The sequence below is a fragment of the Streptomyces sp. NPDC001568 genome (assembly GCF_042893755.1).
Lineage (GTDB): Bacteria > Actinomycetota > Actinomycetes > Streptomycetales > Streptomycetaceae > Streptomyces.
On record NZ_JBIAVF010000004.1, the window covers coordinates 1 to 57,671 of the forward strand.

41 protein-coding genes (1 of these 41 running past the window's edge) are annotated in these 57,671 nt (G+C 72.6%); 22 read left to right on the top strand and 19 right to left on the bottom strand.

Translation table 11 applies throughout. The annotated features are described in order from the left end of the window. Nucleotides 1–15: 15 nt before the first annotated feature. The gene (locus ACFY0I_RS08200) at nucleotides 16–8,274 is read left to right on the top strand and encodes an SDR family NAD(P)-dependent oxidoreductase (protein ID WP_388891857.1); all 8,259 of its coding nucleotides are present in this window, start codon (nucleotides 16–18) and stop codon (nucleotides 8,272–8,274) included. An 80-nt stretch (nucleotides 8,275–8,354) separates the two neighbouring features. On the opposite strand, the gene ACFY0I_RS08205 is transcribed toward ACFY0I_RS08200, so the two are convergent. Both ACFY0I_RS08205 and ACFY0I_RS08210 read right to left on the bottom strand, forming a co-directional pair. Further along, the gene (locus tag ACFY0I_RS08205) at nucleotides 8,355–9,728 is read right to left on the bottom strand and encodes an FAD-dependent oxidoreductase (RefSeq protein ID WP_388891860.1); all 1,374 of its coding nucleotides are present in this window, start codon (nucleotides 9,726–9,728) and stop codon (nucleotides 8,355–8,357) included. Between the two features lie 247 nt (nucleotides 9,729–9,975). After that, nucleotides 9,976–10,956, bottom strand: a complete 981-nt coding sequence (locus ACFY0I_RS08210) for a TerC family protein (protein WP_388892784.1) — start codon at nucleotides 10,954–10,956, stop codon at nucleotides 9,976–9,978. Between the two features lie 271 nt (nucleotides 10,957–11,227). Between ACFY0I_RS08210 and ACFY0I_RS08215 the strand changes: the two genes are divergently transcribed. From ACFY0I_RS08215 to ACFY0I_RS08230, 4 genes are all read left to right on the top strand, one after another. Then, nucleotides 11,228–12,196 (top strand): hypothetical protein, encoded by a 969-nt coding sequence (locus tag ACFY0I_RS08215; RefSeq protein ID WP_388891863.1) that lies wholly within the window; start codon nucleotides 11,228–11,230, stop codon nucleotides 12,194–12,196. Further along, entirely contained in the window at nucleotides 12,193–13,305 is a 1,113-nt protein-coding gene (locus tag ACFY0I_RS08220) for an NAD(P)/FAD-dependent oxidoreductase (protein WP_388891866.1), read from the top strand. Before ACFY0I_RS08215 ends, ACFY0I_RS08220 begins: the two co-directional genes overlap by 4 nt. 175 nt (nucleotides 13,306–13,480) lie before the next feature. Then, on the top strand, nucleotides 13,481–14,539 hold the full coding sequence (locus tag ACFY0I_RS08225; RefSeq protein ID WP_388891869.1) for an AMP-binding protein: 1,059 nt from the start codon (nucleotides 13,481–13,483) through the stop codon (nucleotides 14,537–14,539). Further along, nucleotides 14,539–15,900, top strand: coding sequence for an aldehyde dehydrogenase family protein (locus tag ACFY0I_RS08230; protein WP_388891871.1), 1,362 nt, complete (start codon nucleotides 14,539–14,541; stop codon nucleotides 15,898–15,900). The genes ACFY0I_RS08225 and ACFY0I_RS08230 overlap by 1 nt, the downstream gene beginning before the upstream one ends. 42 nt (nucleotides 15,901–15,942) lie before the next feature. Here ACFY0I_RS08230 and ACFY0I_RS08235 read toward each other — a convergent pair whose 3' ends face one another. Both ACFY0I_RS08235 and ACFY0I_RS08240 read right to left on the bottom strand, forming a co-directional pair. Further along, nucleotides 15,943–16,635, bottom strand: a complete 693-nt coding sequence (locus tag ACFY0I_RS08235; protein ID WP_388891874.1) for a histidine phosphatase family protein — start codon at nucleotides 16,633–16,635, stop codon at nucleotides 15,943–15,945. A 61-nt stretch (nucleotides 16,636–16,696) separates the two neighbouring features. Further along, complete coding sequence (locus ACFY0I_RS08240) at nucleotides 16,697–17,578, bottom strand: LLM class F420-dependent oxidoreductase (protein WP_388891877.1); 882 nt, start codon at nucleotides 17,576–17,578, stop codon at nucleotides 16,697–16,699. Between the two features lie 352 nt (nucleotides 17,579–17,930). On the opposite strand from ACFY0I_RS08240, the gene ACFY0I_RS08245 reads away from it, so the two are divergent. Further along, nucleotides 17,931–19,079: a DUF475 domain-containing protein gene (locus ACFY0I_RS08245; protein WP_388891879.1), complete on the top strand. Its 1,149-nt coding sequence runs from the start codon at nucleotides 17,931–17,933 to the stop codon at nucleotides 19,077–19,079. Nucleotides 19,080–19,237: 158 nt separating this feature from the next. Here ACFY0I_RS08245 and ACFY0I_RS08250 read toward each other — a convergent pair whose 3' ends face one another. Next, nucleotides 19,238–20,110, bottom strand: coding sequence for an aldo/keto reductase (locus tag ACFY0I_RS08250; protein WP_388891882.1), 873 nt, complete (start codon nucleotides 20,108–20,110; stop codon nucleotides 19,238–19,240). Between the two features lie 278 nt (nucleotides 20,111–20,388). Between ACFY0I_RS08250 and ACFY0I_RS08255 the strand changes: the two genes are divergently transcribed. The 5 genes from ACFY0I_RS08255 (at nucleotide 20,389) to ACFY0I_RS08275 (ending at nucleotide 26,554) form a co-directional block, all read left to right on the top strand. After that, entirely contained in the window at nucleotides 20,389–21,144 is a 756-nt protein-coding gene (locus tag ACFY0I_RS08255; protein ID WP_388891885.1) for a hypothetical protein, read from the top strand. Between the two features lie 68 nt (nucleotides 21,145–21,212). Beyond that, nucleotides 21,213–22,805 (top strand): AMP-binding protein, encoded by a 1,593-nt coding sequence (locus ACFY0I_RS08260; RefSeq protein ID WP_388891888.1) that lies wholly within the window; start codon nucleotides 21,213–21,215, stop codon nucleotides 22,803–22,805. Next, on the top strand, nucleotides 22,802–24,016 hold the full coding sequence (locus ACFY0I_RS08265; RefSeq protein WP_388891891.1) for an acetyl-CoA carboxylase biotin carboxylase subunit family protein: 1,215 nt from the start codon (nucleotides 22,802–22,804) through the stop codon (nucleotides 24,014–24,016). Before ACFY0I_RS08260 ends, ACFY0I_RS08265 begins: the two co-directional genes overlap by 4 nt. Beyond that, the gene (locus tag ACFY0I_RS08270; RefSeq protein WP_388891894.1) at nucleotides 24,016–25,257 is read left to right on the top strand and encodes a hypothetical protein; all 1,242 of its coding nucleotides are present in this window, start codon (nucleotides 24,016–24,018) and stop codon (nucleotides 25,255–25,257) included. The genes ACFY0I_RS08265 and ACFY0I_RS08270 overlap by 1 nt, the downstream gene beginning before the upstream one ends. After that, nucleotides 25,247–26,554, top strand: coding sequence for an NtaA/DmoA family FMN-dependent monooxygenase (locus ACFY0I_RS08275; RefSeq protein WP_388891896.1), 1,308 nt, complete (start codon nucleotides 25,247–25,249; stop codon nucleotides 26,552–26,554). The genes ACFY0I_RS08270 and ACFY0I_RS08275 overlap by 11 nt, the downstream gene beginning before the upstream one ends. Here ACFY0I_RS08275 and ACFY0I_RS08280 read toward each other — a convergent pair. From ACFY0I_RS08280 to ACFY0I_RS08300, 5 genes are all read right to left on the bottom strand, one after another. Next, on the bottom strand, nucleotides 26,547–27,335 hold the full coding sequence (locus ACFY0I_RS08280) for an FkbM family methyltransferase (protein ID WP_388891897.1): 789 nt from the start codon (nucleotides 27,333–27,335) through the stop codon (nucleotides 26,547–26,549). The two genes, ACFY0I_RS08275 and ACFY0I_RS08280, sit on opposite strands and share 8 nt — an antisense overlap. Nucleotides 27,336–27,442: 107 nt before the next feature. After that, nucleotides 27,443–28,966: an aldehyde dehydrogenase family protein gene (locus tag ACFY0I_RS08285; protein WP_388891900.1), complete on the bottom strand. Its 1,524-nt coding sequence runs from the start codon at nucleotides 28,964–28,966 to the stop codon at nucleotides 27,443–27,445. A 56-nt stretch (nucleotides 28,967–29,022) separates the two neighbouring features. Continuing rightward, nucleotides 29,023–30,345 (bottom strand): GAF domain-containing protein, encoded by a 1,323-nt coding sequence (locus ACFY0I_RS08290; RefSeq protein WP_388891903.1) that lies wholly within the window; start codon nucleotides 30,343–30,345, stop codon nucleotides 29,023–29,025. A gap of 186 nt (nucleotides 30,346–30,531) precedes the next feature. Further along, complete coding sequence (locus ACFY0I_RS08295; protein ID WP_388891906.1) at nucleotides 30,532–31,815, bottom strand: SWF or SNF family helicase; 1,284 nt, start codon at nucleotides 31,813–31,815, stop codon at nucleotides 30,532–30,534. Further along, nucleotides 31,812–34,832 (bottom strand): DEAD/DEAH box helicase, encoded by a 3,021-nt coding sequence (locus ACFY0I_RS08300; protein WP_388891909.1) that lies wholly within the window; start codon nucleotides 34,830–34,832, stop codon nucleotides 31,812–31,814. Before ACFY0I_RS08300 ends, ACFY0I_RS08295 begins: the two co-directional genes overlap by 4 nt. 184 nt (nucleotides 34,833–35,016) lie before the next feature. Here ACFY0I_RS08300 and ACFY0I_RS08305 point away from each other — a divergent pair, with 184 nt between their 5' ends. Together ACFY0I_RS08305 and ACFY0I_RS08310 are read left to right on the top strand one after the other, a co-directional pair. Then, nucleotides 35,017–35,196 carry a hypothetical protein gene (locus ACFY0I_RS08305; RefSeq protein WP_388891911.1) on the top strand — a complete coding sequence of 60 codons (180 nt, stop codon included), beginning with the start codon at nucleotides 35,017–35,019 and terminating at the stop codon, nucleotides 35,194–35,196. Nucleotides 35,197–35,219: 23 nt separating this feature from the next. Then, entirely contained in the window at nucleotides 35,220–35,765 is a 546-nt protein-coding gene (locus ACFY0I_RS08310) for an MOSC domain-containing protein (protein ID WP_388891914.1), read from the top strand. Between the two features lie 176 nt (nucleotides 35,766–35,941). Here the strand turns inward: ACFY0I_RS08310 and ACFY0I_RS08315 are convergent, their stop codons facing one another. Continuing rightward, nucleotides 35,942–36,721: a hypothetical protein gene (locus tag ACFY0I_RS08315; RefSeq protein ID WP_388891917.1), complete on the bottom strand. Its 780-nt coding sequence runs from the start codon at nucleotides 36,719–36,721 to the stop codon at nucleotides 35,942–35,944. Between the two features lie 227 nt (nucleotides 36,722–36,948). Further along, nucleotides 36,949–37,548: a class I SAM-dependent methyltransferase gene (locus ACFY0I_RS08320; protein WP_388891919.1), complete on the bottom strand. Its 600-nt coding sequence runs from the start codon at nucleotides 37,546–37,548 to the stop codon at nucleotides 36,949–36,951. A 219-nt stretch (nucleotides 37,549–37,767) separates the two neighbouring features. On the opposite strand from ACFY0I_RS08320, the gene ACFY0I_RS08325 reads away from it, so the two are divergent. The 5 genes from ACFY0I_RS08325 (at nucleotide 37,768) to ACFY0I_RS08345 (ending at nucleotide 42,876) form a co-directional block, all read left to right on the top strand. Beyond that, entirely contained in the window at nucleotides 37,768–38,547 is a 780-nt protein-coding gene (locus tag ACFY0I_RS08325) for an MHYT domain-containing protein (protein WP_388891921.1), read from the top strand. Nucleotides 38,548–38,661: 114 nt separating this feature from the next. Then, entirely contained in the window at nucleotides 38,662–41,406 is a 2,745-nt protein-coding gene (locus tag ACFY0I_RS08330; protein ID WP_388891923.1) for a nitrate- and nitrite sensing domain-containing protein, read from the top strand. Beyond that, complete coding sequence (locus ACFY0I_RS08335; RefSeq protein WP_388891926.1) at nucleotides 41,406–41,849, top strand: roadblock/LC7 domain-containing protein; 444 nt, start codon at nucleotides 41,406–41,408, stop codon at nucleotides 41,847–41,849. The genes ACFY0I_RS08330 and ACFY0I_RS08335 overlap by 1 nt, the downstream gene beginning before the upstream one ends. Further along, complete coding sequence (locus ACFY0I_RS08340; protein ID WP_388891928.1) at nucleotides 41,846–42,247, top strand: DUF742 domain-containing protein; 402 nt, start codon at nucleotides 41,846–41,848, stop codon at nucleotides 42,245–42,247. The genes ACFY0I_RS08335 and ACFY0I_RS08340 overlap by 4 nt, the downstream gene beginning before the upstream one ends. Further along, nucleotides 42,247–42,876 (top strand): ATP/GTP-binding protein, encoded by a 630-nt coding sequence (locus tag ACFY0I_RS08345; RefSeq protein ID WP_388891930.1) that lies wholly within the window; start codon nucleotides 42,247–42,249, stop codon nucleotides 42,874–42,876. The genes ACFY0I_RS08340 and ACFY0I_RS08345 overlap by 1 nt, the downstream gene beginning before the upstream one ends. A gap of 30 nt (nucleotides 42,877–42,906) precedes the next feature. Here the strand turns inward: ACFY0I_RS08345 and ACFY0I_RS08350 are convergent, their stop codons facing one another. Further along, the gene (locus ACFY0I_RS08350; protein ID WP_388891932.1) at nucleotides 42,907–43,344 is read right to left on the bottom strand and encodes a PPOX class F420-dependent oxidoreductase; all 438 of its coding nucleotides are present in this window, start codon (nucleotides 43,342–43,344) and stop codon (nucleotides 42,907–42,909) included. A 106-nt stretch (nucleotides 43,345–43,450) separates the two neighbouring features. Between ACFY0I_RS08350 and ACFY0I_RS08355 the strand changes: the two genes are divergently transcribed. Next, nucleotides 43,451–43,849, top strand: a complete 399-nt coding sequence (locus ACFY0I_RS08355) for a roadblock/LC7 domain-containing protein (RefSeq protein ID WP_281209658.1) — start codon at nucleotides 43,451–43,453, stop codon at nucleotides 43,847–43,849. A 292-nt stretch (nucleotides 43,850–44,141) separates the two neighbouring features. Further along, nucleotides 44,142–44,897: a DUF6397 family protein gene (locus tag ACFY0I_RS08360; RefSeq protein WP_388891936.1), complete on the top strand. Its 756-nt coding sequence runs from the start codon at nucleotides 44,142–44,144 to the stop codon at nucleotides 44,895–44,897. On the opposite strand, the gene ACFY0I_RS08365 is transcribed toward ACFY0I_RS08360, so the two are convergent. From ACFY0I_RS08365 to ACFY0I_RS08375, 3 genes are all read right to left on the bottom strand, one after another. Then, entirely contained in the window at nucleotides 44,861–45,259 is a 399-nt protein-coding gene (locus tag ACFY0I_RS08365; RefSeq protein ID WP_388891939.1) for a YchJ family protein, read from the bottom strand. The two genes, ACFY0I_RS08360 and ACFY0I_RS08365, sit on opposite strands and share 37 nt — an antisense overlap. A gap of 105 nt (nucleotides 45,260–45,364) precedes the next feature. Then, the gene (locus ACFY0I_RS08370; RefSeq protein WP_388891942.1) at nucleotides 45,365–46,267 is read right to left on the bottom strand and encodes an acyl-CoA thioesterase; all 903 of its coding nucleotides are present in this window, start codon (nucleotides 46,265–46,267) and stop codon (nucleotides 45,365–45,367) included. A 127-nt stretch (nucleotides 46,268–46,394) separates the two neighbouring features. Further along, nucleotides 46,395–48,917, bottom strand: a complete 2,523-nt coding sequence (locus tag ACFY0I_RS08375; RefSeq protein ID WP_388891944.1) for a DEAD/DEAH box helicase — start codon at nucleotides 48,915–48,917, stop codon at nucleotides 46,395–46,397. 145 nt (nucleotides 48,918–49,062) lie between these two features. Here ACFY0I_RS08375 and ACFY0I_RS08380 point away from each other — a divergent pair, with 145 nt between their 5' ends. Continuing rightward, nucleotides 49,063–49,854 carry a metal-dependent hydrolase gene (locus ACFY0I_RS08380; protein ID WP_388891946.1) on the top strand — a complete coding sequence of 264 codons (792 nt, stop codon included), beginning with the start codon at nucleotides 49,063–49,065 and terminating at the stop codon, nucleotides 49,852–49,854. A gap of 160 nt (nucleotides 49,855–50,014) precedes the next feature. Further along, entirely contained in the window at nucleotides 50,015–51,190 is a 1,176-nt protein-coding gene (locus tag ACFY0I_RS08385; protein WP_388891948.1) for a hypothetical protein, read from the top strand. 209 nt (nucleotides 51,191–51,399) lie between these two features. Here ACFY0I_RS08385 and ACFY0I_RS08390 read toward each other — a convergent pair whose 3' ends face one another. From ACFY0I_RS08390 to ACFY0I_RS08400, 3 genes are all read right to left on the bottom strand, one after another. Next, nucleotides 51,400–53,181: an ABC transporter ATP-binding protein gene (locus ACFY0I_RS08390; RefSeq protein WP_388891952.1), complete on the bottom strand. Its 1,782-nt coding sequence runs from the start codon at nucleotides 53,179–53,181 to the stop codon at nucleotides 51,400–51,402. Beyond that, nucleotides 53,178–55,235, bottom strand: a complete 2,058-nt coding sequence (locus tag ACFY0I_RS08395; protein WP_388891955.1) for an ABC transporter transmembrane domain-containing protein — start codon at nucleotides 55,233–55,235, stop codon at nucleotides 53,178–53,180. Before ACFY0I_RS08395 ends, ACFY0I_RS08390 begins: the two co-directional genes overlap by 4 nt. A gap of 165 nt (nucleotides 55,236–55,400) precedes the next feature. Then, nucleotides 55,401–57,671, bottom strand: the 3' portion of a protein-coding gene (locus ACFY0I_RS08400; RefSeq protein WP_388891958.1) for an FAD-binding and (Fe-S)-binding domain-containing protein. Its footprint extends 666 nt past the window's final position; 2,271 of the gene's 2,937 nt are visible here — the last part of the coding sequence; its start codon lies beyond the right edge, outside the window; it ends in the stop codon at nucleotides 55,401–55,403.

A 57,671-nucleotide genomic window follows, 5' to 3' on the forward strand; every position in this document is an offset into this window, starting at 1 on the left:
AACCTGCGGGAGCCGGTGCTGTTCGCGGACGTGGTGCGTCGGTTGCAGGACGCGGGTCCGCAGGTGTTCGTGGAGATCGGTCCGCATCCGGTGCTCTCGTTGGCGATGGAGCGGACGGTCACGGCCGGACGGGTGCTGCACACCCTGCGCCGTGAACAGCCCCAGATCAGCCGGCTGTTGCGGAGTCTGGGCGCCGCCTGGGCGGCCGGTCTGCCGGTGGCGTGGCGGGAGTTGCTGCCCGCCGTGGAACCGGTCGAGCTGCCCACGTACGCCTTCCAACGCCGGCGGTACTGGCTCACTCCTGCGGCGAGCACTCGGCCGACCGGCGTCGGCAGGTACCGGATCGGCTGGCAGCCGCTGCCGGAACCGGAACACGCCGGGCAGCCGCCCCGGAAGGCTGATTGGCTGCTGGTCCACGCGGAGGGTGAGGACCGCACCGCCCTGACGGCCGTGCTCGCCGCGGCTCTGGCGGGCGAGGGCGGCTCGGCGCGTGCGGTCGCGGTACCTCCGGACGCGACCGAACCGGAGCTGCTGACCGACCTGTTGGGTGAACATCAGGCCACGGAGCAGCCGACCGAGGTGGTCTCGCTGCTGCGAGGGCAAGCCGCGGTGAGCCTCCTGCGGCTCGTGGCGTCCGCGCCCCGGCAAGCACGTCTGTGGCAACTGACCTCGGGCGCGGTCGGCGTGGGCGGCGGCGATGTCGTCGTGGACTGCGCGCAGGCGGAACTGTGGGGATGGGGACGCTGCTTCGCGCTGGAACACCCGGACCGCTGGGGCGGCCTGATCGACCTGCCGGCCCATGCCGACGCCATCGCCGACGTGGCGACCCGGGTGGCGGCCCGGCTCACGAACGGCGGCGATGAGGACCAGGTGGCCATCCGCGCCGAGGGAGCCTTCGGCCGTCGGCTGTTACCCGGAACCGAGGAGCCGGTCGACCCGCGACGGACGTGGCCGTCGGCCGGAACGGTGGTGATCACCGGTGGCGCCGAAAGCCCCGGCCGTCACGTGGCCCGCTGGGTGGCCTCCCGAGGAGCCGACCGCCTGGTGCTGGTCGGCGGCGACACCTCGCGACTGTGCGCCGAGCTGATCGAGGCGGGTACACCGACCGTGGCCGTGACGGGCGACATCACCGACCCGCAGGCACTGCGCGCCCTGCTCCAAGAGGCTGCCGGAGATGCGCCGTTGGCCGCGGTGGTGCACGCCGCCGGCGTCACCGAACTGGCCCCGGTCCGGTCGTGCGACCCCGGACACGCCACCCGCGTGATCAGGGAGCGCTGCGCGGGCGCCGAATCGCTGGCCGAGGTGCTGCGCACCGACCATCCGGACGCCCAACTGGTCATGCTCTCCTCGGTCGCGGGCGTCTGGGGCGGAGGTGGGCACGGCGCGTTCGCAGCCGCCGGCGCACACCTCGACGCCCTGGCCGAACGGGAACGCGAGGCCGGTCGGCCCGTCACCTCCGTCGCCATCAGCCCCTGGGAGGCCGAGCCCGAACTGGCCGACCTGCTGCGCCGGCAAGGAGTGCCGGTCACCGACTCCGGCGCGGCCCTGGCCGCGCTGCCCGGCCTGCCCGCGCTGGCCGAACCGACCGTCGTGCTGGCCCGCGTGAACTGGGATCGTTTCGTCCCGACGTTCACCTCCGCCGGGCCCCGACCGCTCATCGGCGACCTCCCCGAGGCACGCCGTGTGCTGGACGCGCAGGCTGCGGCCGACACCGACCGGAACCCGGACGCCGGGCACACCTCCAAGCTGGCGCGGGCCCTGGCCGCCGCCGCACCGGCCGACCACGACGGGATCGTGCTGACGGAGGTCCGCGCCACCACCGCCGCCGTGCTGGGCCACGCCGGGCCGGACGACATCGGCGCGAACAGGGCCTTCCGGGAGCTGGGCATGGACTCGGTGACGGCCGTCGAGCTGCGCAACCGACTGTCGGCGGCGACGGGTGTACGACTCCCCGCCACGCTGATCTTCGACCATCCCAGCCCGGCGGCGGTGGCCCGCCTGCTACGCCTGGAGCTGACACCCGGTACGACGGAGACCGGCGACGGGAGGGCCGACACGCCCCCGGCCCGGGCAGTCGCCGACGACCCCATCGCCATCGTCGGGATGAGCTGCCGATTCCCCGGCCGCGTCGAGTCCCCCGAAGATCTGTGGCAGGTGGTCGCCGGGGGAGTCGACACCGTCGGACCGTTCCCCCACGACCGGGGCTGGGACGTGTCCGGCCTCTACGACGAGGACCCGGACCGGGCCGGTACGGTGTACGCGCGCAGTGGCGGGTTCCTGCACGACGTCGCCGGGTTCGACGCCGGATTCTTCGAGATCAGCCCCCGTGAGGCGACAGCCATGGACCCCCAGCAGCGGTTGCTCCTGGAGACCTCCTGGGAAGCCTTCGAACAGGCCGGCATAGCCCCCGAGGGAATGCGCGGCAGCGATACCGGTGTCTTCGTCGGCACCAACGGACAGGACTACGCATCGCTGCTGGTCTCCGGCGACGACGGCCTGGAGGGCTACCTCGGCACCGGCAACGCGGCAAGCGTGGTTTCCGGCCGGGTCGCCTACGCCCTCGGTCTCGAAGGCCCGGCCGTCTCGGTCGACACCGCCTGCTCGTCCTCGCTGGTGGCGATGCACTGGGCCGCGCAGGCGCTGCGGCAGGGCGAGTGCACGATGGCCCTGACCGGAGGCGTCACCGTGATGACGACACCCGGCTCGCTACTCACCTTCGCCCGGCAGCGCGGCCTCGCCGCGGACGGGCGGAGCAAGGCGTTCTCCGCCCACGCCGACGGCATGGGCATGGCAGAGGGCGTCGGCATGATGCTGCTGGAACGGCTCTCCGACGCCCGACGCAACGGGCACCGGGTACTGGCGGTGATCCGCGGATCCGCCATCAACCAGGACGGCGCGAGCAACGGCCTCACCGCCCCGAACGGCCCCGCACAGCAGCGGGTGATACGGCAGGCGCTGCGCAACGCCGGGCTCGGGGCGGCGGACGTCGACGCCGTCGAGGCGCACGGCACCGGCACCACGCTCGGCGACCCGATCGAGGCACAGGCACTCCAAGCCGCCTACGGGCAGGACCGCCCCGCCGACCTCCCGCTGTGGCTCGGATCGCTGAAGTCCAACATCGGCCACACCCAGGCCGCCGCCGGCGCGGCGGGCGTGATCAAGATGGTGATGGCGCTGGACCGGGAAACACTGCCCCGCACCCTGCACGCCGACGAGCCGTCCGCGCACGTGGACTGGTCCGAGGGAGCGTTGCGGCTGCTCACCGCACCGCAGCCCTGGAAGCGGTCCGCCCGCCCACGCCGGGTCGGCGTCTCGTCGTTCGGGATGAGCGGCACGAACGCCCACGTCATCCTGGAGGAGGCCCCCGCGATCGGCACCCCGGTCGCCGCTGAGCCGGCGACCGACGCACACGAGGCGTCCGTCGTACCGCCGTGGCTGCTGTCCGCGAAGTCCGAAGCAGGACTGCGTGATCAGGCGGATCGGCTGCGGCGCGGCCTGCGCGCCGCACCCGGCACCGACCCGGTGGACGTCGGGCACGCGCTGGTGACCACACGGTCGCACTTCGCGCACCGCGCGGCCGTCCGGGGCGAGGGCCGCGACGAACTGCTCGCGGGCCTGGACGCGGTGGCCGCGGGGCAGCAGTCCCCCCACGTGGTGCGCGGCCGGGCCGACGCGGGCGAACGGCCGGTGTTCGTCTTCCCGGGACAGGGCTCGCAGTGGGACGGCATGGCCGTGCGGCTGCTGGACAGCTCGCCCGTGTTCCGCGACAGCATCGAGGCGTGCGCCGAGGCCCTGGCACCGCACCTGGACTGGTCGCTGCCGGAGGCGCTCCGGGGAGTCGCCGGTGCGCCGCCGCTGGACCGCGTGGACGTGATGCAGCCCGCGCTCTTCGCGATGATGGTGGCACTGGCAGAACTGTGGCGCGCGCACGGCGTCCACCCGGCCGCCGTGGTCGGTCACAGTCAGGGCGAGATCGCCGCCGCTCACGTGGCGGGGGCCCTGACCCTGGACGACGCCGCCCGCGTGGTCGCACTGCGCAGCCGGATGCTGGCCGACCTCCAGGACAGCGGAGGCATGACCTCGGTCGCCGCTCCCGTCTCCTGGGTCACGGACCGACTGGACCGGTGGGGCGGTGGGTTGGAGGTCGCCGCGATCAACGGGCCACGCTCGGTCGTGGTGTCCGGGCCGCTCCCGGGCCTGGTCCTGATGGAGAAGGAGTGCGCCGTCGAGGGCATCCGGGTTCGGCGCGTCCCGGTCCGGTACGCGTCGCACTCGCGGTACGTGGAGGCACTGCGGGCGCCGCTGCTCGACCGGCTGGACGGCCTGTCGCCGCGCGCGGCCACCGTGCCGTTCCTGTCGACGGTGACCGGCGGGTTCGTCGACACCTCCACCTTGGACGCCGACTACTGGTACCGGAACCTGCGCCACACCGTCCGGCTGGACGAGGCGGTCGGCAACCTGCTCGGCCAGGGGCACCGCGCCTTCGCCGAGATGAGCCCGCACCCGGTTCTCATCGCCGGGGTGCTCGACACCGCCGAGCAAGCCGGCACCGACGCGTTCGCGGTGGGCACGCTCCGCCGCGACGAGGGCGGCCTCGACCAGTTCCTCAGCTCCCTCGGCGAGGCCCATGTCCGTGGCGTACGGGTGGATTGGAAGCCCGCCTTCACCGGCCACCGACCCCGACCGGTGGAACTGCCGACGTACGCGTTCCAGCGGCGGCGGTACTGGATCGACGCCGCGCCGCCCGTGACGGGGGACATCGCGGCGACCGGCGTGGAACCGTCGGACCATCCGCTGCTCGGTGCGGAGGTCGCGCTCGCCGACACCGACGAACTGGTGCTCACGGGCCGGCTCCGCGCACGGACGCTGCCCTGGCTGATGGACCACCAGGTTTCCGGCGTGGCACTGCTGCCCGGGACCGCCTTCGTCGACCTCGCCCTTCGGGCCGGCGAACGCTGCGGCCACCCCGCCGTGGAGGAACTCACGCTCCAGGCACCGCTGGTGCTCCACGAGGGTGAGGAACCTCGGATCCAGGTCAGGGTCGGCCCGCCGGACCCCACGGGACGGCGCGAGTTCCGCGTCCACTCCCGGACGGACGACGGCGCGCGCGTCGGCACGGACGACTCCGGCTGGACCCGTCACGCGACCGGCACCCTCACCACCACCGCGCCCACCGCCGCCCTCGCGATCACCGGGACGGACACGACCGCCTGGCCGCCGGTCGGCGCGACAGCCGTGGACATCACCGCCGGGCACGACCGGATGGCCGACCTCGGATACGGTTACGGGCCCGCGTTCCGGGGAGTCCGGGCGGTCTGGCGCCGCGGCGACGAGGTCTTCGCCGAAGTGCGGCTGCCCGACCCACTCGTCCCGGAGGCGTCACGGTTCGCGCTGCACCCGGCACTGCTCGACGCCGGCCTCCAGGCGGTCGGCCTGGCCGCGACCGGTCCTGGCGGCCCGGACGGCCCCGGTGGCCCGACCGGCTCCGCCGGCGGGGCACCGGCCCGCGATGCCGAAGGCATCCGGCTGCCCTTCGCCTGGACGGGGCTGCGCCTGCACCTCGCGGGCGCGAGCGCCCTGCGGGTGAGGCTGGCGCCGACCACGAACGGCGGCGTCTCGGTCACGGCCACGGACGAGACCGACACCCCGGTCCTGTCCGCCCGCTCGCTGGAGTTCAGGCCGGTCTCGACCCGAGGCATGCGGCTCCTGGGAGGCGGACTGTTCCGGTTGGACTGGCGGGAGACGACCGGCCGACGGACACCGACCCCGCCCGAGGCCGGCACATGGGCCGTCGTGGGCACCGACGCCGAGGAACTGCGTACGCTGCTGGCCGCCGGAGGAGCCGACGCCGCGGCCCACGCCGACCTGCCCGCACTGCTGGGCGCCGTCGCCCCCGGCACCCCGAAGCCCGACGTCGTGCTGTTGGCCCCGGAGCCCGCGCGACCCGCCGGCACGGACCTCCTGGACGACGTGCACGCGCTGACCGGGCGTCATCTGAGCCTGCTGCGCACCTGGTTGCGCACGCCGGGTTGGGAGGACACCCGCCTGGTGGTGACCTTCCGCGGCGCCAACACCCTCGATCCGGTCGCCGCCGCGGCAGCGGGACTCCTCCGCTCGGCGCAGGCCGAGCACCCCGGCCGGTTCACCCTGCTCGACCTGGACGGGGACGTACTGCCGCGGGCGGTCGTCGAGGCCGTCGCGAGCGGCGCGCCCCAAGTCGTGGTACGCGCCGCGGCCGTCCTCGAACCCTCGCTCGTCCGCCTGCCCGCACCGGCCGGGTCACCCGCCCCACTCACCGGAACCGTTCTGGTCACCGGCGGCACCGGAACCCTCGGCGCACACGTGGCGCGGCATCTGGCCGCCGAACACGGCCTGAAGAACCTGCTGTTGCTCAGCCGTAGTGGCGAGGCGGCGGCAGGGGCCCGCGAACTGCGCGCCGACCTGGCCGCCCTGGGGTGCGAAGCCACCTTCGCGGCGTGCGACACCGCCGACCGGGACGCGCTGCGCGAGGTACTGGACGGCATTCCGGGGCATCGGCCACTGAGCGCGGTGATCCACGCGTCCGGGGTACTGGACGATGCGGTTCTCACCTCGATGACACCGGAACAGCTGGGCCGAGTACTGCGGTCGAAGGCCGACGGGGCGATCCACCTGCACGAGCTGACCCATGATCGCCCGCTCGCCGCCTTCGTCCTGTTCTCCTCGGCCGCCGCGGTCCTGGGCAGCCCGGGCCAGGGCAACTACGCCGCGGCGAACGCCCTGTTGGACGGCCTCGCCCGGCACCGCCACGCCGCCGGACTGCCCGCGCTCTCCATCGCGTGGGGCCTGTGGGGACAGCGCACCGGGATGACCGCCCACCTGTCCGAGACGGACCTGCGCCGGATGACCCGCGCGGGGCTGGCACCGCTGGACACCGAGGGCGGACTGGCGCTGCTGGACGCCGCGCTCGCCACGGGTGAGGCGACCGTACTCGGAGCGCGGGTGGAACTGGCCACACTGCGCGCCCGGGGCGCGGACGCGGCGGTCCCGCCGCTGCTCCGCAGCCTGGTCGGGGCACCCGCCCGGACGGCCCCGAGCGGTCCGGCGGATCAGGAGCCGGAGGCGACGGTGCGGCGGGAACTCGCGGGTCTGACGCCGCAGGAGCGCCGGCAGGCGCTGTTGCGACTGGTCCGCTCCGCCACGGCGGCCGTGCTCGGCCACGCGCACGCCGATCAGGTTCCGTCCGACGCGGCGTTCACCGAACTCGGCTTCGACTCGCTCACCGCCGTCGAACTGCGCAACCGGGTGCAGTCCTCCACCGAGTTGCGGCTGCCCGCGACCCTGGTCTTCGACCACGCGACCCCCTTCGAGCTCGCGGCGCACCTGGACGCGGAGCTGGCGACCGTCACGATGCCCCTCTCGACGGAGGCGGCCCCGACGGCCGCGGTGGAGAGCGCCGCGCCGGACAGCATCGAAGCGCTGTACCGGGCGGCCTGTCGGCAGCGGAAGGCGCACGAGGCGATGGACCTGCTGGCCGCGGCGTCCCGGCTCCGTGAACAATTCACCGACCCGGCCACCCTGGCCGTCCCGCCCCGTCCGGTCCGTCTGGCTCACGGTTCCGACGAACCCGTGCTGATCTGCCTGTCCACGATCACCGCGCTGTCCAGCGTCTACCAGTACGCCCGCTTCGGTACGGCCCTGCAGCGGCGACGCGATGCGTGGTTCGTGCCGGTGCCCGGGTTCGCGGCGGACGAACCGGTGCCGGCCGATGTGAACGCAGTCGTCTCCCTGCACGCCGACCTCGCGCTGCGCTGCGCCGAGGGCCGCGCGTTCGCCCTCGTCGGGCACTCGGCCGGTGGCTGGCTGGCGCACGCGGTGACCAGTCGACTGGAGGCCCGGGGAGTGCCGCCGGTGGGCACCGTACTGATCGACACCTACCTGCCGGGCAGCTCCGCCTTCACCCAGGTGCAGGACGCGTTGACCGACATGATGTTCGACCACGAGTCCACCGTCGGGCGGCTCGACAGCGCCCGGCTCACGGCGATGGGCGCCTACCTGCGGCTGTTCGACGACTGGAGGCCCGAACCGGTGCGCACCCGGACCCTGTTCGTCCGCGCGGGCGAGCCGGTGACCGACACCGTCGCGGGCGACGGATGGCGCCTGAGCTGGCCACTGCCCCATACCGCTCGGGAGGTCCCGGGCAACCACTTCTCCATGATGCAGTCCGGGGCCGCCACGACCGCCGAGGCCGTCGACGCCTGGCTGCGCGCCCTCCCGCGACCGAAGGCCGGCTGAGTCGGGCCGGCCGGACGACCCCACCGACGGAACGCCGCAGGGCCCCGGCACAAGCCGGGGCCCTGCGGCATGAAGGCCGTTCAGCCTCCGTGCGCGGCCAGCGCGTCCGTCAGCTCCGCGTAGGACGGGCCGGGGGAGAGCACCGGAGGCTCCCATCCGGTGGCCAGCACGGCGTCCAGCCGCTCACGCACCTCCGGGGTGTCCAGGCTGTCCGGGGCGGCCATCAGATTGGCGCGCAACTGCGCCTGCTCCCACAGGCGGTGGTCCTGCTGGCCGGCCAGGGCGGCGAGAACGGCCGGCGGGAGTCCGGCGGGCGGCTCGGGCAGACCGTCCACCGTGGCGCGCCAGCTCCGGGTGCGCTCGACGTCGTCGTGGACCCCGTCCTCGTACCAGGGGCGGATATCGCTCTCGACGAAGGCCCGCAGCCCGGCGGCCACCGCCTCCAGATCGGTAGGGTGACGCGCCATCAGGTCGCTCAGTTGGGCAGCGCCGGCCAGGGCGAAGGACGCGCCACGGCCCAGGATGGGATCGGTCGTGCACAGCACGTCCCCGAGCGGCAGGTACCCGGCCGGGGTCTCGGGCGACAGCTCGCGCCAGGAGTTGGTGAGTCCGGCCATCGGGACGACGTCGCCGATCGGCTCGCAAGCGCCCGGCCGCAGCCACGGCCCGAACTGGGCCACGGCGTTCGCGGCGGCCTCGAACGCATCGGTCCGGCGCAGCCGTCCCAGTGTCTCGTCCTCGGGCAGCCGGGCGAACACCACCGCGAACGTGCGGTCGTCGTGCGCGTAGAGGCCGCCGCCGAAGCCTGCCCCACCGGCGAAGACCACGGGCACCAGGAACGTCGGAGGCTTCGGTACGCCGTCCGACAGTCGGTAGAAACGGCTGTGGTAGACGGTGCCGCAAGGGCTTTCCTCCACCTCCTTGGTGAAGGCGCCGACCAGCGGCGAGCGACGCCCCGTGGCGTCCACCACCACGTCCGATTCGATCACCGCGCCGTCCACCCGCACGCCCCGGACGCGTCCCTGGTCGGCCACGACCTCACGGACGGACAGGCCATGGTGCAACCGGACGCCGGTCTGCTTCCGCAGGGCGCCGTGCAGCACCCACTCCACGGTGGCGCGGCGTGAGCCGAAGCTCGCCAGGACTCTCGCGCCGGCCGGCGCCTCGATCCCGGGCGGGGCGGTCATGTCCACCTCGTCGACCCCGTGCGCGATCAGGTCCACGTGCACGTCCGGCAACCGGGTGTGCAGCAGGTGCCGGAACAGTCCGAGGAACATGTGCGGGTGGCGCACCTGCGGAGCACCGGGCCGCTGCCACTCCTGAATGGAGCCGAGGTCCTCCGGTGGGGGACCGTCCCGCTCCACCAAGTCCACGGCGTACCCCTGGCGGGCGAGCAGTAACGCGGTGCTCAGACCGGCGATGCCTCCGCCCGCCACCACGATTCGTGAAACCATGCGTGCTCCCGGATGTTGTGCTGTCCCTGCGATTCACCGAGCAGCGGCGACCGCACCCCACACCCGTGCCCTTCGGCGCACCGTGCCCGTGTCGGCCGCCCGACTGCGTCACGCCGCGATGCTAGGCGCCGGCGTACGGCCTTGTGGAGGTCGGACGGCGAAGACAGGGGGTCCCCTATCGCTTTGGGCAAGGGAATCGGTCGCCCCCACCGGGAGGGACGGGAGCGACCGGACTCGTGCGGGAGTCTCAGCCCTGGACGTCCTCCTTTTCGCTTCCGGCCTTCTTCGCCTCCGCCGCCGACGCCTTCTTCGACGCCACGAGGCTGGTGATCGTCGTGATGATCAGTACGCCGAAGATGAAGCCCAGCGAGACCGGGAGGGAGACCTCCGGGACGTTCAGGCTCGTCGTCTCGTGAATGCCGTGCAGGACCAGCTTCACGCCGATGAAGGCGAGGATGACCGACAGGCCGTACGAGAGGTGGACCAGCTTCTGCAACAGGCCGACGATGAGGAAGTACAACTGCCGCAGACCCATCAGGGCGAAGGCGTTGGCGGTGAAGACGATGTACGGGTCCTGGGTCAGGCCGAAGATCGCGGGGATCGAGTCCACCGCGAAGAGCACGTCCGTGATGCCGATCGCCAGCATGACGAGCAGCATCGGGGTGGCCAGCCGCTTGCCGTTCTCGTGGACGAAGAGCTTCGTCCCGTGCCACACGTCGGTGGAGGGCAGGCGCCGCTCGATGGCCTTCATCAGGCGGCCCTCCTCCCAGTCCTCGTCCTGCTCGTCGGCCCGCGCCTCCTGGATGAGTTTCCAGGCGGTCCAGATGAGGAACGCGCCGAAGATGAAGAAGACCCAGGCGAACGAGTTGATCGCGGCGGCGCCCGCGGCGATGAACACGGCGCGCAGTACCAGGGCGATCAGCACACCGACCATCAGCACGCGCTGTTGGTAGATCGAGGGGACCGCGAACTTCGCCATGATCAGTACGAAGACGAAGAGATTGTCGACGCTGAGTGACTTTTCGGTGACGTAGCCCGCGAAGAACTCACCGGCGGCCTGCCCGCCGCCCCATGCCAGCAGACCCACGCCGAAGAGTGTGGCGAGAACGATCCAGACGGCTGTCCAGATGCCCGCCTCCTTGATCGAGACTTCATGCGGCTTGCGGCCGCCGATGAAGAAGTCGGCCGCGATGAGCGCGCAGAGTCCCGCAACTGTGAGCACCCACATGCTCGTTGAGACGTTCAACCTGGATCCCTTCCTCCGGCAAGAGCTGCCAAGGGTACAAGGATGACCAAGAGGTAGTAAAGAAATGGTATCGGGGCGAGGTCGTGGGCTCGTGGTTGAGGCCTGGTCAGAGCCCTGCGCGGCGCGGCGGTCTGGGGTGGCGCGCCCGCCCGATAGGGGGGTGGCCAGGGGTGGGGCCGCACTTGATCGCCGGTACGTTGAAGCGCGATGGCAGGGCGTTTCCATAACAGGTCAATCGAGCGAAGGAAAAACCTTGACCGACACGTTTTCCGTCCGGCAAATCGAGATAGCCTGGCCCGACCTGGGCATAACCGTGACCGCGGAACTCGACGGCCGTAACCCTGAACTCGCGGACGCACTGTGGGAGGCATTGCCTTACCAGAGTCTGCAGGGGCACGCGCTGGTCGCGGGAGAGCACCTCTACCACGCGGCACCCATTCCGTCGCTGCTGCACCTGTCCGCTTCCACTCGGATAGCCGATCGACGCGACGCACCCGACGGGACCGTATTCTGCTCCGCGCTCCAGCATCTGGGCATCAAGTACGGCACGTTGACCGAACCGATGCCGGCATCGCCGGTGGGTCGGATCCGGCAGGAAGATGTCTCGGCACTTCAGGAAGCCGGACGGTTGACCTGGGATTCGGTCTACTCGACGAAGAAGCCGATCCTGGTCGAGGTCCGAAAGGCGGGAACGGAAGGCGGCCACAGCATTCCCCTCCTGACCGCCGCGCATCCCGACGCGAGCCGTCTCATCCACGACGTGTACAAGGCGACCGAGCTGGCTTGGCTTTCCGAACCGAAGGAACTCGCCGACCTCCACGCCGGGTTGATTCCCTCCGGCGCGGGAAGCTTCGAGACGGTGTTGCCCACCCTGTTGTTCGTCAACGGTGAGACCCGTCCGCTGGGATACGCCACCTACGGCGGTCTGGTCCGGGCCGCGGTCCAGGGCATGCCGATGGATTCACTGCGCCACATGACGCGCCTGCTGGTCGGCATTCCGGCCGAGTTCCTGGGCTACTGCGGTCTGGAGCAGCTTTGGAGTTTCACCCAGCGCTTCCTGAACTGCCTCGACCAGCTCGATCGTGATGACTTCCTGAGCGTGGTGAGCCAGCTGGCCCTCTACATCAACTGCCTGGGTGGGTGGAACCTGCACCTGTACCCGTGGGAAGCCGGTGATCACCTGCGCCGGCTGCGCCCGGACGAGTTGGTCAGCCGGCCGTGAGTCGACTTCCCGAACGCGCGGACGCCGTCGTCATCGGCGGCGGCGTCATCGGCACCTCGATCGCGTTCCGGCTCGCCGAGTCGGGCGTCGATACCGTCCTGCTGGAGCGTGGCGGGCTCGGTTCGGGAACGTCCGCGACCACCGCGGGCGTGGTGCGTACCTACTTTCCCGGCAACGCACTCATCAGCAGCCTTGCCGTCCGGAGCCTGGAGGCGTACCACGCCTTGGCCGAACGGACCGGCACCGACCTGGGCTTGCGGCGCATCGGCCTGCTCGTGCTGTTCACCGACGAACAGCAGGTGCGGGACTACCGGGACACCGAGGCCGCCCAGCGGGCGGCCGGAGTGGACGTCGAACTCGTCACCGCAGCCGAAGCGGCGCGGCTCAACCCGCTGGTCGACGAGCGAACCATCGTGGCGGCGGCATGGTCGCCCGGGGCCTATGCCTGCGACCCCGCCGCGATCGTGCGCGGCTACGCCGCGGCCGCAGAACAGGCCGGCGCCGTCCTGCGCACGGGAACACCGGTCACGGGCATCGACCCGGACGGGCGGGTGCACACGCCCGCGGGAAGCGTCCACGCCGACAACATCGTCTGCGCGGCGGGCCCCTGGTCGGGAACGGTCGCCGAAATGGTCGACGTACGCGTTCCCGTGAGCACGTACCCCGTCGAAATGCTCCTGACCGACGTCCGCGGCACTGCCCCGCAGGACGCTCTACCGATGACCATGCACCCGTCCAGCCTGCGGATACGAAGCTGGGGAGACCGCGTTCTCGTCGGGATGGGCCGGCCCGCTCCGGACGAAACCCGCGAGGCTTGGCTGCAACGGGTGTCGCGCCACCTCGGCACGACCTTCCCGGCCCTGGCGGGCAGCCCCATCGAGAGCGGGTGGAGCGGAAACCTCGATGTCAGCCCGGACGGGATGGCCTTCATCGGTCGCGATCGATCCCGCCGGTTCTTCTACGCGGCCGGATTCTCGGGTCAGGGACTGTGCCAGGCACCCGCCGCCGGAGAGATCATCCGAGACCTCGTGCTCGACAAGGAATCCTGGATCGACACGGCGGGTCTCTCCACCGCCCGCTGCCTCAGCGGTTCGGCCGGGCCCGGGTAGGAAGAAGCAGCACCACCGGCGAGCACCACGGGGCCGTGGAGGAAGCGCAGGACGTCGTCGCGGCGCCGGATTGGCCGGCGCCGCGACCCCTGCGCGCGGCCCCGCTCGGTGCCTCCCGCGACCGGACCGACGCGCAGTCGTCCGGCATCCGTCCAACCATCTCGAAAGGAAGTCCATGGTCGAGCACACCGGCGGAGAGTTCGTTCGGGAGATGATGCGGTGGCACTTCAGTCCGGAGACCGGGTCGTCGTTCTGGCTGAAACGGGCCGAGAGCCTCGACTTCGATCCGCTGACCGATGTCCGGGACTTCGACGATCTCAGCCTGTTCCCCAACGTGGTGGACGAGCTGCGCGATGTCGGCGTCCGTGACCTGATTCCCCGTGGCTACGGAGACGACCACGGGGCCGCCGTCTACGAGAGCGGCGGCACCACGGGGCAACCCAAGCGGGTGCCGTACAGCGCGGAATGGCATCGCAGCAGCGTCGAATGGTTCAGTGATCGACTGGACTCCCACGGCGTACCCCGACACGTCGACTGGCTCAGTGCCGTCCCCACCGGGCCGCACAACGTCGGAGCGATGGCGGCGGACACCGCGCTGATCCGGGGCGGGCTGAACTTCAGCATCGACCTGGACCCGCGGTGGGTGAAGAAGCTGATCGCGGACGGCCGTTCGGACGTGGCCGAGGCCTACACCGATCACCTCATCGAACAGGTCGGCCACATTCTGGAGTCCCAGGACGTGGGCGTCCTCTTCGCCACCCCGCCGCTGCTGGAGCGCCTGTCACAGCACGACGATCTGGTCGAGTTGGTGAACCGGAAGGTCCGCGCGATCGTCTGGGGTGGTACGCATCTGGACGCCGACACCCGTGACCTGCTGCGCGACGAGGTGTTCGCGAACGCCACACTGGTCGGCGGGTACGGAGGCACGATGATGCTGGGAACGTCGGTGGAGCGACCCGGACTCGGACACGACGAGCCGTGCGTGTTCGACTCCTTCGCGCCGTACACCACGTTCCGGGTGATCGACCCCGACACGGGCCGGCCCGTTCCGTTCGGCGAGCGCGGGCAGATAGTCGTGCACCACCTGAGCCGAAGTGCCCTGCTGGTCAACAACATCGAGCGGGACTTCGCGACGCGGATCGCCCCGCTGGACGGCGGCTTCGCGGACGCGGTCGCAGACGTCACACCGGTGGCGTCCTTCGGCAGCAAGACGGTGGTCGAGGGCGTGTACTGATGTTGTCCCTGGACGTTCTCGGCCCCGGCGGCCCCTACCGGTCCCGGCGTCAGGAGAGCATTCGAGACCTTGCCGGGAACCAGGTCGCGACACTGAGTCTGGCGCCTTCGCTCTACGTCACCCGTGCGATCAAGGCCCTGCGCCGAGCACCGGTGCTACCCGTCGACACCCGCATCGAGGCGTTCGCACGGGCGGGCCGGGCCTTCGCCACGCAGACGATCGGGGGACTGACGCCGCAGGAGTATCAGCACACCGTCAGCACGGTCACCGGGATACCGATCACGGTGGTGCGCCATGCCACCGACGAGATCGCGCGGGCCGCGGAGCGGATCCACCTCGGCGTCGAGAACGCGCGGCCGGCCGGGGCGCTCACCTCGTGGCGCGATCCGCGGGCCCGGGACGGAGCGGCCCTGTGGACGCGCCGCGGCTCGGTGTTCGCCGTCCATGCGGCGGGCAATCACCCCGCGGTGCACCAGGGTTGGTTCGATGCCCTCGCACTCGGCTATCGCGTCGCCGTGCGTCCCTCCCGGCGCGAGCCGTTCACCCCGCACCGGTTGATCACTGCCCTGCGCGAGGCCGGTTTCGGCGACGAGGGAATCGTGCTGCTGCCCACCGACCACACCGTGGCCGACGACATCCTGCGACACGCCGACTACGGGATGGTGTACGGCGGAGCGGATGTGGTGGGCAAGTACGCGGGCGATCCACGCGTTCTGCCCCAGGGCCCGGGGCGTTCCAAGGTTCTCATCACCGCCGAAGCCGACTGGGAGCCGATCGTCGACACCATCGTGGAGTCGATCAGCGCCGGCGGGGGCGTCGGTTGCGTCAATGCCACCGGCGTGCTGGTCGAGGGAGACCCCTCGCCCGTGGCCGCGGCGATCGCCGAACGCCTCGCCGCCCTGCCCAGCCTGCCCGCGACGGACCCACGCGCAGTCCTGCCCGTACAGCCCCTCGGTCCCGCCCGCCGGTGGGACGCGTATCTGCGGCAGCGGGCGGCGGGCACCAAGGCGTGGCTGGGCGGTGACGGCATCGTCGACGACCTCGGCGACGGTTCCGCCGTGCTCCGGCCGGCGGTGCACCAGCTCGACAGCCCGTTCGCCGAACAGCTCGGGCTGGAGCTGGGCTTCCCCTGCGCGTGGATCGCGCCCTGGGACCGCGATGCCGGGATCCGGCCGCTGCGCGACACCCTCGTCCTCACCGCCGTCACCACCGACGAGAACTTGATCGACGATCTGATGGCCGAGCCGAGCATCGCCAACGTCTACGTCGGCGACCACCCGACGCCGTGGATGGAGCACGGACTGCCGCACGACGGCTACCTCGCCGAATTCCTCATGCGCACCAAGACGATTCGACGCTGACCGACGAGGGGCCGGGCCGAGCACGGCCCCTCGTCGCCGAGGTCAGTGGTGGTCCTCCAAGTGCGAGGTGTCGTTGAGGAACCGCACCGAGCCGCTCCCGTCCCCGTCGTGGGCCACGGCCGACAGCGAGGCCGCCGACAGCTCCATCCGGAACAGTGACGCGGCCGGCGCGCCCAGCGCCAGCCGAAGCAGCGTCCGCAACACCCCGACGTGCGAGACGACCAGCACCGTCTGCCCCGGGTACCGTGCCAGGAGCCGGTCCCGCGCGAGCGCGGAGCGGCGCGCGACCGCGCTGAACGTCTCCCCGGTTCCGCCCGGCGCCACATCCGGGGAGGCGCGCCACGCCGCCAGGTCGTCGGGGTGGCGCTCGCGCACCTCGGCGAACGTAAGTCCTTCCCATGCGCCGAAGTCCGCTTCGACGAGTCCTTCGTCGACCTGGACCTCCAGGCCCAGGTGGCGTCCCGCCGCCTCGGCCGTCTGCTGGGCCCGGCGCAGCGGTGAGGACACCACCGCCCGCACCCCACCGCGTTCCGCGAGCCTCCGGGCGGCGGCCTCCGCCTGCCGCAGCCCGGTCTCGGACAACGCCGGATCCGAGCCGCCGCTGCCGGATATTCGCCCCTGCGGTGTCAACGCCGTTTCACCATGACGTAGCAGCACGAGGGTGGTTGAGCCGGGCCGGGCGGCGGGCGCGTCCGCGCCGGCCGCTCCACGACCAGGTACCGAGTCGATGCGCATCGGACGACCCCTTTCGATCACGGCGCCCGTCGTGGGCGGCAACGGTGGCGGAGCGTGCAGGTCAGCGCAGCGCGGCGATGACGGGCGCGAAGTTCTCCATGTTGTATTCCATGATCGTGAAGTAGGTGAACCCGTAGCGTTCACGGCGTTCCTTGATCTGCTGAGCCATGTCCGCGGGAGTTCCGACCAACACGCTGGGCACCTCCTCGGGACTGTGCGCGGCGTCGGTCGGCAGCGGCTCGAACCTGTCGGGCACCGAGGCGCGTTCGGAGGGCGGAATCACCTGCTGCACCAGGAGGTTCAGCTCCACGGCGTCGGCGCGGTCACCGAGCAGGCCGCGCACGTAGCCGATCCGTTCCTCCATCTGCGCGATTCCCGCCAGCTGGAGCGCGTCACCGGTGGTGTTGGCCCACCCTCCGGGGAAGGCGATGATGTCGGCGTGAGCGGCGGCCACGCGCAGCAGCCGGTTGCCCCAGCCCGCGACGAGCAGGGGCGGCCCGGACGGTTGGGCCGGGCGTGGTTCGTATTCGGCGTCGTTGAACAGACGACGCAACGTGGTGATGGTCCGCTCCAGTTGTTCGACGCGACTCCCGCCGCTGGGGAACGGAATCTCCGCGGTGTCGAACTCGGCCTTCACATAGCCTGCGCCGAGACCGAGTTCCATACGGCCGTCGATGAATTGGTCGGTGCTCGCGACATCCCGCGCGAGAAGAGCGGCGTTGTAGAAGGGCGTGTTCAACACGAACGTCGTCAGCCGTACTCTTTCGGTCGCTTCGGCCGCGAGCACCATTGCTGGAAACGGGGCGGGGAATCCCAGATGGTCGGCCACTCCGACCACGTCGAAACCGAGTTGCTCGGCCCGGCGGCACTTCGCGCGCCACTCGTGTCGTGAACCGGGGACGAACATGTTGACGCCGAAGCGTAAGGGGAGTTGGGGAGACATTATGCCTGTGTATCACACGTTGTTTCTCCCGTCACCCTTTCGGGGGGCGGAATGATCTCAATCAGTTGTCCATTGAACTCTTCTCGCCAACCTCTCGCGTACGGTGCGTCACCGCGTGCGGGAGTTGGGGTGCGGGCGCCGTCGTCGAGCAAGTGGTGGGTGGCCAGGTGGCCGATGCCGATAACCGCGCTTCGGCATTGGCCGGTCGCGCCGGAATCCCGTCGCCGGAAGGTTGGCGTCGTTGGCCGGTATGCGTCATGGCTGAGAGGCGCAGCTCTAGACTTCAAGGTCAACGGTTCGTAAAGCCGGGTACTGCGCGGGGGATCCCCCGCATCCGACGATGGGGTGGCACGTGCTTCTGAAAACATTCGGCTGGTCGTTCGCGGTGACCGCGCTCGGTCTGGCCGTGGCGGTGTTGTACGGGGGTTGGGCCGGCTTCGGGGTCGTGGCGATCCTGTCCATCCTCGAGATCTCGGTTTCCTTCGACAACGCCGTGGTCAACGCCGGGATCCTGAAGAAGATGAATGCCTTCTGGCAGAAGATCTTCCTCACCGTCGGCATCCTGGTCGCGGTCTTCGGCATGCGCTTGGTCTTCCCGGTCGTGATCGTCGCCGTCAGCGCCCGGATCGGTCCGATCGAGGCGGTGCGGCTCGCGCTCGACGACAAGGACACCTACCAGCAACTCGTGACCGACGCCCACCCGGCGATCGCCGCCTTCGGTGGCATCTTCCTGTTGATGATCTTCCTCGACTTCATCTTCGAGGACCGGGACATCAAGTGGCTCGGTTGGCTGGAGCGCCCCCTCGCCAAGCTCGGCAAGATCGACATGCTCTCCGTCTGCATCGCGCTCATCGCGCTGCTCGTCTCCGCGACGACCTTCGCCACCATGGCCCACCAACACGGCGGCCTTCATGCGGACAAGGCGGAGACCGTCCTGATCGCCGGCACCGCGGGCCTGATCACCTACCTGATCGTCGGCGGCCTCTCCGGCTACTTCGAGAACAAGCTCGAGGAAGAGGAGGAGCGGGAGCACGAGGCCGAGGAAGAGGCCAGGAGGAGCGGCAGGAATGTTCCGGCGGTCGTGATGGCCGGCAAGGCCGCGTTCTTCATGTTCCTCTACCTGGAGGTCCTGGACGCGTCCTTCTCCTTCGACGGCGTCATCGCCGCCTTCGCGATCACCAACGACATCGTCCTGATGTCGCTCGGCCTCGGTATCGGCGCGATGTACGTCCGCTCGCTCACGGTCTACCTGGTCCGCCAGGGCACCCTCGACGACTACGTCTACCTGGAGCACGGCGCCCACTACGCGATCGGCGCCCTCGCCGTGATCCTGCTCGTCACCATCAGGTACGAGATCCCCGAGGTCATCACGGGCCTCGTCGGCGTCGTGCTGATCGCCTGGTCCTTCTTCTCCTCGGTCCGGCGCAACCGCGCACTGGCGGCGGACCCGGGAACCAACGCCGGGCCCCGGGAGAAGGCCGACGTCTCCTCCGGCGTCTAGTCCGTCCCTCCGGGCCCGCGCCGGTCGCAGCCCCCGGTGCGGTGGAACGTCCGCCGCGATGCGGGATCGTCCGGTACCCGGCCCACCGGCCTGCGGAATCCCGCAGGCCGGTGGAGCCGCGGCATACCGGGCGTGGTGACCCTTGTGCCCTCGCGGGTTCAGGCCGCGGCGGTGAGCTTCTCGAACTCCTCGTCGTCGAGGCGCACCAGCGCGGCGTTGGTGTTCTCCTCCAGATGGGCGGTACTGGACGTGCCGGGAATCGGGAGGATCACCGGGGAGCGGCGCAACAGCCAGGCGAGGGCGAGCTGCGCGGGGCTCGCGCGGTGCAGCCGGGACATCGCGTCCAGCGGGCCGCCGGGGCGGGCGAGTTCGCCCGTGGCGATCGGGAACCAGGGGATGAAGGCGATGTTCTCGGCCTCGGCGTACTTGAGCACGTCGTCGGCCGATCGGTTCGACAGGTTGTAGAGGTTCTGCACGGAGACGATGTCGGCGTACGTGCGGGCCTCCGTCAGTTCATCGACCGTCACCTCGGACAGCCCGAGGTGACGGAGCTTGCCCTCCTGCTGCAACTGGGTCAACGCGCCGAGCTGCTCGGCCAGCGGGACGTCGGGGTCGATCCGGTGCAGCTGGTACAGATCGATGCGTTCGAGTCCGAGGCGTCGCAGGCTCAACTCGACCGTTTGGCGCAGATGTTCGGGTCGACCGTTGGGGCGCCAGTCGTCCGGACCCGGACGCGTCACGCCGCCCTTGGTGGCGATGACCAGGTCATCGGTGTAGGGGTGCAGAGCCTTGCGGATCAGCTGCTCGTTGACGAACGGGCCGTAGGCGTCGGCCGTGTCGATTAAGGTCACGCCCAGCTCGACGGCCCGGCGCAGGACCCGGACGGCCCCGTCCGGATCGCTGGGTTCGCCCCAGACGCCCGGACCGGTCAGTTGCATGGCGCCGTATCCGAGACGGTTCACCGGCAGATCGCCACCCAGGGCGAAGGTGCCGGAGGCGTCGGCCGGACGTGTGGGGGACTGCGTGCTCACAATCAATCCTTGATGGTCGCGTTGCGAAAGGGACGCTGGTCGCAGGAGTCCCACGCGGGTGCGGTCCCCCGGCAACCTCACCGAGCATGCCCCATCACTCAGGCATCGGAAAGAGCACCGGGAGCCGCTTGGAGCTCGAACGGCGAGCAGTGGGTACGTACTTGACGTGTGGTCGGCGGCTGTTCGACGGTGTGCGAGGGCACGGACACCACGACGCGGGAACCGCGCTCGGGGGTACTCCGGCTCAGCTCGGCACCTGGACGACGTTGGGGAGACGTATGCACCAGCCTGACCTGCCGAACGGCTCCGTGATGAAGAAGAACCCTGACGACGAGAACGAGGTCCGTCCGACCGGCGACCACCAGGACGCGCAGTCCAATCGCATCACACCCGTGGCCCGGTTCGAGCCGCAGGTGGCCCTCGCGGTGGTCAGCACGCTGGCGTCCCTGGTCCGGCGGGGGCACGCCCTGGAGGCCGCGCGCCCCCCGCGCCCCGGTGAACTCCAGCGAGCGCAGCTCTTCGAGGAAGGGCACGTCTATCTGCTCGAGCCGCCGTTCGAGGGCTACTTCGCGGACCGGTACTTGATGGACTTCTACGATGTCCGCAGCCGCGACCTCTGCTCGCGGATGCACATCCACACGGGTCTGCGGTTCGTGAGGATGATGACCGGCCCCCGGACGGTCATCCGAGTGTCGAGCTTCTCGCCCATGGCCGTCGGACCGTCGGTCGGATGGACCGGCGAGGACCTGCACACCTTCGCGGACGACTTCTCCGGAACCGATGACGAGCCGCCGCGGACCCGGTACAACACCGTGGTCCCGGAGAACTCCTGGGTCGACATGCAGATACCCAGAGGCGTCTCCCACCAGTTCAACGCCGATGGCCCGCACGCCGTCATCGACTCGGTGCACCCCGAGGAGTCCATAGAGACCCTCCGCGAATCCATGTCGGGCTACCGCATGATGGCCCAGACGATCTTCCTCGCCGAGCAGCGGAGCGCCGGGGAGACGTGTCTGCGGGACGGGCGGGAGTGACCGCCCCCGGGATCTCCCCGACCCTGCGGACCGCCATCGCATCACTGACACCGGGGGACCGCTGCCTCGTGTCCATCCCGTCGAGTGAGGCACTCGCCGAGGTCATCAGACTCGGCTGGGCGTCCGGCGCGGCTCTCGCCCTGATCAAACCCGAGGTCGGCGAGGCCGATCTGCTGGACATCATCGACCGGTACGATCCTTCGCTGCTGGTCCGGGAGGACGGCGCGGCCGGGGCCACGGCCGTGTTCAGGAGCGCCGCCGCCCCGCACCCGAGGCCGGTGACGGACGGATCCGTCACCGTGTTCACCTCGGGCACCACCGCGCGGCCCAAGGGGGTCGTGCTCCCGCGGGCCGCCGTGATGGGCAACGCCCTCAAAACGGCCCGCGTCCACGGCTTCGGCTCGGGGCGCCCCCACGGCACCTGCCTGGAGCTCTTTCACGTCAACGCGCTCATGATGTCCCTGCTGGGTACACATCTCACCGGCGAAGCGCTCACCCTCGACTTCAGCGGAAGCCCGTCCGCCTACTTCTCCCGCCTCGAAGCCGCGGGCGCCCGTACCGCTTCGACCAATCCCCGGGTCCTGCGGAGGTTGGTCGACGAAGCGCCACCTTGGCCGAAGGGGCTGGAGTACGTGATCACCGCGGCCGGCCCGTGCGGAAGAAATCTGGCCACCGACTTCTACGAGCTCTACGGGCCACGGCTGCGCCAGGGGTACGGGATGTCGGAGGCCGTGAACTTCAGCTTCATGATGCCGTTCGTCCAGGACCGGCCGCGCTTCGCGTCGCTGTACCTGGCGCGGCGCCCACCGATCGGACACCCCGTGGAGGACACCCACTACATGATCGACGGCGGAGAACTGCTGATCCGCACCCCCGACCTGATGGACGGATACCTTCAGGACGAGCACGCGGGGTCCGTGACCGGAGGCTGGTTGCACACCGGTGACTTCGCCGAGGTACGGGACGGCATGGTGGTCCTCCTGGGCAGGGTGAGCGAGGCGATCGACGTGCCGGGCCTGCCCCGCCCACCAGGAGCGATCGAGGACCGGCTCGATCTGGCGGTCGACGCGGGCGACCACGCGGTCGTCCGGATCCCGGGCCGTCCCGGCGTCGCGGTCTTCACCTCACGTCCGCTGCGCACCGGCCTGCTCCCCGACATCACCGGGAGACCGGGACTGCCGGTGTTCCTCGTCTGTGCCGACGAGCTCATGCTGAGCGGCTCGGGCAAGGTGCGGCGATCGAGGATGTCGGACAGGGCGGAGGCGATCCTGGACTCGGTCGAGCGGGCGATCGGCGTACCGGACGCGGTCACGCGCCGGGAACTCGTGCCGGAGGCCCTCCTCGGCCGGGGCGTCGACTCCCCGGACGCGGCGGCCGGACGTCCCCTCGTCGCCGGCCTCGGATGCGGGTGCCACGTCCAGCGGAAACCGTCCGTGACCACCATCGAGTACGGGGCGGGCTGCCCGGACCCCGAGCGGCACCTCCCCGAGACGGCTGTGGACACGGAGTGGCTGGTCCTGCTCGCCGCGGGCGGGCGGGGTGGACCGGCGGACCGTCGCCGCTTCCACCCGGGGAGCGCGGGCGACGGTGGTCATCAGCTCCACCGGTACGCGCGGACCGCCTCGGGATGGTCCGCGGTCGCTTTGAGGCGCGGGAGGTGAGTCCGCGCGCGCACGCGCTGATCGTCGACAGGTCCCGTGCCAAGTCGTGGCGCCAGGACGACGGTTCGTCGTTCCTCACCCGGCACGGCATCGCGACGGTCGTGGTGTCGGACCGACCGGGCGCCCACTACGCGGGGCTCCCGTCCGACACCCGCCTGCACCTCGTCGAGTCGCTCGACCACGGCTCGATCCGGCGCGTGGCCGAGGAGTACGCGCCCGATCTCATCGGCCTGAGCACCTGCTCCGAGCTGTTCGTGGAGGACGTCGCCTCCGTGCGCGCGGCCCTGGGCGTCCCAGGACCACAACCCGGGTACACGGCCCGGTTGCGCGACAAGTGGCTGATGAAGGAGACGGCGGCGCGGGCGGGCATCGCGACCGCGTGGGGAGTGCTCGCGGCCGACGCCGCCCGCGCACTGGCGTCCCGCCCGGACGTCGCACGGCTGTTCCTGAAGCCCCGTGGCCTCTCCGGGTCCCGGGGAGCGAGGGAGCTCCGGGGCGCCGAGGCCGTCACGGCCGCGCTGGACGGCATCTCCCGGCATCCGACGGACTTCCTCGTGGAGGAGTTCGTCGACGGAGACCTCCACCACATCGACGGGTACGTGTCGGGCGGCGAGCTCACCTTCACGCTGTCGCGCTACGAACGGCCCACGCACCGCGCGGGCGGGACCGTTCCGCTGTCGTCCCACACGATCGACGACCCGGTCCTGTCGGGCCGGGCCGCGACATTCGTCCGGCGCGTCCTGGCGGCGTGGGACGTGTCGCACGACGTCTTCCACTGCGAGGCGTTCCTCGTGGACGGGGCCTTCGTCTTCTGCGAGATGGCCGGCCGACCGGGCGGCGCGGGCGTGCCGGGGGTGTTCGACCTGCTGCGGGGCAGGGACCTGCGCTTCACGAAGACCGCGCTGGATCTCGGGCTACCCGCGCAGGCGGCGCCCAGCCGGCTCCGGCGCCGGTCGCCGGCGGGTGGCTGGACCGTCTTCTACGTACCCCGGACCAGGCGGCGGGGCGCCGTGAGCGCCGACGGCGGCGGGCTTTCCGAGCACGTCTGGTCGGACGTGCGCGGCGCGGCCGAACCCTCCGTCGCCGGCCACGCGGGGGTCGGCATCGCCACCTACGTCTTCGAAGGGCGCACGACCACCGAGGTGCGCCGGCGGATCGCGCGCTACGAGTCGCGCTGGTCCCTTGCGCCGGCCGCGGGACCGGAAGCCTGATGGGGGCGGAGGGGAACACCGGGGACGGCTACGGCTGGCTGCTCGACGAGGTCGCCGTCATCGCCGCGGCGCACCGTGAGGAGAGCGAGCTGGGGGCCGCGGCGTTCGTCACCCACGCCCTGCTCTCCCCCCTTCCGCGCGGCGCGCCCGCGGCGGCGCGCCTGCGGCGCTGGATCCAGGGGTGCGCACCGGAGCCGGGGAGCGTCTTCCGTGAGTCCCTCGGCGACATCTCGGGGGCCGCCTCGTTCGAACGCCGTCTGGTCCTCCACGAAGGGTTCCGCGTGGATCCCGCCCGGGAGGCCGCCGCGGACATCGAACGTCTGCGAGGCGTGCTGGGGCCGCGGCTGCGCGCCAACTCGGCCGAGCTGTGGCTGCGTTGGGGAGCGAAGGCCGCCTTTCGGCAGCGCTGCGGGGAGTTGCTGGGGGCGGCGGCCCTGCCACCGGGCGCGACCTACGCGGTCGACTCCGCCGTCGGCCTGGCCTCCCTCGCCGAGCGCATCGGCACCTGCGCCCAGCCGCGCGTCGTGAAGTTCCCGGGCACCGGGGGCACCGGCAACGTCGTGCTCCGGGGCGGCGAGGAATTCCGGCCGGCCCTGTTCGACCGCCCGGCCGACGAGTCGGACGCGACCTCGACGGACGGTCCGGTGGACGTGGTGGTCGAGACCTGGCTGCCGTGGCGGGTGAGCGTCTCGGTCTCGTACCTCATCGTTCCCGAGGTGGGCTGCGTGTTCCTCGCCGCGTGCGAGCAGGTCGTCGACCGGTCGCGGGCCACGTTCGTCGGCTCCAGCAGCGGCGTTCGGCTGTCCGCCGCCGATCTTGACGCCGTCAGGTCCTACGCGGAACCACTGTTCGCGGTCATGGCCGAGGACGGATACGTCGGCGTGGCGGCCGTGGACCTGATCATCGGCACCGGCTGGACCGGGAGCGGCCTGGAACTGCCGTCGGGCTCGCGGGTCTGCTTCGTCGAGTGCAATCCGCGGATGAACCGGCACAACCGAGTGGGGCTGCTGGTCGAGCGCTTGGCCCGCACCTGGGGCGTCTCCGCGGCCCGACTGTCCTGGCGTTTGGCGGACCGCCCCGGATGGGCGCCGTCGCAAGACGGGCCCCCGGAGTCCGCCCGCCCCTGCGACCGTCCGCCGCGGCCGGGCGGGACCACGACGATCGATCTGCTCGACACGGCCCGGACGATGCGCCTGACCATCGGGCTGGGCGATACGCGGGGGAGCCGCGGTGCAGAGTAGGCGCCGGCTCGCCCTGTTCCTCTTCGTCGTCCCGACCGGGCACCACGAGGCGTCCTGGCGTCTGCCGCACAGCCCCGCGGAGCGCATGTACGACCTCGACTACTACATCGACCTGGCGCGGGCCGCGGATCTGGCCGGCATCGACGCCGTCTTCTTCGCCGACGCGCCGGCCCTTCGCACCCGCGTCGAGCACAACACCGGCGGCAGCGTCCTCGAACCGTTCACGCTGCTCGCGGCTCTGGCGTCCGCCACGAGCACGCTGGGACTGATCGGCACCGCGTCCACCACCTACGCCGAGCCGTACAACGTGGCCCGTCTGGTCTCCTCGCTCGACCACCTGTCGCGGGGACGCGCGGGCTGGAACGTCGTGACCACGGCGTTCGCGGGCGCGGCGGCCAACTTCGGCACGACGGCGCACCCCGACCGCCCGACGCGCTACGCGCGCGCCGAGGAGTTCCTCCAGGTGGTGAAGGGACTGTGGGACTCATGGGCACCGGACGCCATACGCTGCGACCGCGCCACCGGCGTCTACGCGGACCGGTCGCTGGTTCGGCCCATCGACCACGACGGCGAGGACTTCCACGTCGCCGGGCCGTTCCAGTCCGCCAGGTCTCCGCAGGGCCACCCCCTCATCGTGCAGGCCGGGGCCTCGGAGCCGGGTCGCGCCTTCGCGGCACGACACGCGGACGTGGTCTTCTCCGTGCAGCGGGACAGGGACCGCGCGGCGCGCTTTCGCACCGGACTGCGCGCCGCGGCCGCCGCCGCGGGCCGAGGCCCCGAGGCCCTGCTCTCGCTGCCCGGCATCAGCGTCCATGTCGCGTCGACGTCGGCCGAGGCCCGCAGCAAGCAGCGGGAACTCGACGAGCTGGTGATCCCCGAGCACGGGATCGATCAGATCAGGGCCGTCACCGGTGTCGACCTGTCCGGCCTGGGACTGGACGAGGTCATCGACCACGCCGCGCTCAGGGAGAGACACGGCCCCACGGGGATGACGCGGGCGGACGAGATCCTGGCGATGGTCGAGGACGGACCCTGCACGGTGCGCGGTCTGGTCAGGCGCGTCGCCGGGGCCCGGACCCACCGGGTCGTGGTGGGTCCGCCCGAGGTCGTCGCGGACACCATGGAGACCTGGTTCCGCTCGGGCGCGTGCGACGGCTTCAACCTGCTGCCGCCCACGCTGCCCGGAGGCTTCCACGACTTCGTCGAGTTCGTCCTGCCCGAGCTGGCCCGCCGCGGGATCTGGCACCGGTCCCAGGGGATGCTCCGGGAGCGTCTGGGGCTGCCGTTGGTCAGGTGAGGACGGCCGGCGCGACGACGACGTCCCTGGGATGGACGCCGGGACTGCCGAGCAGCCGTCGCAGGGCGGCGCCCGAGGTTTCGTCGTGGACGCGGACCAGGGCCTCCCGGGCGACGTCGAAGTACCAGACGTGAAAGTGGTCGAGCAGCCAATCGTGTTCGTCGGCGGTCAGGCGGACGGCTTCGACCATGACCTTGGCGTGCCGCAGGGTGCGCAGTCGTGCGAGCCCGTCGCGCAGCACCCGCGCCTCCAGCCCCTCGATGTCGAGCTTCACGGCCACCCGCATTCCCGGCGTCACCTCCAGTAGGTCCAACACCTCGTCCAGGCGCACCGTTTCGACGGTCGTCGTGGTCCACACGTGCGGCCGGTCCGCCACCCACTCCTGGCACAGCGTCGAGTTGCCCCACCAGGTCAGGTCCTCGTGGAAGACGGCCTCGCCGCCCAGGTCACTGACGGCCACCTGCTGGAGGTGGACGCCGGGCAGGGATTCGGCCAGCGTGCGGCGAAGGTAGGGCACCACCCGCTCGTTGGGCTCCACGGCCATGACCCTCGCGTCGGGCGGTGGTTCGGCCGCGAGGAGCATCTCGCCGTAGTTGGCTCCCACGTCGACGACCGCGTCCCACCTGTCGTCGGTCATGACGGCCCGCCACAACGCGCCCGCGACGGGATGCAGTACGCCTCCCGCCCGGGCGATGGCCGCTCCTCTCGCGTCCCGGGCGTCGATGTACATGCGCTTGCCGTTGATGACGACGTGCTCAGCCGGTGCGGGCAGCCGGTCCACAGGCGGTCACTCCCGTTCGCGAAGGTCGAGCGCGTCGGTGCGGAACACGGTCGGGTCCGTGACGTCGAAAGAAGCCGCACGGAACCCGACGTGGCTGCGCCGACCGCTCAGAAGAAGCCGAGCTTCTTCGGGGAGTACGACACCAGGAGGTTCTTCGTCTGCTGGTAGTGCTCCAGCATCATCTTGTGGGTCTCGCGGCCGATGCCGGACTGCTTGTAGCCGCCGAAGGCGGCGTGGGCCGGGTAGGCGTGGTAGCAGTTCGTCCAGACGCGGCCGGCCTGGATCGCGCGGCCCGCGCGGTAGGCCGTGTTGACGTCACGGGTCCACACGCCCGCGCCCAACCCGTAGGCGGTGTCGTTGGCGATGCGGACGGCGTCGTCGAAGTCCTGGAACGAGGTCACGGACACCACCGGTCCGAAGATCTCCTCTTGGAAGATCCGCATCCGGTTGTCGCCCTCGAAGATCGTCGGCTGGACGTAGAAGCCGCCCGCCAGCTCACCCTCCAGCTCCTGCTTGCGCCCGCCGGTCAACAGCTTGGCGCCCTCCCGCTCGCCGATCTCCACGTACGCGAGGACCTTCTTCAACTGCTCCTCGGAGGCCTGCGCCCCGATCATCGTGTCCGTGTCCAACGGGTGACCCGGCACGATCAGTTCGGTCCGGGCGACCGCCGCCTCCAGGAAGTCCCCGTACCGGCCGCGCTCGATCAGCGCGCGCGACGGGCTCGTACACACCTCGCCCTGGTTCAGCGCGAACATGGTGAAGCCCTCAAGGGCCTTGTCGCGCAGGTCGTCGTCCGTCGTCCAGATGTCGTCGAAGAACAGGTTGGGGCTCTTCCCGCCGAGTTCCAGGGTCACCGGAGTGAGGTGTTCCGCCGCGTACTGCATGATCAGCCGGCCGGTGGAGGTCTCCCCGGTGAAGGCCACCTTCGCGACGCGCGGGCTCGACGCGAGGGGTTTGCCGGCCTCCTCGCCGAAACCGTTGACGATGTTCACCACGCCCGGCGGCAACAGGTCCGCCACCAGGCTCAGCCAGTAGTGCACCGACACCGGGGTCTGCTCGGCCGGCTTGAGGACCACCGCGTTGCCCGCCGCGAGCGCCGGAGCGAGCTTCCACACCGCCATCAGGATCGGGAAGTTCCACGGAATGATCTGGCCGACCACCCCCAGCGGCTCGTGGAAGTGGTACGCCACCGTGTCGTCGTCGAGCTGGCTGAGCGCGCCCTCCTGGGCGCGCAGCGCGCCCGCGAAGTAGCGGAACTGGTCGATGGCCAGCGGCAGGTCCGCGGCGAGGGTCTCCCGGACCGGCTTGCCGTTCTCCCAGGTCTCCGCGACCGCCAGCGCCTCCAGGTTCTGCTCCATCCGCTCCGCTATCCGCAGCAGAACGTTGGACCGGTCGCCGGCCGAGGTCCGCCCCCATCCGGGCGCCGCCGCGTGGGCCGCGTCCAGGGCGCGCTCGACGTCCTCGGCCGTGCCCCGCGCGACCTCGGTGAACGGCAGCCCGGTGATGGGGGAGGGGTTGTCGAAGTACCGGCCGCGGGCGGGCTCGACGTACTCGCCGCCGATGAAGTGGTCGTAGCGCGCCGCGTACGACATCAGCGCGCCTTCGGTACCGGGCGCAGCGAAACGGGCCATCGAGGACCTCCCCTTGCCGGGCGCCGGCCGCCGTCGGACAGCGCTCGGTGAGGAGGCTAGGACCGGGCAGGTTGCGGGTACGTTGCACGCCCGCCGGGTCCCGGCGCGGACCCGTGCTCGGGTCCGGTTCCGAGTTCCGCGTCCAGGGTGCGTACGCGGGCCAGCGCGGCCGGCCGGCCCTCCGGCGGCAGGGCTTCGGCCAGAGCCCGCCACACCGCCGGGTCGTCCGCGCCCCACGGGGCGCACACCCAGTCCGTGAGCAGCCCCCGGTCCGCCCGGGCGATCACCGCCGCCCGCGCCTGGTCCTCGATGCGTCGGCGCAACCGGACGATGCCCGGCGCCGTCGACGCGGGCAGCAGCGGTCCCGCGTACCGGGCGAGGGCGGCCGACACCGCGCCCGCCGCCAAGTGCCGCACCACCGCCGTCGAATCGGCCTCCAGCGGGGCGGCCGTCCGGTAGGGCCGGGACAGCAGGTGCTCCGCCCCCAGCAGCGCCCGCAGCCGCGACATCTCCGCCCGCAGGGTCACCGCCGAGACGGACTCGTCCTCGTACAGGGCGTACGCCAGTTCCTCGCCGGAAAGGCCCTCGGGATGGTGTGCCAGCAGCGTGACGATCTCGCTGTGCCGCCGCCCCAGTACGATCCGCCGTTCCCCGAGCACCAGTTGCGCCTCGTCGCGGCCCAGCGCGCTCAGGCCGGCGCGGCCGGCCGCCGCCGGTCGCGGCGCGAGCAGCGCCAACTGGGACTCCGCCGCGCGCGCCACCGCCTGGACGAAGGCCAACGAATGGGGGTGGGCCAGCCCGTCCCCGCCGGTGATGTCGACCGCGCCGAGCACCCGGCCGGTGCCCGGGTCACGCACCGGCGCCGCCGCGCACGTCCACGGGTGGACCCGCCGGCTGAAGTGCTCCGCCCCGAAGACCTGGACGGGCCGACCGACGGCCACCGCCGTACCCGGCGCGTTGGTTCCCATCGCCGACTCCGCCCAGCGCGCGCCCGGGACGAAACCCAGCCCCTCGGCCCGCCGCAGCGTGGCCGGCTCGCCCTCCACCCACAGCAGCCCGCCCCGCGCGTCGCACACCGCCAGCAGGTGCGCCCCGTGCGCCGCGAACGCCCCGACGAGGTCCCGGAACAGCGGCATCACCCGGGCCAGCGGATGCTGCTCGCGGTAGGCCCCCAGCTCCGCCTCCGCCAGCTCCAGCCGGGGCGCGCACTCAGGACTGAGCCGGGCCCGGGCGCACCGCCGCCAGGACTTCGCGATCACCGACCGGACCGGGGCCTCGACCCGGCCGTCCTCGGTGAACGCGGCGTGCGCCCGTCGCAGCACGCGGGTGCGCTCGGCGGGATCCGTCCCGCCCGGCAACGCCAACGACGGATCGCCCATGTCGCCCTCCCGAGGACCGTGGCGCCGCGGTACGCGGAGCGCCCCCATCGTCGTGCGGGACCCCGGCCCCGACAAGCGCCACGTCGGCCACTCCGCGCCGAAACTCCCCGAGCCGCTTCCCCCGGGCTGCGTTCCCGCGCCGCTTCCCCGCGCCGCCTTCCGGGCCCCGGCCGGCCCGCGCGCCGCTCAGGCCGGGCCGTCGGCCCCTTCGGACTCCGCTTCCAGACAGGCCAGCGCCGACGCCGGATCCGGGGCGGACGGGCCGGCGAGGCTCCAGCGGCTCCCTTCGCGGCGCAGCGGCCACCAGCGGCCGTCCCGGCCCAGGCGCAGCTGATGTCGGGCGCCCGGCGCCGTCCAGCGGGCGCGCACCCGGCGCAGCTCCGGAGCGTCCTCGTCCGGCCAGGCCGCCGCCAGGGCGGAGCGGGCCCGGGCGAGGGCCGCCCGGTCCGGCGACCAGTCGTCCTCCAGCGCCGCCAGGGCCGGCGCCCCGCCGAAGCCCCAGGCCCGTACGGCCAGCTCCATGGTCGGCTGGTCACGGCCGGAAGCTGCCGCCAAGCGGTAACGGAGCCGGAATTGGCGGGCCTCGGCGGTGAGTCGTACGGCGTCCTGCTCGGCCGTCGGCGGGGCCGGCGCCGGCTGTTCGAGGCCGTCCGCGGCCAGCGCCCGCCCGAGCAGCCGGTGTGCCTCGGACGCGGCCGCCTGCGCGAGGAACTCCACGGCGTCCACGTCCAGCCCGTCCGGCCGGGCCGCGGTGTCCAGCGTCGGCGGCTGACCCGGAGCGGCCGGCAGCGCCGGCGGCGCGGGCAGCGGCCGCAGCAGCGCCCGGCCCGCGAACACCTCCGCCGCCGGGATGCCGATGACACCGGGCGAGGCATCCGGTTCCGGTTGTGCTCCGGCGGCGCTGCGGTCCTCCAGCTGGATCAACAGGTCCCGTTCCGGGCGCCCGCGCAACAGCAGCAGCAGGAACGGGTCCTGGTCCAGCAGCCGCGCCATCCGGTAGCAGAGCGCCGCCGTGTGCGGACAGTGGTCCCACTCGCCGCAGTCGCAACGCGGGTCGAGTTCGCCGATGCCGGGCAGCAGGTCGACCCCGGCCGCCGCCGCGTCCTCGGCCAGCTCCGGCGGCACCTCACGCTCCAACAGGGCCGCGATGTGACCCGACTCCGCGACCGCCAGAGCCAGCAGCCGGTCCCATTGCGCTTCGGTGAACTCCTGGACCAGTACGTCCGTCCGGTGCGCCGTTCCGTCCGGGTCGCGGACCACCGCCGTCAGCCCGCCCGGGCGCACCGACACGGCGCCGACCGCGCCGGTGCGCGCGTACCGGCGGCCCTGCCTGACCTGCTCACCGTCGAGCGCGCCGCCCTCCAGGGCCCGCAGCCAGGCATGACCCCACCAAGTGGTGGCGAAAGTCCGGCCGGCGTGCGGCGGCAGTGCGGGGAAGGTCTCCTCGTACGGGTCCTGCGCGCTGCTCATCGGTTGCTCCCCGGGGCCGGGCGCAGTGCCACCAGCTCGGCCAGCTCGGCGTCGGTCAGTTCGGTCAGGGCGGATTCGCCGGAGCCGAGGACGGCGTCGGCGAGGGCTCGTTTGGCTTCGAGGAGTTCGGCGATGCGGTCCTCGACGGTGCCCTCGGCGATGATCCGGTGGACCTGGACGGGTTGGGTCTGGCCGATGCGGTGGGCGCGGTCGGTGGCCTGTTCCTCGACGGCCGGGTTCCACCAGCGGTCGAAGTGCACGACGTGCCCGGCACGGGTCAGGTTGAGGCCGGTGCCGGCCGCCTTCAACGACAGCAGGAACACGGGCACTTCCCCGGACTGGAAACGGTCGACGAGCTCCTCACGGCGCGGGACGGGCGTCCCCCCGTGCAGCAGCTCGGAGGCGATCCCGCGCGACGCCAGGTGGCGCTCCAGGATCCGGGCCATGGCCACGTACTGGGTGAACACCAGCACCGAGCCGCCCTCGGCGAGGATCGTGTCGAGGAGTTCGTCCAGCAGCTCCAGTTTCCCGGAGCGGGCCGGGTCCCGCGGGCCGGCCGGGCCGGGAGCGGGTTCCTTCAGGTACTGCGCGGGATGGTTGCAGATCTGCTTGAGGGAGGTCAGCAGTTTGACGACCAGTCCACGGCGTTCCATCCCGTCGGCGGCAGCGATCGCGGCGAGGGTCTCGCGCACGACCGCCTCGTACAGCCCGGCCTGTTCGCGGGTCAGGGACACCGGGTGGTCGGTCTCCGTCTTCGGCGGCAGCTCGGGCGCGATGCCCGGGTCGGACTTCTTGCGCCGCAGCAGGAACGGCCGCACCAGCGCGGCCAACCGGGCCGCGGCCTGCGGGTCGCGGCCGCTCTCGACGGGCTCGGCCCAGCGGGTGCGGAAGGTGCCGAGCCGGCCGAGGAGGCCGGGGGTGGTCCAGTCGAGCAGGGCCCACAGCTCGGACAGGTCGTTCTCCACCGGGGTGCCCGTGAGCGCGACGCGGGCCGGCGCCGGGATGGTGCGCAGCGCCTTGGCGGTGGAGGAACGGGGGTTCTTGACGTGCTGGGCCTCGTCGGCGACGACCATGCCCCAGTGCCTGGAGGCGAGTTCGGCCGCGTCCAGGCGCATGGTGGCGTACGTGGTGAGGACGAAGCCGCCGTCGAGGCCGTCGAGGCTGCGGCTGCCGCCGTGGAAACGGCGTACGGGCGTGCCCGGCGCGAACCTCTCGATCTCGCGCTGCCAGTTGCCGAGGAGCGAGGCCGGGCAGACGACGAGGGTCGGCTCGGGGCGGTCCCGGTGCAGGTGCAGCGCGATGAGCGTGACCGTCTTGCCCAGGCCCATGTCGTCGGCCAGACACCCGCCGAGGCCGAGCGAGGTCATCAGGTCCAGCCAGGCCAACCCCCGCAACTGGTAGTCCCGCAGGGTCGCCTCGAGCCCCTTCGGCGCCGGAGGGAGGGCGGCCCGCGCGGGATCTGCGGTGAGCCGGGACCGCAGCTCGGCGAGGGCTCCCGCGGCCGTCACCTCGACCCGTTCGCCGTCGATCTCGGTCGATCCGGTGAGTACGGCGGCCAGCGCGTCGGCGGCGGAGACGGTGATGGGCCGTTCGACCCGGGCGCGGGCCCGGCGCACCGCGGCCGGGTCGACGAGGACCCACTGGTCGCGCAGCCGGACCAGGGGGCGGTTCGCCTCGGCCAGTCGGTCGAGTTCGGCCGGGGTCAGGTCCTGCGTCCGACCGTCGAGGGAGTGGCGCCAGTCGAAGGAGAGCAGGGCGCCGGTGGAGAGCAGGCCCGCAGGCGCGGGAGCGGCGGCGCGTGCGGCGGGGGAGTCGATGACGGCCCGGGAGGTGAGGGTGCGGGCGAGGCCGCGCGGCCAGTGCACCTGGACGCCGTCGGCCGCGAGGGCCGCGGCGGCGCCGCCGAGCAGCTCCGCGACGTCCTCGTCGGCGAGGTCGACCGCGTCCGGTACGGCGGCCCCGAGCAGCGGGGTCAGCGCGGGCCAGAGCCGGGCCGCGCGGCGCAGCGCGCGCAGGGCGTCGAGCCGGGCGCGGGGCGGGAAGACGCCCGGTGCGGGGCCCGAAGACGCGCCGGCGGTGCTTCCCGTGGAGGCCCAGACGTCGGCGGCGTCGGCGACGAGGCCGGCGTCGGCGAGGCTGTGCAACTGGAGCACGGCGCGCAGGGCGGGCGGAGTGTCGGGGGCGTCGGTGGGGTGGGCGTCGAGGCGGTCGCCGGGGTTGTCGCCCCGGCCGTCGCCGCGGCCGTCGAACGGGCCGCCGTACGGGCCGTCGTCCGGAGCGCGGAATTCGACGCGCAGGGAGATCCGTACCCCCGCATCGTGACCCGCGGCCACCTCGTCCGCCCACGCGCGCAGCGCGGGCAGCGGCCGGGCGGGTCCGGCGGGCGCCGCGAAGGCGGGGCCGCCGGTGGCGGCGGTGGCGGCGGGGGACCGGGGCAGGGTGTCGGCGACCGCGTCGAGGAAGGCCCGCAGCAGCGGCTCGGGGGCGGGCAGTCGGGGCGGCCCGTCGACGTCCAGGGGGACGCAATGGGCCTCCGGCGGCATGGCGGCCGCCAGCTCCCGTACCGCTTCGAGGTCGGCGGCCTCCAACGGACCGGTCCGCCAGGCGTCGTACCCGGCGGGGCTCAGCCCGGGCAGCAGCAACCCGCGGGCGGCGAACCCGAGGGCGAGCAGCGACGCCGCGCCCCAGAACGCCGCCGGGGCGCTCGCCCCGGGGGAGGTCCGGGCCCGGGTGAGCAGCGGCAGGGCGGCGTCCAGGGGCAGCACGAGGGCCCGGACGGCGGTCGGTCGCAGCTCCGGGGTGACCACGGTGAGTTCCTCGACGACGCCGCCCGGGGCCCCGGGGCCCGCGGGGAGGGCGCCGGCTCCGGTGCGCGCGGTGGTTCCCGTACCGGGGGCACCGCCTGCGGCGGGCGGGGCGCTCTCGGCCGGCCAGAAGGCGACGCGGCCGTTGCGCGGCGGGTCCGCGGGCAGGAAGACGGCGGAGCGGCGGATGAGGCCGGAGATCTCGGAGAGCACGCATTCCTCAAACTTGACTACCGGGTACGGGGCGGCCGAGAGTACCTCATGCGCCGGCCGCGACGGCGTCCGCGACGCGGTGACCCGGATCACGCCGGAACGACAAGGATGCCGCGCGGGGGAACGCACGGTCGGGGCGGAGCGTTGAGAGGGCAGTAGCCGACGCAGGAGGAGGTGTCCGTAGATGTCGAGGAGCGGAAAGGTCGCGGTTGCCGCAGTCGCGGCAGCGATCGTGTTGTTCTGGGCGTTCGGGGTCTGGGGTCTGGTGGCCCTGGTCGCGGTCCCGGCCGTCGCGTACCTCCTGCTGGACCCTTCCCAGCGTCGTCGTCTGCGGGGCACATCAAGGAAGCAGCTCGGCCGCTGAGGGCCGCACGGGGGACGTACTTCATGAACACCGCACACATCACGGCCGTCAGCAGCAACGGCGTGTACTCGTTCACCAAGCCGAACCGGGAGAGCATCACGCTGCTCGCCGGTCTCGGCGTGGAGGGGGACGTGCACGCCGGGGTCACGGTCAAGCACCGCTCCCGCGTGGCGCAGGACCCGACCCGGCCGAACCTCCGACAGGTGCACCTCATCCATCGCGAGCTGTTCGACGAACTGGCCGACCGGGGCTTCGACGTCGCGCCGGGCCAACTCGGGGAGAACGTGACCACGGAGGGCATCGACCTGCTGGCGCTGCCGACCGGAACGCTGCTGGGCCTCGGCGAGGAGGCGGTCGTGGAGGTGACGGGTCTGCGCAACCCGTGCCTGCAGATCGACAACTTCCGCAGCGGGCTGCTCAAGCAGGTCGTCGGCCGGGACGAGGCGGGCCGTCTGATCCGCAAGGCCGGAATCATGGGCGTGGTCCGCCGGGGCGGCGCGATCCACCCCGGTGACGCGATCACGGTCACCCTGCCGGCGCTCCCGCACGTCCCGCTCGAACGGGTCTGATTCCTCGGTCGCCCTGCGCGGATCCGCGCCCACCCGGGCGCGGCCACCCGGGCCGGGCCGTTGGTAGTCCTCGACGAGGGCTGTGGCCCGGCGCGGCTGCCGGTTTCCGCCGCGCGGGCCGAACTCCCGCGTCACTTTCACCGCCGATCCCGACCGTGGCGCCGGGGATCCCTCGTTCAGGCGGGCCGCACCGCCATCCGGTCCAGGGCCGCCAACAGTTCCCGCAGGGCGAACTCCCCCTCGCGGGGAACAGCCAGCACCTCGCCCGGCTCGTCGTCCAGCAGGACGAACGCCGAGTCGTCGGTCCGGGCCACCAGCGACCAGCCGGGGCCGTCGGCCCGTACGGTCCGCGCGCCCTCGGCGGCGAAGGACGAGCGCACCCGGCCCGCGGGAGGCGCCGCGCGGGTGTACTCCGTCGCCTCCCGCAGGGCGCGCGCCAGTCCGGGATGCGCGGCAGCCGCCGCGCCGCCGTCGGTCGCGACGCGCTCGCGCCAGTCCGCCCACTCCCGGGCGATCTGGTCGGCGCCCATCCGCCGCTGCACGGGCCCCCACGCGTCCGCCGAAGGCGGGGTCAACGGCACCCGGCCGGTGCCGTCCGCCCCCTGCTCCGGATCGTGCGGCTCCGCGACGCCCGGCGCCGACACCGTCAGCTCCAGCGGCCAACCCGCCAGCGACACCACGATCGTCCGCTCGTCGGGCGACAGGTCGTACTCCATCCCGCAGTCCCAGGAGGCGATGGCGGCGGCCACGAGCGAGACGTCGTCCACGACGACCGTCCAGCGCGCCCCCTCCTCGTCCTGCCCGAGCACCAGCCCGTACCCGTCCGTGACCGGCCGTACGCCCAGCAGGGCGCAGGCCTCCGGGAAGTCGTCGCCCAGGACGGCCGGGAACTGCGTGGGGGTCAGCAGCACGGCGGTCAGCACGTACAGCGAGCCCCCGTCCTCCTCGTCGGACACGTGGCCTCCCGATCGCTCTCTCGTCGGCGCACCTTAACCAGCGGGTAACACGCACGTCGAGAGCAGAAGGATGCCGATTTCCCAGCCCGCCGCCTCTACGTCCGGTTGGGCACCCGTCACGGAAAGGGATATGGGTGCGGCGTCACGACCGGCTGAGGGCGATCCTCCGGCTGGGGCCTTCCACCGCGCGACCCCGCGCCCCGCCGGCCGACCGGGGTCGCCGGGGCTCAGGCGCGGCGCTCGGCCAGGACCAGGAAGCGGTGGTCCTCGTCGGCGTAGCGGGTCATGTGCCAGCCCGAACCGGACAGCAGCGGGCCGAGGTTGTGCTCGGCCCGCAGGTCGTCGGGGGTCAGCGCCCGACCGTGGCGCGCGGCGAGCGCGGCGCGGCCGATCGGGTGGAAGAGCGCGAGCCGGCCGCCGGGGCGGACCACGCGGGCGAGCTCGCGCAGATCGGCCTCCGGGTCGGGCAGGTGGGCGATCAGCCCGGCCGCGAACACCGCGTCCAGGGCGCCGTCCCGCAGGGGCAGCAGGGCCACGTCGGCCCGCAGGAGCGTACCCGCGACCCCGCGCCCGGCCTCCTGCGCGGCGGCGAGCATCTCCTCGGTGAGATCGGCTCCGAGCACCGTCCCGGCGGGCCCCACGGCCTCGCGCAACGGGGGCAGGGCCCGGCCGGTCCCGCAGCCCGCGTCGAGCACCCGGTCCCCGGTCCGCAGCCCGCACTCGGCCACGGCGTCCGCGAAGGCGGGGCCGTCCTCGGGGAACTTCCGGTCCCAGGCGCCGGCGCGCGGCCCGAAGAACTCCTGCACGTGCGTGTGGTCTCGGCTCATGGGCCCATGATCCCGCACGGCGGTGTGCCCATGGCGTCCCGGCCGGTGCCCTCCGTACCTCCGTGATGTCCGTGGTGTACGCCGTGCCTGCGCTGCGTGCGCAAGGTGGCACGTGGTGTGATCGGAGACGAACGTAGCTCTGTCATATTCCAGCAGTTCCAGCGGCTTTCGAAATGCTCCCCTTGTTCGTGCCCTCACCCGGACTAGCGTCCCGTGGCCATGGGACACCTGGACCACGCCGCCTATGGCTGGCTGACACCCGTACTGTCGTACGTGATGGCATCGATCGGCGCCGCCCTCGGGCTGCGCTGCACCGTCCGTGCGCTCGCCGCGACGGGTGCCTCCCGCCGCAACTGGCTGCTCACCGCGGCCTCGGCCATCGGCACCGGCATCTGGACGATGCACTTCGTCGCGATGCTCGGCTTCCACGTCACCGGCACCGAGATCCGCTACGACGTGCCGCTGACCATCCTCAGCCTCCTCGTCGCCGTGCTCGTCGTCGGCGCCGGGGTCTTCGCCGTCGGCTACGGCGGGAACCGCGGCAGGGCCCTCGTACTCGGCGGCCTGACCACCGGCCTCGGCGTCGCGAGCATGCACTACCTCGGGATGGCGGCGCTGCGCCTGCACGGACAGGTCGGCTACCGGCCGCTGACCGTCGGGCTCTCCGTCGCCATTGCCGTGATCGCCGCGACCGCCGCGCTCTGGGCGGCGCTCAACATCAAATCGCCGGTTGCCGTGGCCGGAGCCTCGCTGGTCATGGGCGCCGCCGTGAGCAGCATGCACTACACGGGGATGGCCGCCGTCGCCGTCCGCGTCGCGCCCTCGGACGCGGCCCTCTCCGGCGCCACGGCCATGCAGTTCATCTTCCCCCTCGCGGTGGGCCTGGGCTCCTACCTCTTCATCACCGCCGCCTTCGTGGCGCTCTCCCCGACCGCCGACGAGCGCGCCGCCTCGGCCTCCGCCCGCAACCTCGGTGAGGCCGCGCTCCCCGCCCGCTGACCTCTCCCCGACCCGATCGCAGTCCCCCGGACCTCAGCCCCGCACCCGGACCTCACCCCCCGACCTCAGCCCCGCACCCCGACCTTCGTACGCACCGCCCGGAACGAGGAGCCCATGCGCACACCCCGCACCAGACCGGAAGCCGCCGCCCAGCGGCTGCCCGCGCCCCCCGAGCGCGGCCGCCGGGCGCACGCGGGGCCCCCGGCCGAGGAGTCCGAGGAGGAGCGGGCCGTCGGCCCCGGCGCGGGTCCGGCCGGTGGCGGAGCGCGACCGCGGCTCCGGCTGCGGCCCGCCACCGTCCGAGCGAAGATCGTCTCGCTGCTGATGGTCCCGGTGGTCTCGCTGCTCGCCCTCTGGGCCTTCGCCACCGTCAGCACCGCCCAGGACATCGCGGCGATCAGCAGGATCCGCCAGGTCGACGCCGAGATACGCACCCCCGTCGCCGCCGCTCTCGCCGAGCTCCAGGCCGAACGCCGCGCGGCCGTCCGCTTCCTGGCCGACCCCGCCGCCGACCAGGGAGCCGCCCTGGCGCAGCAGGCCCGGCGCACCGACGACGCCGTACGGAGCCTGCGGCTCGGCGACCGGCACACCGTCGCCGACTCCGGGGACTACGGCGCCGACATCGTCACCCCGCTCGGGGACTTCGTCACCGCCGCGGAGGGCCTCGCATCCGCCCGCAAGGACATCACCGACCGCCGCGCGACCCCGGAGGCGGCCTACGCGACGTACACGCGCCTGACCGAGTCCGCCCTCATCGTCGAAGGTGCCCTCTCCGGCGGGCGGAACCCCGAACTCGGCTCCGACGCCCGCGTCCTGCTGGAATTCGCCCGCGCCGGGGAACTGCTGGCGCGCGAGGACGCCCTGCTCGCCCTGCCGGGCCAGCGGAGCGCCGAAACGCTTCGCCGCCTGGCCGGGACCGTGGAGTCCCGGCGCGCGCTCACGACGGCCGCCGCCGGGGACCTGCCCGCCGCCGGGCGGGAAGCCTGGGACGCCGCCGCCAGGAGCGCGGCCTACGCCGACCTCACCGGGGCCGAGGACCGGGTACTGGCGACGGCCGCCCCGACGGCGAACGCCAACGGCAGCGCCAACGCCAACGCCAACGGCAGCGCCAACGCCAACGGCAGCGCCAACGCCAACGCCAACGGCAGCGCCAACCCGGCCGCCCGCGAGGCGGCGGGCGTCCCCGCCGGCTGGGAGGCGGCGTACACGGGGATCAGCGCCTCGATGAAGGAGATCCGCGAAGCCGCCCGGGCCGAAGCCGCCGACCGGGCGGATCCGTTCACCGAAGGGGCGCTGAGTCCCGCCGGCGCCGCCGTGCTGCTGGGCCTGGTCGCCGTCGCCGCCTCCCTCGTCATCTCCGTCCGCATCGGCCGGGCCCTCGTCGTGGAGCTGGTGTCGCTGCGCAACACCGCCCTGCGCATCGCCCACCGCGAACTCCCGCACGCCATGGACCGGCTGCGTGCCGGACAGACCGTCGACGTGGACGCCGAGACCCCGCCCGGGCGGCCCGCCGACGACGAGATCACCCAGGTCGGGGAGGCGCTCTCCACCGTCCACCGGGCCGCCCTCAGCGCCGCGGTCGAGCGCGCCGAACTCGCCGGCGGAGTCAGCGGGGTGTTCGTGAACCTGGCCCGCCGCAGTCAGGTCCTCGTCCACAAGCAGCTCACCCTGCTGGACTCCATGGAGCGCCGGGCGGACGACCCGGGCGAACTCGGGGACCTCTTCCGCCTCGACCACCTCACCACCCGGATGCGCCGGCACGCCGAGAGCCTGATCATCCTCTCCGGCGCCGCCCCCGGGCGCGCGTGGCGGATGCCGGTACCGCTGACCAACGTGGTCCGCGCGGCCGTCTCCGAGATCGAGGACTACCAACGCGTCGAGGTGCGAGGGCTGGCCGAGGGGGCCGTCTCCGGCAGCGCGGTCGCCGACCTCACCCACCTGCTCGCCGAACTGATCGAGAACGCGACGCAGTTCTCGCCCCCGCACACCAAGGTCCGGGTCAGCGGCGAGCCCGTCGGCACCGGCTACGTCCTGGAGGTCGAGGACCGCGGTCTCGGCATGGGCCGCGAGGTGCTGGCGGCGGCCAACCGGCGGATCGAGCACTCCGAGGACCTCGACCTCTTCGACAGCGACCGCCTCGGGCTCTTCGTGGTCAGCCGCCTCTCGACCCGCCACGCGATCCAGGTCCACCTGCGCACCTCGCCCTACGGGGGCACCACCGCGGTGGTCCTGCTGCCCAACTCCCTGCTCCAGAGCGCGATCGCCGGACCGCCCGCCGCCGCGGCCGCGCCGCGGGAACCCGCCGAGCCATCGGCGGAAGCCGCCCGGGTGCCGTCGCGGGCACCGGCCATGAGCGTCGTACGGGAACCCGTGCGCGGCCTGCCCGCCCCGGAACGGGACCGGGCCGCCGCCCCGGCCTCCGGTGCCGAGAGCCCTCGGCAACGGCCCGCCCCGGTGGCCTCGCTGCGGACGCGCGGCCCCGGGGGCGCGGCCACCCGTACCCACCCGTCGCCGGCGCCCGGGCCTTCCGTCCCGCTCGTGGCCCCGGATTCCGCTCCCGCACCGGGCTCCGACGGGTCCGGGGTCCGGACGTCCGGCCCCGGCCCCGGTTCCGCTTCCGGGTCCGCCTCCGCCTCCGCGTCGGTGACCGAGCTGCCCCGCCGGGTCCGTCAGGCCAGCCTGGTACCGCAGTTGCGCGAAGCCCCCGAGTCGAAGGCGCCCGCGGGTTCGGTGCGGGTCGAGGAGCCGCCGGGGCGCAGCCCCGAAGAGGCCCGGGACCGGATGGCCGCCTACCGGGACGGCTGGGCGCGCGGCACCCGGGAGAACTCCCCCCACGCAGGCAGCGAAGGAGAAGTGTGATGAGCGAACACCACGGGATCGACCTCGACGGCGTCCGCCGGTCCGGCGAACTGGACTGGCTGCTCGACGACCTGGTGATGCGGGTACGGGAGGTCCGGCACGCGGTGGTCCTGTCCAACGACGGGCTGGCGGTGGGTTCGTCCAGCGCGCTCGGCCGGGAGGACGCCGAGCACTTGGCAGCCGTCGCCTCCGGGTTCCACAGCCTCGCCAAGGGCGCGGGACGGCACTTCCACGCCGGGGGCGTGCGCCAGACGATGGTGGAGATGGACGAGGGCTACCTCTTCGTCGCGGCGGCCGGGGACGGTTCCTGCCTGGCCGTCCTCAGCGCGGCCGGCGCCGACATCGGGCTGGTCGCCTACGAGATGGCCCGGCTGGTCAAGCGGGTCGGCGAACACCTCTACACACCGGCCCGATTCGCGGCGCAACCGCCGTCCGCAGGGTGACGGCGGCGGCCCGGCACGTGGACGGCCGGTGGTACGACGCCGAGGCGGGTCCCCTCGTACGCCCCTACGCCATGACGGGCGGGCGCACCAAGCCCGGGCCGCACGGGGTCCGCTTCGACCTGATCGCGCTGGTCGTGGTGGATCCGGTGGCCTCCGCGGAAGCGGACGAGGCGTTGCTCGGGCCGGAACACCGGGCGTTGCTCGGACTGTGCCGCTCCGAGACGCAGTCGGTGGCGGAACTCGCCGCGGACGCGGACCTTCCGGTGGGCGTGGTGCGGGTGCTCCTGGGGGACCTGTTGGAGGCGGGCCACGTCAAGGTGAGCCGGCCGGTGCCGCCGGCGCAACTGCCGGACGAGCGGATTCTGCGTGAAGTCATCGAGGGATTGCGAGCGCTGTGATGGGACTGCACGACGACGGGCCCGCGCGGGCCGCGGGTTCGGGCACGGACGGGGACCTGGCCGCGCTCGCGCTGAAGATCCTGGTGGCCGGCGGCTTCGGGGTGGGCAAGACCACCCTCGTGGGCGCCGTCAGCGAGATCCGGCCCCTGCGGACCGAGGAACTGCTGAGCGAGGCGGGCGAACTGGTCGACGACACCGGCGGGGTCGACCAGAAGACCACGACGACCGTGGCCATGGACTTCGGCCGGATCACCATCCGGGCGGGGCTCTCGCTGTACCTGTTCGGGACACCGGGCCAGGACCGCTTCTGGTTCCTGTGGGACGAGCTGTCGCAGGGCGCGCTGGGGGCCGTCGTGCTGGCCGACACCCGACGGCTGGAGGACTGCTTCCCGGCGGTCGACTACTTCGAGCACCGGCGGATCCCTTTCGTGGTCGCCGTCAACTGCTTCACGAACGCCCGGCGTTACGGGGCGAACGAGGTGGCGCGGGCGCTGGACCTGGATCAGGGGACGCCGGTGGTGCTGTGCGACGCCCGGGACAAGGACTCGGGGAAGGAAGTGCTGATCAGGCTGGTCGAGTACGCCGGGCGGATGCACACCGCCCGGCTGCTCGACTCGGTGGGGCAGTAGACGGACCCCACGGCCGGCTTCGCCGGAGCGTCAGTCCGCGACACCGGCCGTCGCGATCACCTTGTCGATGGAGACGCGGACGAGGAGTTCGCCGGGCACGGCGTTGCGCCGGCCGAAGGCTTCGCCGCGTTCCTCACCCATGTACCGCGCGGCGATCCGGGTGGCCCAATCCAGGGTCTCCTGCGGGTCGTCGGCGTATTCGGCGATCGTGGCCCGGCCCTGGAGGACCACGTAGGCGAACGGCGGACGGTCGTCGTCCACGCAGAGGGAGACCCGGCCGTCACGGGCCAGATTCCGCCCCTTGACGGTGTCCTTGCCGGTGTTGAACAGGAAGGAATCGCCGTCGAGTACGAACCAGATGGGAGCGATGTGCGGGCTTCCGTCCTCGCGGACCGTCGCCAGCTTTCCGGTGCGGGTGCCGTGGGAGACGAACGCCCGCCATTCCTCTTGAGTCATCTTCTGTGCCATGGCTCCATCCTCCTTGCCGGAAAGCCCCTGGTGGGGAAGGCTGGCGGAACGACTACGCGGGGTGGGGCGCGGCCATGTCGGCCGCGTCGACGGGGAGGGGCTGGAAATGGCACTGGACAAGCAACTGGACTGGTTGCTGGACGACCTGACGCGCAGGGTCCAGCAGGTCCGGCACGCGGTGGTGCTGTCGAACGACGGCCTGGTCACGGCGGCCACGGCGGGACTGGCGCGGGAGGACGCGGAGCACCTGGCGGCCGTGGCGGCCGGTCTCCAGAGCCTGGCGAAGGGATCCGGGCGGCACTTCCGGGCGGGTGAGGTGCGTCAGACGATGGTGGAGTACGACGAGGGGTTCCTCTTCGTGGTGGCGGCGGGCTCGGGCAGCTGCCTGTGCGCCCTCAGTGCCGCGGAGGCGGACATCGTCCAGGTCGCGTACGAGATGACGCTGCTGGTCAACCGGGTGGGTGAGCACCTGGGCGTCGCGGAGCGGCGGATCACCGGAGGCTGATTTTCGGGGGTCGGTCGGAGTTGTCCACAGGGCCGGCGGGGATTCGTCGCGCTGAGTTACGGTCTTCACGCAGAGTGATCGCCACTCGTGGGGGAGGACCGTGATGAAGACCGTGATGCACACCCTGACGGAAGCGGACGTCGAGGTTGACGATGACGTTGACGTTGGGATCGACGTTGACGGGGACGCGCTCCCGGAAACGGCCGCTGTGGTCCGTGTACGACCGGCGGCGACAACCGGGCGGGTCGTGTGCGAGGAGGTGGACCCTCGGGGGGAACCGAGGTCGGACGCCTTGCTCGGCGGGGTCCGGGCGGCGGGGGAACTGGGTCTGGGGCGGGCGGAGTTCGCGCGCGCCGTGCAACTGGGACTGGTACGGGCCGGCCCGCGGGCGCCGGGAGGCGCGGCCCGCTTCACCCGGGCGGAACTGGACCGCGTCAAGGCGGCCGAGGGCTTCCCGGACGCGTTGCGCGCCCGGGTCGAGACGCTGGCCGGGGCCGATGCCGGAGCGAGGCTGCTGGGGATCGGGCCGAGCCGGTTCACCCGTCTCGCGCGCTGCGGACATGTCACCCCGGTCGGGTACCGGGTCAACCGGTACCGCACCGTCGTATGGCTCTATCTGGGCGCGGAACTCAGGGAGTTCGCCGCTGAGTGGCCGGGGGTGCTGCGCGGGGCCGCGTCCGATGAGGACCGGGAGCTGATCGCCGCCCGGGTGGACCTGCGGCCCGTCGGTTGGCGCGGCCGGCACGTGGGCCTCCTGCTGAGACGGACCTCCGACCCGTGGGAGCGGGCGGCCGTGCTGGCCTCCGTGCTTCCCGAGGAGCACGTCCGGGCCGCGGTACCGGATCCGGCCGAGCGGATCGTGCTGGCCGCCCTCGCGCCGCCCCCGCCCTACGGCCACCCGCAGGTACCGGCGGCCGCGGCGGTGGCACGGCGGCTCCTGCGGGCGCAGCCGCCGGACGAGATCGAGCGGTACCGCCTCGGCCTGGAACTCGCCCTGGCCGGGGCCCGAGGTCAGTCGAACGCGACGGGGGACAGGGGGCCGACGTAGACCCAGGCACCGCCCTCGCGGGAGAAGGCGCTGTGCTCGTGCAGCGAGCCCGTGTGTCCGGCCTCGCGGTAGTGCGCGCGGAACTCCACGGAACCCTCCGTCTCGAACATGCCGCCCCGCGCGGTGGCGAGGATCTCCAGCCGCTCCCAGCGCTGTTCGGGATCCAGGTCGAGTCGGCCCGGGCGGGTCGAGGAGTGCCAGGAGCGCATCAGGTAGGCGGTGTCGCCGAGCGCGAAGGCGCTGAAGCGCGAACGCATCAACAGCTCGGCGGTGGGCGCCCGGCCGCCCGCGTGGAAGCGACCGCAGCACGCCGGGTAGGCGGCGGGCAGGCCGCAAGGACAGGGGAGGGCCGGGGTGGGCATGGGTGCGCTCGGTTCTTCCGGTGAGGAGGGCGGACGGGAGCCACCGCGGTGGACGCCCACCGCGGTGATCGCGGGCACTGCCGCGAAGGGCCGGCTACCGCGTGGCTACTGGGGTGACACGGCCGGCTTTGCCGCGTCGGGCGCGTACGGGCGGAAGAGGCCTTCCTGGACCACGGAGACCAGCAGCCTGCCCTCCACGTCGTAGATCCGGCCCCGGGCCAGCCCGCGACCACCGTGGGCGATGGGCGACTCCTGGTCGTACAGGAACCACTCGTCGGCCCGGAAGGGCCGGTGGAACCACATGGCGTGGTCCAGGGAGGCCATGTCGAAACCGCGCATGCCCCACAGGGGTTCGACGGGGATGCGCACGGCGTCGAGGAGGGTCATGTCACTGGCATAGGTGAGGGCGCAGGTGTGTACGAGCGGGTCGTCGCCCAGGGGGCCGACCGCCCGCATCCACACCGCGCTGCGCGGATCGGCGTCCTTGAGGTCCTCCGGGGTCCAGCGCAGCCGGTCCACGTACCGGATGTCGAAGGGCTGGCGACGGGCCATCCGCTCCAGCGCCTCGGGCAGCGCGCCCAGGTGCTCGCGGATCTCGTCCGCGACCTTCGGGAGGGCGTCCGGGTGCGGGAAATCGAGGCGAGGGGGCAGCTGGTGCTCGATGCCGCCCTCCTCGGGGTGATGGAAGGAGGCGGTCAGATTGAAGATGGTCTTGCCCTGCTGGACCGCGGTGACCCGACGCGTGGTGAAGGAACGCCCGTCGCGCACCCGCTCCACCTGGTACACGATCGGCACGCCGGGGATGCCCGGACGCAAGAAGTACGCGTGGAGGGAGTGGACCGGGCGGTCGCTCTCGGTGGTGCGGCCGGCCGCGACCAGCGCCTGCCCGGCGACCTGCCCGCCGAACACGCGCTGGAGCGATTCCTGCGGGCTCGCGCCCCGGAAGATGTTGACCTCGATCTGCTCCAGGTCGAGCAGGTCGACGAGTCTCTCGGCGGGGTTCGTCATCAGAGGTTCTCCACTGTCGGGTCCGGCGGGAACGGCGGGTCCATCGGATGCCGGGGCTGCGTCGGGTGCTGAGGGTCCGGCGGGTCTTGGGGGCGCGTCGTGCGGGACGGGTGCGTACGGGCCCGGGTCAGAGTTGGCCGAGCTCACCGACCGAGGTGACCCGGAGCACGGCCCGGCCCTCCTCGTCGGACGCCGCGAGGTCGACCTCGGCGCTGATGCCCCAGCCATGGTCCCCGTTCGGGTCGGCGAAGGTCTGGCGGACGCGCCACAGCCCGTGCGCCGGGTCCTCCTCGATCTGCAGGAGCTTGGGACCACGGGCGTCGGGGCCGGTACCGAGGTCGTCGTACTCGTCCCAGTAGCCGTCCATGGCCTCGCCCCAGGCGTCGGCGTCCCAACCGGACTCGGCGTCCAGCTCGCCCAACACGTTCACGTGGTCCAGGGCCGCCAGCTCGACCCGGCGGAACATGGCGTTGCGGACCAGCACGCGGAACGCGCGGGAGTTCGCCGTGACCGGCTTGACCTGGTCGGCCTTCTCCTGGGCCTGCTCCGCCGTCTCCACCTCCGGGTTCGCCAGCTGCTCCCACTCGTCCAGCAGACTGGAGTCGACCTGGCGGACCAGTTCGCCCAACCAGGCGATGAGGTCCTGGAGGTCCTCGGACTTCAGGTCGTCCGGGATGGTGTGGTCCAGCGCCTTGTACGCGCCGGCCAGGTAGCGCAGCACGATGCCCTCGGTGCGGGCCAGCTCGTAGTAGGAGGTGAACTCGGTGAAGGTCATCGCCCGCTCGTACATGTCGCGGATGATCGACTTCGGGGAGACGGGGTGGTCCCGGACCCACGGGTGGCTCTTGCTGTAGACGTCGTAGGCGTGGAGCAGCAGCTCTTCGAGCGGCTTGGGGTAGGTGACCTCCTGGAGCCGCTCCATCCGCTCCTCGTACTCGATCCCGTCGGCCTTCATCGCGCCGACCGCCATGCCGCGTTCCTTGTTCTGCTGGGCGGCGAGGATCTGGCGCGGGTCGTCCAGGGTCGACTCGACGACGGAGACCATGTCCAGGGCGTAGGAAGGGGACTCCGGGTCCAGCAGGTCGAAGGAGGCCAGCGCGAACGTCGACAGCGGCTGGTTCAGCGCGAAGTCCTGCTGGAGGTCGACGGTGAGCCGGATGGTGCGACCCTCGGCGTCCGGGGTGTCGAGCTTCTCGACGACACCGCCGTCCAGCAGCGAACGGTAGATGGCGATCGCCCGGCGGATGTGCCGCAGCTGCGCCTTGCGGGGCTCGTGGTTGTCCTCCAGCAGGTGGCGCATCGCCTTGAAGGCGTCGCCCGGACGGGCGATGACCGACAGCAGCATGATGTTGGTGACCTTGAAGCGCGAGGTCAACGGCTCCGGATCGGCGGCGATCAGCTTCTCGAAGGTGGTGTCCGACCACGCCACGAAGCCCTCGGGGGCCTTCTTGCGGACCACCTTGCGGCGCTTCTTCGGGTCGTCGCCCGCCTTCGCCAGGGCCTTCTCGTTCTCGATGACGTGCTCGGGCGCCTGCGCGACCACGAACCCGGCCGTGTCGAAGCCGGCCCGGCCGGCGCGGCCGGCGATCTGGTGGAACTCGCGGGCGCGCAGCGTGCGGACCCGGCTGCCGTCGTACTTGGTGAGGGCGGTGAACAGCACCGTGCGGATCGGTACGTTCACGCCGACGCCGAGGGTGTCGGTACCGCAGATGACCTTCAGGAGACCGGCCTGCGCCAGCTTCTCGACGAGGCGCCGGTACTTGGGCAGCATGCCGGCGTGGTGCACGCCGATGCCGTGGCGGACGTAGCGGGAGAGGTTCTGGCCGAACTTCGTGGTGAAGCGGAAGTTGCCGATCAGCTCCGCGATCCTGTCCTTCTCCTCGCGGGTGCACATGTTGATGCTCATCAGCGACTGCGCCCGCTCGACCGCCTGGGCCTGGGTGAAGTGCACGATGTACACCGGGGACTGCCGGGTCTCCAGCAGCTCGGTGATGGTGTCGGTGATCGGCGTGGTCACGTACTCGTACGACAGCGGGACGGGCCGGGTCGCCGAGCGGACCACCGAGGTGGGCCGGCCGGTGCGCCGGGTCATGTCCTCCTCGAACCGCTTCATGTCGCCGAGAGTGGCCGACATCAGGACGAACTGGGCCTGCGGGAGCTCCAGCAGCGGGATCTGCCAGGCCCAGCCCCGGTCCGGCTCGGCATAGAAGTGGAACTCGTCCATGACGACCTGGCCGATGTCCGCGTACTTGCCGTCGCGCAGGGCGATGGAGGCGAGCACCTCGGCCGTGCAGCAGATCACCGGGGCGTCCGCGTTCACGGAGGCGTCACCGGTCAGCATGCCGACGTTCTCGGTGCCGAACATCTTGCACAGGTCGAAGAACTTCTCCGACACCAGCGCCTTGATCGGAGCGGTGTAGAAGGTGACCTTGTCCTGGGCCAGCGCGGTGAAGTGGGCGCCCGCCGCGACGAGGCTCTTGCCCGAGCCGGTCGGAGTCGAGAGGATCACGTTCGCCCCGGAGACGACCTCGATCAGTGCCTCCTCCTGCGCCGGGTACAGGGTGATGCCCTGTTCCTCCGCCCACGAGGAGAAAGCCTCGAAGAGGGCATCGGGGTCGGCGTTCGGCGGGAGCTGATCAATGAGGGTCACACCCCCCATCTTGCCTGGCTTCCCCCCGGATCCGGGAACCGGCGGACAAGAGGAAGATCACCGCCGGTACGCTGGGCCGTCCGGGCGGCCCGATCGACTCCCTCAACAGGGCCCCAACACCGAGTTACCGGGGTGGGGAACGAGCATGATGGGTCCGGCGCACTCATTGTCGGGAGCAGCGGCCTGGCTGGGGGTGGGCGCCGCAGCGGCCGCCTACGGGCAGCCGATGCCGTGGCCGGTTCTCGTCGTCGGGGCGCTCATCTGCGCGGGCGCGGCCCTCGCCCCCGACCTCGACCACAAATCCGCGACGATCTCCCGCGCCTTCGGTCCCCTCTCCAGGGTCCTGTGCGAGGTCGTCGACAAGATCTCGTACGCCGTGTACAAGGCGACCCGCTCCCCGCGCGACGCCCGCCGCACCGGCGGTCACCGCACCCTGACACACACCTGGCTCTGGGCCGTCCTCATCGGTGGGGGATCCTCCGCCCTCGCGGTCACCACCGACCGCTGGGGCGTCCTCGCGCTGCTCTTCGTACACCTCGTGCTGGCCGTCGAAGGGCTGCTGTGGCGGGCGGCCCGGATGTCGAGCGACGTCCTGGTCTGGCTGCTCGGCGCGACCAGCGCGTGGATCCTGGCCGGGGTCCTCGACCAGCCGGGCAACGGCGCGGGCTGGCTGTTCACCGAGCCGGGCCAGGAGTACCTGTGGTTGGGCCTGCCCATCCTGCTCGGCGCGCTGGTCCACGACATCGGCGACGCCCTGACCGTGTCCGGCTGCCCGATCCTGTGGCCGCTGCCGATCGCCGGGAAGCGCTGGTACCCGATCGGCCCGCCCAAGATGATGCGCTTTCGCGCGGGCAGCTGGGTCGAGCTGAAGGTCCTGATGCCCGTGTTCATGCTGCTCGGCGGGGTGGGCGGCGCCGCCGCCCTGAACCTCTTCTAGGGCGAGGCGCGACCCGGCACCGGTGGGCCGGGGGCTGTCCGCCGTGGGGCGGGCCGTGGCCGGTTTCGTGAGGCCGTCCGGTCAGGCGTGTCCCGGACGGACACCATGTGCCCCGACGGGCCGTCGGAGCCGCCGGCTCGCAGGACGTCCGGGGGGACGCATGGGCAGCACCGGCAGAACGCTCTGCGCGGGTGTGGCGGGGATGCTCCTCGCCGCGCTCGCCCTCGCCCCACCCGCCCACGCGGACCCGGGGGCGACCGACGGGGCCGCGCCGGACACCGCAGCGACCTGTAGGCCGGCGCTGCGCGTACTGGAGTCGCTGCCGGGATCGGGCGAGGGCAATCCCCGGCCGCGCACCGACCAGGTGAACGGCATCGGACCGCTCGGGCTGTCCGTCGGGGTGTCCCACGACAAGCCCGCCTACTGGCTCGGCACCGCCGTGCGCGCCGTACCGCTGCCGGCGGGAGCCACCGGAGGCAGCGTGGAGGCCGTCAACCGCCTCGGCCTCATGGTCGGCACGCTCACCGGCCCCGGCGGCCGCAAGGCCTTCAGCTACCGGCCGGGCACACGGGCGGTCACGCTGCTGCCGGGCGGGCAGTACGCGACCGCCGTCAACGACCGGGGCCACGTCGTCGGCCACCGCCACGACCCCTCGACCGGTGCGGGCACCGGCCTCGAATGGTCCGGCCCGGCCCTGCGCAGGGAACTGACCGTCCCGCGCGGCTTCCGGCTCGAAGAGGTCACCGGGATCAACAACGCCGGGCAGATCACGGGACACGGCTCCGGACCCACCGGCAACGACGAGGAACCGTACGACATGAATCCCGGCCTGCTCTGGTCCGCCGAGGCCGCAGCCGCTCCCGTGCTGCTCCAGCCCGTCGGCGGCGACTACGAGTACTACAGGCCGCAGGCCATCGACGAGAGCGGCCGGATCGTCGGCCACCACTGGTACACCCGGGCCATGCGGGAAACCCCGCTCCAGTGGACCGCCCCGTACACGGAGCCCTCCCACGTGCCCCTGCCCGCCGGGAGCACCAGCGGCACCTTCGAGGACATCAGCCCCCGCACCGGGGTCTCGGTCGGCGCCGCCACCACCTACAACCCGCCCGAGGACACCGTCGTCCGGGCCCAGTACTGGACCGGCGGCGGCCCGATGCGCATCCTTCCCGGCCTCACGCCCACCGGCCACTCCGCCGCCCACGCCGTCGGCGACGACGACCGGGTCGGCGGGGTCGCACTGGACGCCGGGAACGTGGCCCGCCCCGTCGTGTGGACCTGCGCGGGCCGGCAGGCGTACGAACCCGTGGCGGCGACCCGGCCGGCCGCGCGCGGGTGACGACCGGCTGGTTCGTCCCTTTCGGATGGTGCCGGTCGGGCCGGCGGACCGACCACGGGTCCGCACGGCTGCCGGCCCGCGCAGGTCCGCACGACGGGCCGGGACCACCACGGGCGCCGCCCGGCCGCCCGGACCTCCGGCCTGCCACCGCTCGGCCCGTCGGCCCGTCGGCCCGTCGGCCCGTCGGCCCGTCAGTTCGCGCGGCCCCGTCAGCCGTGCCAGGAACGCCACAGGGCCGCGTACGCCCCGTCGGCCGCCACCAGCTCGTCGTGCGAGCCGAGCTCGCTGATCCGGCCCGCCTCGACCACCGCGATCACGTCCGCGTCGTGCGCGGTGTGCAGGCGGTGGGCGATCGCGATGACCGTGCGGCCGTCCAGCACCCGGGCCAGCGAACGCTCCAGGTGCCGGGCGGCACGCGGGTCCAGCAGCGAGGTCGCCTCGTCCAGCACCAGCGTGTGCGGATCCGCCAGCACCAGCCGGGCCAGCGCGACCTGCTGCGCCTGCGCCGGGGTCAGCGCGCTGCCGCCCGAGCCGACCTCGGTGTCCAGCCCGGACTCCAGGGACCGGGCCCAACCGTCCGCGTCCACCGCTCCCAGAGCCGCCCACAGTTCGGCGTCATCCGCGCCCGTCCGGGCCAGGCGCAGGTTGTCCCGCAGCGAACCCACGAACACGTGGTGCTCCTGATTGACCAGGGCCACGTGCTCGCGGACCCGCTCCGCCGGCATGCCCGACAGCCGCGCACCGCCCAGCGTCACCGCGCCGGTCCGGGGCGCGTAGATGCCCGCCAGCAGCCGGCCCAGCGTCGACTTGCCCGCGCCCGACGGGCCGACCAGCGCCATCCGCGTGCCCGGCGGCACCGACATCGACACCCGGTGCAGGACGTCCACGCCCTCCCGATAGCCGAAGTGGACCTCGTCGGCGCGGACCTCGCGGCCCTTCGGGGCGAGCGCGCCGTCGCCCGCCGCAGGCTCGATCTCGTGGACGCCCACCAGCCGCGCCAGCGAGACCTGGGCGATCTGCAGTTCGTCGTACCAGCGCAGGATCAGGCCGATCGGATCGACCATCATCTGCGCCAGCAGGGCGCCCGTGGTCAGCTGCCCGACCGACATCCATCCCCGGAGCACGCAGTAGCCGCCGATCATCAGCACCGAGCCGAGGATCGTCACGTAGGTGACGTTGATGACGGGGAAGAGCACCGTCCGCAGGTACAGGGTGTACCGCTCCCAGGCCGTCCACTCCTTGATCCGCTGCTCCGACAGGCCGATCCGGCGCCGGCCCAGACGGTGCGCCTCGACGGTGCGCCCGGCGTCGACCGTCTCGGTGAGCACCGCCGCGACCGCCGCGTACCCGGCCGCCTCCGAGCGGTACGCCGACGGCGCCCGCTTGAAGTACCAGCGGCAGCCGATCACCAGCACCGGCAGGGCCACCAGCGCGGCCAGGGCCAGCGGAGGCGCGGTCACCGCGAGGGCCCCGAAGAGCAGTCCGGCCCACACCACGCCGATGGCGAGCTGCGGCACGGCCTCGCGCATGGCGTTGGCCAACCGGTCGATGTCGGTGGTGATGCGGGACAGCAGGTCGCCCGTCCCCGCCCGCTCCAGGACGCCCGGCGGCAGGCCGACCGAGCGCACCAGGAAGTCCTCGCGCAGGTCGGCCAGCATCTCCTCACCGAGCACGGCCCCACGCAGCCGCACCAGTCGCACGAAGCAGGTCTGGACGACCAGGGCCAGCGCGAACAGCAGCCCCACGCGCTCCAGATGGAGGTCGCGGGCCCCCGCCGAGAGCTCGTCCACGACCCGACCCAGCAGGTACGGGCCGACCATGGAGGCGATCACCGCGACGGCGTTGACCGTCACCAGGGTCAGGAACGCCCGCCGGTGGCGGAGGAACAGGCCGCGCACATAGCCCCGTACGGTCGCCGACGAGCCCACGGGCAGGGTCGCGGCCGTCTCGGGGGCCGCCGGATCGTACTCCGGGGGCGCCACGCCGATCATGCGGATTCCTCGATCTCTGTGAGTGCCTCTTCCAACCCGGCCAACTCGGTTCCGGGCCGGTCCGTCCGGTCGGCCCTGTCGCTCCGGTCGGTCCCGTCGATCCGATTGGGTTGGTCGGGCCGTTCGGGCCGTTCGGGCCGGTCGGGTTCGCGGGTGACGACCGCCCGGTAGCGCGGTTCGTCCCGCAGCAGTTCGCGGTGCGTCCCCGCGGGCAGGGCGCGGCCCTCGTGGACGAGCACCACCCGATCGGCCCGGTCCAGGAGCAGCGGCGAGGACGCCAGGACCACCGTGGTCCGACCGGCGCGCAGGTCCGTGATCCCGTCGGCGATCCGTGCCTCGGTGTGCGAGTCGACGGCCGAGGTCGGCTCGTCCAGCACCAGCACCTCCGGGTCGGTGACCAGCGACCTGGCCAGCGCGAGGCGCTGGCGCTGCCCGCCCGACAGGGACCGACCGCGTTCGGTGATCCGGGCGTCCATCGGGTCGGTGACCCCGTCGGGCGCCGACAGGAGCAGGGCCTCCAGTACGTCACCGCACTGCGCCGCGGCCAACGCGGCAGCGGGTTCCACTGCGCCCGAGGCCGGTACGTCGAACAGTTCGCGCAGGGTTCCGGACAGCAGCACCGGGTCCTTGTCCTGTACGAGGACCAGCGTGCGCGCCGTGTCCAGCGCGAGGTCGTCCAGCGCGACCCCGCCGAGCAGCACCGACGGCTCCGCGGACGAGCCACCGGCGGCCGGTACGGGCTGTCCGCCCAGGCGCTCGGCGAGCCGGCCCGCCACGTCCGGGTCCCCGCACACGACGGCCGTGAGCCGGCCCGCCGGAGCCAGCAGCCCGGTCTCGGGGTCGTACAGGTCGCCGCCCGGAGCGGGCGCGTCCGGAACCACGGCATCCGGGCCGTTGCCCAGGTCCGGGCCCGGGCCCGAGCCGGTCCGCGCTTCCGCCTCGGCGTCCGTGCGCGTCAGCGACAGCACCCGGGCCGCCCGCTGGGCGGAGGGACGCGAGAAGGAGTAGGCCATGGCGATCTCCTCCACGTTCCTGAGCGGATACAGCATCAGGGACACCGCGCTGAACACGGCGACGAGTTCGCCGATGTCCAGCCGACCGGCGAGCACGAGGGAGGAGCCGTACCAGACCACGGTGATCAGCAGCAGCCCCGGCAGGAACACCTGGATGGCCGAGATCAGGGCCCACATCCGGGCGCTGCGCACGGCCGCCGACCGGACCTGCTGCGAGGCCTCGCGGTAGCGACCGAGGAAGAGTTCCTCGCCGCCGATGCCCCGCAGCACCCGCAGGCCCGCGACGGTGTCGGAGGCGAGTTCGGTGGCCCGGCCCGCCTTCTCGCGCTGGAAGTCGGCGCGCCGGGTGGCCCGGGGGAGCAGCGGCAGCGAGGCGAGCGCCAGCACGGGCATGCCCACGGCCACGACCACGCCGAGGGCCGGGGCGTAGACGACGAGACCCACGCAGACGATCACGATGGCGAGGGCGGCCGCCAGGAACCGGGAGACGGCTTCCACGAACCAGCCGATCTTCTCCACGTCACCGGTGGACACCATCGTGATAGCTGCCGCGTTCATGCGCATCTCGGGGGCGTCCCCGGAATCGGTTCGTTTCCCCTTGCCCTTGGTGGGCTTATCAGGTTCGTCAACCACCCCGGTGGAGACGGCGACGACCTCACCGGCGGCGACCCGCCGGGTGAGGGCCGCGCCGAGCTCGGCCGTCCGGCGGGCGAGCAGCTGCTGCACGCGGGCGGCGGCGGTGATCCAGTTGGTGACGGCCGTGCGGTGCAGCATCGCGTCGCCCACCGAGATGGCGATGCCGAGCAGCACGATCAGGGCGCCGACGAGGAGCAAGCGCCGGCCGTCGCCCTCGACGACGGCTTCGACGCCGAACCCCACCGCGAACGGCAGGCCGGCGATGCCGCAGTGGTGCAGGAGGCCCCAGGCGAGGCTCTTGGCCTGCCCGCCCAGTTGCCCCCTCCCCAGCCACAGCAGGAAGCGGGGGCCGGAACGGGCGTCGGGTACCCCGGGGTCCGGATACGGAAGATCGCTGATCTGCATGACGCCCCATGACTGGTCGAGTGGTTCAAGCCACGCAAGGTTCGCCTTTCGGACCAGGCCCGGGCAATCGATTTTCCGGCCCGGACGGGGGCTTCGGAAGAGCCCCTCCCGCTCCGGAGCGCGCACTCCGGCGCACCCGCGGGGCGCGTGGGACCCCTGGTCGCCTCAGGGGCGGGTGGCCCGTTCCAGTTCGAGCAGAACCGAGTAGTAGCTCCGTCCGGTGGCCCGGTCCATGCCCACCTCGCACATCCGGTTCGCCGACAGGTGCGCGTCGAACGCGCGCGCCGTCACCTCCCGGGCCTCCGCGGCCGTCGCGGATGCGGTCAGCTCCGGATGGAGCATGCCGCGGTCGCCCGCGAACGCGCAGCAGCCCGCGTCGTCCGGGACCACCACCTCCTCGGCGCAGGCCTCGGCGACCGCGCGCAGCTGCGCCTCGTCGTCGAGGTGCCGCATCGAGCAGGTGGGGTGCAGGACGGCCGAGCCGACGGTCCGCCGGACCTCCAGACGCGGCAGCAGTTCCTCCGCCGCCCAGACGACCGAGTCGACGATCCGCAGGGCGGCGTGGAGTTCGCGGTTGTCGTCGGTCAGGTACGGGACCACCTCGTGGGCGATGCCCAGGGTGCAGGAGGACGCGTCGACCACCAGCGGCAGCAGACCCCCGGCGGTCCAGCCCCAGGCGGCTTCGACGATCCGGTTGGCCATCACCCGGTTGCCGGCCCCGTAGCCCTTGGAGTGCCAGATCGTCGCGCAGCAGGTCCCCGCGACGTCGTCCGGGATCCACACGGGCCTCCCGGCCCGCTCCGACACGGCCACCACCGCCTCGGGCAGGGAGGGGCCGGGACGCCCGTCCGGGCCGCCGAAGATCCGGTTGACGCAGGCCGGGTAGTACACGGCGGTCGCGGTGACCCGATCTGTCGCGGGCAACCGGCGGGCGGCGGCCCCCGGGATCTGCGGTAGCCACGCGGGCACCAGGTCCGGACGCACGGCCTTGCGCGCGGCGGCCGTCACGGCGCCCAGCACCCGGTCCGAGACCGCGTCCGGGAGCGCGCCGGCGGCGGCCACGGCCAGCCGCGCGGCCGCCTCCACGCCGCGGAACCGCCGGGCCGCCAGCGCCGCGGCGCGTTCCTCGCGCGGGCTGTGCCGGCGGTGGCGGAAGTCCTTCATCAGCGCCCCGGTGTCGATGCCGACGGGGCAGGCGATCTTGCAGGTGGAGTCGCCGGCGCAGGTGTCGACGGCGTCGTAGCCGTACGACCCGAGCAGCCCGTCGAGCACGGCGGAGCCGGGTTCCTGGCGCACCATCTCGCGCCGCAGCGCGATCCGCTGGCGCGGCGTGGTCGTCAGGTCCTCGCTGGGGCAGGTCGGTTCGCAGAACCCGCATTCGATGCAGGGGTCGGCGACCGCCTCCACCCGCGGGATCGTCTTCAGACCGCGCAGGTGGGCCCGGGGGTCCCGGTCGAGCAGGACGCGCGGGGCGAGGATGCCGTCAGGGTCGACGATCCGCTTGGTGCGCCACATCAACGCGGTGGCCCCGGGACCCCACTCCAGTTCCAGGAAGGGGGCCATGTTGCGGCCGGTGGAGTGCTCGGCCTTCAGGGAGCCGTCGAACCGCTCCACGGTGAGCCGGCAGAACGCCTCCATGAAGGCCGCGTACCGGTCGACGTCGGCGGGCTTCGCGGCGTCGAAGGCGAGCAGGAAGTGCAGGTTGCCGTGCGCCGCGTGACCGGCGACGGCCGCGTCGAACCCGTGCTCCTCCTGGAGGGCCAGGAGCGCCTCGCAGGCCTCGGCCAGCCGGGACGGCGGCACGGCGAAGTCCTCGGTGATCAAAGTGGTGCCCGGGGGTCGGGCGCCCCCGACGGCGGTGACGAAGGCCTTGCGGGCCTTCCAGTAGCCGGAGATGGTCCTCGGATCACAGGTGAAGGCGTTCGTCACCGAGGGGACGGGCGCCACGAGCTCCAGCGCGGGCAGCACCGCGGCGGCGCGCCGTTCTAGGACCGCGCGCCCCGCCGCGTCCGGAGCCCGGAACTCCACGAGCAGGGCGGCCGTTTCCCTGGGCAGCCGCGCCCAGTCGGCGGGCACCCCGGCGACGCTGACGGAAGCGCGCAGCGTGTTGCCGTCCATCAGCTCGACGGCGAGGGCGCCGGCCTCGTTGAACAACGGGACGGCGGCCGCCGCGGCGGGCAGCGAGGGGAAGAAGAGCAGGGCGCTCGTCAGCTCGCGGTCGAGGGGGACGGTGTCGAGGACGACTTCGGAGATGAAGCCGAGCGTGCCCTCCGAGCCGACCATCAGGCCGCGCAGGATCTCGACGGGGGTGGTGCCGTCGAGGTAGGCGTCCAGCCGGTACCCGGTGGTGTTCTTGATCTCGTACTTGGCGCGGATCCGGGCGACGAGCGCCGGATCGGCCTCGATCTCCGCCTTGATCGCCATCAGGCCGTGGCA

What these genes read in the sequence shown, in the direction of transcription:
- ACFY0I_RS08205 (WP_388891860.1), bottom strand. Translation starts at nt 9,728, where the DNA reads ATGGTTTCACGAATCGTGGTGGCGGGCGGAGGCATCGCCGGTCTGAGC.
- ACFY0I_RS08210 (WP_388892784.1), bottom strand. Translation starts at nt 10,956, where the DNA reads ATGTGGGTGCTCACAGTTGCGGGACTCTGCGCGCTCATCGCGGCCGAC.
- ACFY0I_RS08225 (WP_388891869.1), top strand. Translation starts at nt 13,481, where the DNA reads ATGGTCGAGCACACCGGCGGAGAGTTCGTTCGGGAGATGATGCGGTGG.
- ACFY0I_RS08230 (WP_388891871.1), top strand. Translation starts at nt 14,539, where the DNA reads ATGTTGTCCCTGGACGTTCTCGGCCCCGGCGGCCCCTACCGGTCCCGG.
- ACFY0I_RS08235 (WP_388891874.1), bottom strand. Translation starts at nt 16,635, where the DNA reads ATGCGCATCGACTCGGTACCTGGTCGTGGAGCGGCCGGCGCGGACGCG.
- ACFY0I_RS08240 (WP_388891877.1), bottom strand. Translation starts at nt 17,578, where the DNA reads ATGTCTCCCCAACTCCCCTTACGCTTCGGCGTCAACATGTTCGTCCCC.
- ACFY0I_RS08255 (WP_388891885.1), top strand. Translation starts at nt 20,389, where the DNA reads ATGCACCAGCCTGACCTGCCGAACGGCTCCGTGATGAAGAAGAACCCT.
- ACFY0I_RS08270 (WP_388891894.1), top strand. Translation starts at nt 24,016, where the DNA reads ATGGGGGCGGAGGGGAACACCGGGGACGGCTACGGCTGGCTGCTCGAC.
- ACFY0I_RS08285 (WP_388891900.1), bottom strand. Translation starts at nt 28,966, where the DNA reads ATGGCCCGTTTCGCTGCGCCCGGTACCGAAGGCGCGCTGATGTCGTAC.
- ACFY0I_RS08290 (WP_388891903.1), bottom strand. Translation starts at nt 30,345, where the DNA reads ATGGGCGATCCGTCGTTGGCGTTGCCGGGCGGGACGGATCCCGCCGAG.
- ACFY0I_RS08295 (WP_388891906.1), bottom strand. Translation starts at nt 31,815, where the DNA reads ATGAGCAGCGCGCAGGACCCGTACGAGGAGACCTTCCCCGCACTGCCG.
- ACFY0I_RS08305 (WP_388891911.1), top strand. Translation starts at nt 35,017, where the DNA reads ATGTCGAGGAGCGGAAAGGTCGCGGTTGCCGCAGTCGCGGCAGCGATC.
- ACFY0I_RS08310 (WP_388891914.1), top strand. Translation starts at nt 35,220, where the DNA reads ATGAACACCGCACACATCACGGCCGTCAGCAGCAACGGCGTGTACTCG.
- ACFY0I_RS08320 (WP_388891919.1), bottom strand. Translation starts at nt 37,548, where the DNA reads ATGAGCCGAGACCACACGCACGTGCAGGAGTTCTTCGGGCCGCGCGCC.
- ACFY0I_RS08325 (WP_388891921.1), top strand. Translation starts at nt 37,768, where the DNA reads ATGGGACACCTGGACCACGCCGCCTATGGCTGGCTGACACCCGTACTG.
- ACFY0I_RS08330 (WP_388891923.1), top strand. Translation starts at nt 38,662, where the DNA reads ATGCGCACACCCCGCACCAGACCGGAAGCCGCCGCCCAGCGGCTGCCC.
- ACFY0I_RS08335 (WP_388891926.1), top strand. Translation starts at nt 41,406, where the DNA reads ATGAGCGAACACCACGGGATCGACCTCGACGGCGTCCGCCGGTCCGGC.
- ACFY0I_RS08345 (WP_388891930.1), top strand. Translation starts at nt 42,247, where the DNA reads ATGGGACTGCACGACGACGGGCCCGCGCGGGCCGCGGGTTCGGGCACG.
- ACFY0I_RS08350 (WP_388891932.1), bottom strand. Translation starts at nt 43,344, where the DNA reads ATGGCACAGAAGATGACTCAAGAGGAATGGCGGGCGTTCGTCTCCCAC.
- ACFY0I_RS08355 (WP_281209658.1), top strand. Translation starts at nt 43,451, where the DNA reads ATGGCACTGGACAAGCAACTGGACTGGTTGCTGGACGACCTGACGCGC.
- ACFY0I_RS08365 (WP_388891939.1), bottom strand. Translation starts at nt 45,259, where the DNA reads ATGCCCACCCCGGCCCTCCCCTGTCCTTGCGGCCTGCCCGCCGCCTAC.
- ACFY0I_RS08370 (WP_388891942.1), bottom strand. Translation starts at nt 46,267, where the DNA reads ATGACGAACCCCGCCGAGAGACTCGTCGACCTGCTCGACCTGGAGCAG.
- ACFY0I_RS08380 (WP_388891946.1), top strand. Translation starts at nt 49,063, where the DNA reads ATGATGGGTCCGGCGCACTCATTGTCGGGAGCAGCGGCCTGGCTGGGG.
- ACFY0I_RS08385 (WP_388891948.1), top strand. Translation starts at nt 50,015, where the DNA reads ATGGGCAGCACCGGCAGAACGCTCTGCGCGGGTGTGGCGGGGATGCTC.
- ACFY0I_RS08390 (WP_388891952.1), bottom strand. Translation starts at nt 53,181, where the DNA reads ATGATCGGCGTGGCGCCCCCGGAGTACGATCCGGCGGCCCCCGAGACG.
- ACFY0I_RS08395 (WP_388891955.1), bottom strand. Translation starts at nt 55,235, where the DNA reads ATGCAGATCAGCGATCTTCCGTATCCGGACCCCGGGGTACCCGACGCC.